We start from the raw sequence: 47,135 nt of genomic DNA, 5'->3' as shown, positions 1-47,135 counted from the left end.
TCGCGATTGATGACTTCTCCCGAGAACTCTATGCAGCCATCTTGCCTGATAAAACCCGGAATAGCGCCGCCTGGTTCCTCACCGAAACCGTCATCGCCCAATGCCCTTACCAGATCGATTATGCTTATTCTGATAATGGCAAAGAATATAAAGGCACTGACAGTCATGCTTTTGTTAAAACCTGCAAAACGCACGGCATCGGCCAGAAATTCACTCAAATCAATCGACCTCAAACCAACGGCAAAGCTGAACGTGTTATCCGCACCCTCATGCAGATGTGGCATGACAAGACCAACTTTAAAGACTGCACCGACCGGCAAACTCAACTCGACCGCTTTATTAACTTTTATAACACTGTCAAACCACATAAAAGTTTGAATAACTCAACTCCTTATGAAATACTCCAACATTATTTCAATCAACCTCTCTGTAAACAACCCTGAGATTTCTTACATTTTAGGCCAAATACCATCCATAGAAATTACTATCCTAATTAATTTATTAGGATTTTATCGCACAACAAGACTACCCCGACTACTTCCACGCACATAGTAAGTAATTATAAAATTTCCGTTTATCACCATATTCATGAATATGAAACAATTAATTTGTCATATTAAACCAATTCGCTAACTGGTTATTCTCCCGAAATAGGACGATAACTAGCTTAGGAAATTAAGATATACTGTTTATATCATTAGATTTAACCCAAAAATTTCAAACCAGCGTGCTACTCCATTGCCTCACCACCTAGCGCATCAATCAAATCAGGCAATAATTGCTTCAATTGTTCGGTCATGAGGAAGAAATTGCTGTCAAACTGTTCCTCTGCTGATTCTGCGGGTTCTTTCTCGATATCCAGCAGAGTAAGCCGCTTGATTTGCAGGTTCTCATCCAGCACAAAGGAAAGGTTATTTTCCCAGACCATCGCCTGCTTGGTGACCTCTTTACCCCCCCGGACATGGCGGGTGATTTCATCCGAGTCGAGTGGATATCGCTGATAACTCACCGAGATTTTTTTATCTTCTCTGCTGCGAAAAACGCTGTCGCTGTCGATGGTAAATGCATGAGGCAATTCATCACCCGATAGCCAACGGGTCATGGCCGAGGCCGGGGTCAGCGTGGTCTTGATGCGCTTGAGTAGAAGTGTGGGGATCGTTTTCAGAAGAGTTTCGGCAAAAGTATCTGCCCTGGCGATATTCGAGCTGTCGATAATGAACCAGCCATTAACCGGATCGATCCAGGCATGGCTTTTTTGCCGGATGACAAAGGCACGCGGCAGCAACTCATATAATGCGGCTTCTTTGATTTCTTTCATTTGTTTGCGGCCAACTGGATAGCCCTGCTGTGCTTCCATTTCCACTGCACGCTCTTTGGCGCGCTGATTGACGACGGAGGCAGGTAGCAGTTTTTTTTCAGATCCCAGTGCAATGAGCACCTGCTGCCCGCGCGCATAGACGAGGCGGGTTTCTTCCATTCCAGGTGGAACCCAGCCCAGGCTTTGCGTTTCCATGCTTAGGCAGGCTTGCAGGGTGCGTCGTGTTAATAACTCTTCCAGCTCTTCAGGTGTGAGCTTCCAGTCGGTGATACGATAAATTTGTAAATTCTTAAACCACATAAAGGTACCTCTATAAATCCATTTTTAGGCGAATCACGGTTTTAAGTGCTCGCTCGTTTCTCGCCTATTGTTCTTGAATTGTTTCGTCGCTCGCTGTGCGACTCCTTGCGCTTCACCCCTTAAAAGTGAATTTCTAGGGATACCCTATAAAAAGGCTATTAAGCACCGTTCTTTTTCTGGGGTGCGCTAAAAAAGTGTGGAGAATTGTACAGGCGATTGCTGATTTTAGTTTAACTAATGGTATGCCAAGTTATAACATTCAGAAAAGTTTGAATAAACCTCAATCATGTAGCACATTGCCTCGTTGCCCGGCGCTCCCCTCCTAGGCTATCTATTTCCTTAACAGACTGTTAAATCACTTATAAAAAATACTGGGCAAACACAAGCACTGATAGCTTCCAATAACAGCAATAATTAGCAAAACACCTAATCGGTTTAAGTGGAACGCACCTCCATCCATTACTGTCAGAAAAAAACATGAGCGATAAGTGGCAACCATTCCGTGTTTGTTTATGAAAGTGAGGGCTTTAGCAATGATGACAAATGAACCTACAGCCAATCAGTCTCATCCCCCTGTCAGCCGAGGAATTGCGCAAAATCGATGCTTACTGGCGTGCCGCTGACTATCTGTCGGTGGGTCAGATCTATTTGCTGGACAACCCCTGCTGAGTGAATCGCTGGAATTGCACCATATCAAATCATGCTTGCTCGGCCATTGGGGCACAATACCGGCCATCAATTTTATCTATGCTCACCTCAATCGTGCTATTCAGCGCCTCAATTTGAATATCATTCTCCTCACTGGCCCGGATCATAGCAGCCCCACCTTGGTGGCTAATACCTACCTGGAAGGCACTTATTCAGAGTTTTATCCGGATTTTTCACAAAACACTCAAGGCATACAACAATTATTCCGCCAGTTTTCCTTTCCTAGCGGAATCGGCAATCATGCCACTCCGGAAACTCCCGGATCGATTCATGAGGGAAGTGAGCTGGGTTATGTGCTTTCCCACGCTTTTGGTGCTGTGTTTGATAACCCAGATTTGATTGCTGCCTGCGTTGTGGGCGATGATGAAGCTGAAACAGGGTCTCTCGCTACTACCTGGCATGCCAATAAATTTCTCAATCCCGCGCATGATGGGGCGATGCTGCCAATTTTGCATCTCAATAACTACAAAAACGCCAATCCCACCATTCTGGCGCGCATCAGTCGGGAAGAACTGATGCAGCTATTTCAGGGTTATGAATACCGCTCGTATGTGGTGGAAGGAGAAGATGGCGCTGATTTGCATCAGCAAATGGCCTGCATCCTCGATCGGGTAGTGAGTGAAATCCGGACTATCCAGCAGCAGGCACGCCAGCATGGCAATATCCAACACCCACGCTGGCTGATGATTATACTTGCGCACGTCCAAAAGCTGGACCGGCCCAAAAGAGGTCGATGGCCAGAAAATGGAAGACAGTTGGCGCTCCCAGCAGGCGCCGTGTGCGGCCACACGGAAGACGGCACTATTACCACGCCATTCGATAGGGTAGTACGCAATGATCTGGACCGTTTCCATCTGATAAATGATGTCATCGATTGGGTACCCAAACTGAGCTATACCACCGCTTATTTAAAGCAGATCATGCGTGATAAGCTGATCGAACACCACGAATATATCCATCACCATGGTCAGGACTTGCCAGAGATTCGCAACTGGAAATGGACTCATCTTTAAGTGTAGTATGCCCAACACAAAAAAACAGAAAACCCGATGATGACGAGGAAAATATTTCGTCCTGGACGATTTCTTAGTGGAAGCACTGTCTAAATTTGCAATCCGAAGAATCAAGGATTCACCGATTGGTTACTCATTCAGGACTTCTTTAACCTTCCTTAGCCTTCCTTAGTGAAAATTTGGATTATTTTCTACGCAAATGATCTATTCCCCACTTCTCTCCTTTTCGACTTGATTCTGGCTTGCTGGGCGCATCAAAATTCGGGTAGTTAAAACTTAAGATGATTAATCTTGAACAATAAATTCTTTTTATTGTCTCAAACACAATTTAGAATATATTAGCTGTAAAAGGTAAAAATAATTTATGCTACAGTCTCATGATTTCATGTACTTATTTTTAGAATAAACCATTTTTTCTTTCATTAAAAAAATGCTTGATTCCACAGAAAACCAGCCTATAATTCCTACCCTTTAATCATTTTATTAGCGCCAAGAAGTAAGGAGGTCATCATGAAAAGTAAAGCGAATTCTTTTGCGCAAGTTGATTTGGTTCATATTCATATCCCAGAAACGTAGCGACTTTTGATAGGAGTTAATGATGAAAATACGTACCGCCACTGTGCAAAAGAGAATTGAAAATGAAGTTATCTTTGACACCCACCCTGAGATTAGTCTAGATCTCTCTCTCGTTGAAGAAGCACTAAAGAAAGGTTATAGCAAACCTTTCCTGCTGGTCGACAGCAATATTATCCGCAATAAAATTCGCCGTTTTAAAGCTACCATGCCACGTGTTCATCCGCATTATGCAGCAAAAGCCAACCCGGATTCACGTGTATTAAAAACATTAATAGAAGAAGAATCTGGATTTGAAATTGCGTCCATCGCCGAATTGGATCTGTTGCTTAGCCTAGGTGTTCCTGCAGCGGAAATCTATTATAGTAATCCGATGAAATCACGTGCCTACCTGGAATACGCCGCATCTAAAGGTGTGGAATGGTATGTTCTGGATAGTATCGAAGAGCTTCGTAAAATCGTCAGTGTCAAGCCAGATGCAAAATTGTATTTACGCATAGATACGCCCAACATCGGCAGTGACTGGCCCCTCGCAGGTAAATTTGGCACGCACCTTGCTGATATCAAAGAAATTATTAACGAAGCGGTCTCGCTGAGCGCTGATCTCGCAGGTGTAACCTTTCATGTTGGTTCGCAATGCCGTAATCCGCAAAACTGGCGAGTCGGTATCGAGCGCGCTAAAAATGTTTTTGCTGACATGAGGCAGGCGGGATTAAGGCCTCGCTTGCTCAATATTGGTGGTGGTTATCCAGTACGTCATGTTAAACCTATTCCTTCCATTGAGGTGATCGCAGATGTCATCAATGCTGCAATTGCTGATCTTCCGGAAGAAATTCGCATCATGGCAGAACCAGGTCGGTATCTTGTATCGGATTCCTCATGCTTTGTTTGCAGAGTCGTGGGCACTGCCACACGCAATGGCAAACGCTGGATGTATTGGGATGCGGGTATATTTGGCGGTATTATCGAAGTGAGTGAAGGGCTACGTTATGAGATTTTGACTAAGCGCACAGGTAGCAACATTCCCTGGTCCATTGCCGGTCCAACCTGTGATTCCGTTGATGTATTAATGCATGACGAGCTATTACCCGAAGATATCCAGGAGGGCGATTTCATCTTTATTCCCAACGCAGGCGCCTATACCACAGCCTATGCCAGCAATTTCAATGGCTTTCCTTTACCTGATGTTCTCGTCCTGTAGCTTGAGTCTATATCTTAGCCAATAATAATTGTAAGAAATACGTTCCATCCTGGCTAAACTTGTTGAAGTCTATTTTCTTTTTGACAAGTTTAGCCAGTAGTCAATCAGGATATAAGTCGGTCAGATCGGTCAGATCAATCAGATATAGTATTACCCATTGGTGCACACCTTCGAATGCTACCAGGCAACAAATCCTCTATCGCAATAGCTTAACTCGTACAGCAGTCTTACCTGCTAAAATAGACTGCCTGATTAATATTCCGTCAATTATATGGCGCTAGAAGACCATACTCCCATGATGCAGCAGTACTTGCGCATCAAATCGCAGCATAATGACAAGCTACTTTTTTATCGCATGGGAGATTTTTATGAGCTGTTCTTTGAGGATGCTGAGAAAGCAGCCCAGTTGCTCGATATCACACTGACACAGCGTGGAGCATCCGCAGGTGAGCCCATCAAGATGGCCGGAGTGCCCTATCATGCTGCTGATCAATATCTGGCGAAACTCGTCAAACTAGGTGAATCGGTTGCCATTTGCGAGCAAGTCGGTGACCCGACTACTACCAAAGGGCCAGTAGAGCGTAGGGTAACACGTATCATCACGCCCGGCACACTGACCGATGCCGCTTTGCTAGAAGACAAACGTGACTGTATCGTGTTAGCACTAACTTCACATAAATCGACGTTAGGGTTAGCATGGCTCAATTTGGCTGCTGGCCAGCTGCGAATGCTGGAAACTTCCCCGACTAGTTTGATGAGTGAACTAGAGCGCTTACAACCTGCCGAAATTCTTTTACCTGAATCGTTGGATGTGTCGTTAGCACTTGCTGAATCAAATAACGCCAAACAACTGCCTGCCTGGCAATTCGATTACAACAGTGCTGTTCGTAACCTTACCAAGCTATTTAGTACTCATGATCTTGCTGGTTTTGGCTGTGATGATTTGCATGCGGCACTGCAGGCTGCTGGAGCGCTGCTCGAATATGTGCGCCTCACCCAGGGAACGGATATCACGCATATTAAAACAATGCAGGTTGAACGTGAAGGAACCTACATCCGTATGGATGCTGCTACCCGCCGCAATCTGGAAATTTCTGAAACTTTACGCGGAGAAACTTCACCCACCTTGATGTCGTTACTGGATACTTGCTCAACCAGTATGGGTAGCCGGCTGTTACGACACTGGCTGCATCATCCACTACGAGACTACCCAATCCTTCAGCATCGGCTTGACAGCGTCTCTCGGTTGATGGAAACAGCCGGGATAGCAGCAGCACCTTATGCTGGCATCAAGGAGCATCTTAAGCGCATTGTCGATATCGAACGCATTACAGCGCGCATTGCACTCAAATCAGCCCGGCCACGTGATCTTTCCGGCCTGCGGGCTAGTCTGATCGCTCTGCCTGAAATCGTAGCCATGGCAACCAATACTACCAGTGAACACCTTGCCCTGCTGGCACAAGCCATGATACCGGATAGCGCTCTGGTAGAACTTTTGCAGCAGGCATTATTCCCCGAACCGAGCGTGCTGTTACGCGAAGGAGGAGTCATCGCTGATGGCTACGATGCTGAATTGGATGAATTACGTGCCTTACAAAATAACTGTGGCGAATTTCTGCTGCAACTGGAAGCGCGTGAAAAAACACGCACAGGCATTCCTAATCTCAAAGTGGAATATAACAGGGTCCACGGTTTTTATATCGAAATCACACATGTACATAGCGACAAAATTCCATCCGACTATCGTAGAAGGCAAACTTTGAAAAATGCCGAGCGCTATGTCACACCAGAGTTACAGGCTTTTGAAAACAGGGCGCTAGCAGCCAGGGATCATGCGCTTGTCAGAGAAAAATTTTTATATGATGCGTTGCTGGAAGAACTCAATACCTATACCAGGCATTTACAAAACATAGCGCAGAGCGTGGCAGAAATAGATGTACTGGGTACCTTTGCAGAGCGCGCTCAATCACTTAACTATACCGCGCCGGTCTTTACTGAAGAAGCGATCATAGAAATTCAAGCTGGCCGTCACCCTGTAGTGGAAAGTCAGGTCAATCAGTATATTGCCAATGATGTGCGTCTTGGATTATGTGGCACTGGCAGGCGACAAATGCTTGTCATCACAGGTCCCAATATGGGTGGAAAATCTACTTATATGCGGCAAACGGCTTTAATAGCACTACTTGCTCACTGCGGCAGTTTTGTACCTGCAGAAAGCGCACGTATTGGAACGATCGATCAGATCTTTACCCGTATTGGCGCGTCGGATGATCTGGCCGGTGGAAGATCCACCTTTATGGTCGAAATGACCGAAATAGCCAATATCCTCCGCAATGCTACTAACCAGAGCTTAGTTTTGGTCGATGAAATTGGGCGAGGAACGTCTACCTTTGATGGTTTGGCTCTGGCTTTTGCCATTGCTCGCTACCTACTGACTAAAAACCAGAGCTATACATTATTTGCGACACACTATTTCGAACTGACCAAATTGGTAGAAGAATTCGAACAAGCTGTCAATGTTCATCTGGGAGCTGTTGAATACAAACAACACATTGTCTTTTTGCACTCGATTAACGAAGGACCTGCCAGTCAGAGCTACGGTCTGCATGTAGCAGCACTGGCAGGTGTACCTGCCCCAGTAATTAAGGCAGCCAAAAAAATCTTGACCAAACTAGAACAGGAAAATGTTAACAAGAACCCACAACTTGATTTGTTTTCAGAACCATCCGATACAACTATTGAATTTTCTGAAACATTACACCCCATTTTTAGTCATTTAAGTAAGCTCGTACCTGATGAATTAAGCCCCAAGGAAGCACTTGAACATCTCTATACATTAAAATCGATGTTAAATAAAGACTGAACGTTTTAACCTGAAGGTCTTTAGGTTTTATCAGTGCTCATGGTGACCATGCGGCCCATGTACATGACCATGCGAAAGTTCATCAGGAGTAGCAGCGCGCACATCCATTACGATACACTCAAATTGCAAAGCCATTCCAGCGAGCGGATGATTACCATCGACGACAACGATATCGTCGGTGACATCGGTAACCGTATAAATCATCACATCATCGGAATTCTCTTCCCCTCCTTCGAACTGCATTCCTACCTTAACAGTATCTGGAAAAGCATTGCGAGGTTCTATGCGAATCAATTCACTGTCATATTCTCCAAAAGTTTCTTCCGGCTCCAGTGCCAAGGAGAGATGATAGCCCGTTTCCTTTCCTTGTAGTGCCTCCTCTACAATCGGGAACATTCCCCCGTAACCACCGTGCAGATAACTTATCGGTGTAGTGGATTCTTCCACAATTTCACCGTCTAAATTAGACAATTTATAATATTGCAGCGATACCACGGTATCCTTTTCTATATGCATCTTTTTCTCACCTATATTATTGATTCTCATTGATAATAGAGTACACAAGCACAAAAAAGTTTTTAGTACACTCCCACGATTGGTCAAACTAAGTTGATCCACCTAGGACTGCAACGGTAATGGTTACAATCCCCAGTATAAGATTAATTCCAATTAATAGGCGAATTTGCCCTAATGCTATCCCTGCAGATGGCCATTCATCTCTGGCAATATGATAGTTGAGTTTCTTGAATGCCGAGAAAAATACATAAATAAAAATCAGCATCATCAGTAGGCCTAGCACAAACATGAGATGAATATACAGGCCTACGGCCATAAATCCTCCCATTTGCATTACCATATAAAGGCCACTAGCCAGAATGAGTCCTACCGATAAAAAAACCCATGGAAAAAACCGGCTAAAGACGCCTTGCCAAAGCTTCAATCGCATAGAAGGCTCAAGCAGCTGCGCAGCAGTCGGACGCAAAGCCATATAAGCAAAAAACATCCCCCCCACCCAAATGACCACACCCAGCAAATGCAAAAATAACGGTATTCTCATGCGAGTCCTTTTCTAGAAAAGAGTAATCAGAAATTGACAGGCCCCACCATCAACGCACGCACAGGAGCAAAGCTGCGGCGATGGATTTTGGATATGCCATGGTGCTGTAATGCTTCCATGTGAGCTTTTGTAGGATACCCCTTATGCTGATTTAGGCCATAAACCGGAAAATGTTTGTGTAATCGCAGCATTTCAGCATCACGCGCTGTCTTAGCCAATATCGAGGCCGCCGAAATTTCAGCAACTAGACTATCACCTTTAATGATCGCCCTGGTAGGGCAATTCAGTCGTGGCGATTGATTTCCATCGACCAAAACGATGGTGGGAATCAGCGATAATTTTTCAACAGCTCGTTGCATGGCGAGCAAACTGGCTTGCAGAATATTCAGACGATCGATTTCGGCAACAGAAGCAGAAGCAATCGCCCATGCTTTCGCACGACGCTTGATAAGACCGGCAAGGTAAGTACGTTTTCTCTCACTCAATTTTTTAGAATCAGCCAATCCTTCAATATTGCAATCTGGACCCAAAATGACACATGCAGCATAAACCGGCCCAGCAAGCGGCCCCCTGCCAGCTTCATCTACTCCACCAACCCAATCAGTTTCATGCATTGGCTTATCAACAAGCTATCTATCAGTGCAGAACAACAAAGAAATAAAAAACCTGCAAACAAGTGAAGCAGCTTCTATATATTTCTTGCTGTACACATTAATTCTGCCTCAGTCACAAGCTGATCATCTACCTCTGCCCGTGCTGAATATTTCCAGACACCTTTTATCTGCCTAGTAATCTCGACTTTCAACACAAGTTGGTCGCCAGCCATGACTGGTTTCTTAAAACGTACCCCATCAATCCCCACAAAATAATAAACCTGTTCATCATTTTTCGCAGCGTTCTCTGTTTTAAGAGTCAATAATGCAGCTGCCTGCGCCAAAGCTTCAACGATTAAAACACCTGGCATAACAGGATGATGCGGAAAATGTCCAATAAAATAAGGTTCATTGATCGACACATTTTTCAGTGCGATGATCCGTTCGCCTGGTTCATAAGATACTACTCGATCAACCAGGATGAAAGGATAGCGATGAGGCAAATACTTTAAAATTTCATAAATGTCCATGGCATTCATTCTTATCTCCCTTTTTTAGCCTGGATGGTAAAGAGTTATTTGTATAATAGGCCGCTTAATGCCGCCCTAGGATGCGTATTAATGGAAGAAATAGGTGTAGCCTATTTTCCGGTTACTTGCTCCTGCTCGGCAAGTGCCTTGATAACCTGATTCGTGATATCGATTCGCTGGCTGCGATAGATTGAATCCTGTAACTGCAAGATCAGATCATAGCGTTCATTTTCTGCTATGTTTTTAATGACTTTATTGACGCGTTCCAAAATAAAACTATATTCTTCGTTTTGACGCATAGTTAAATCTTCCCGCATCTGTTGCTGGGCACGTTGATATTGGCGGCTGATGTTCGCCAGCTCACGTTCCTTATTTCGTCTCTCTTCTATTGTGATGCTTTTATCATTCTTCTCTAAATATTCCTGCAATTCTTTGATCTCAGCAGCCATTTTCTTGATGCGCTCATCATAAACCAGAAATTCTTTTTCTATTTTTTTTTGCGCTACGACAGCTTGTGCTGATTCTCGCAAGATTTTCTCGGTATTCACCACACCAATCTTGATCTCTCTCGCAAAGATAGCGGAAAAGCTGCCTAAGAGAAAAACCAGCATAATTAGGCTGATCAACCACTGCAGCCTTAAAGGTTTTCCGTTCAATTGCCTCTCCTGATAAACCAATCTGGAGCTAGAATGTTTGCCCCAGCTGGAACTGGAATCTTTGTATATCATCGCCTTTATGGGCATTTAATGGTTGTGCGATACTAAATCTCAATGGACCCATCGGGGAAATCCATGTCACAGCCAGCCCGGTAGAATAGCGTAAAAAATTAAAGTCCAAATCGGACCAATTTGAAAAAACATTACCGCCATCCAGAAAAGCAGCAAGCCGTACAGTCTTTTGATCTTTCATAAAAGGGGCGGGGAACAATACTTCTACTTTACCGACAATACGCTTACTCCCCCCTACTACCGTTCCCCGTCTACCAGGTATGGGATTACCATTCGCGTCCAAAATAGGATCACGAGGACCCAGTGAATTGATATTGTAACCACGAACCGAATTAAAGCCGCCCGCAAAGAAATTTTTAAAGAACGGTAACGATTCACCCGAATAACCATCCCCTACACCAACCTCCCCATTGAGCATAATGGTAAATAGGCTCGAAACAGGAAAAAACCATTTTTGTTCATAGCTCACCTTGTAATACTTCAGCTCGGCAAAGGGCATACTATATTCCCCGAATAATCGATGTGTCGTTCCCGAAGTCGTCCATATCGCGCTATCACGGCGGTCACGAGCCCAACTAAGCGTGATGGGAAGACTAGTTGTGTTATCGCCATGCCCCTTTATTCCTTTTTCTGCGTTACCTTGTACAAAATCTTTATAACGCTGGGGGCTATCGGCTTTGAGATCAATTCCCGTACGTTCAGCACCTAAACCAAACGAAACAATATCGTTTTCTGCAATCGGGATACCAAAACGTAACGTTGCCCCGGAGGTATCTGTACTGAAAATTCCCACACTGGGTAAGGATCTTGTATTAATGTCTCGTCTGAAAACGTCGAACCCTAGACTAATTCCATTAATCGTCCAATAAGGATTGTTAAAAGAAGCTGAGAATACCTTGTTGACACTCCCGGTATTAACCGAGACGCTTAGAAAATTCCCAGTGCCGAAAATATTATTCTGAGAAACAGAGCCATTTAAAATAATACCTTCCAAATCCGAGTAACCTGCCCCGAACATGATTGCACCCGTCGGCTTCTCGGTCACACTGACATTGATATCAACCTGATCAGGCGCATCCGGCACTGGGGGAGTTTCTACATTAACGCTCTGAAAAAAATCTGTTCGGTCAACGCGTTGCCTGGAGAGGTTGATTTTACTGGTTGAATGCCACGCTCCCTCCATCTGACGAAACTCCCTGCGAATGACTTCGTCTCGGGTACGGTCATTGCCACTGATATTGATACGTCTGACATAAACCCGGCGTCCTGGATCGACATAGAAAGTAAAGGCAGTTTTCCTGCTTTCCTTATCTAACTCTGGTGAGGCGTTGACATTGGCGAATGCGTAACCCTCATCACCCAATCGGTCAGTAATGAGTTTGATGGATTCTGTTAATTTTTCCCGATTGAAAACACCCCCCGGTTCGAGTTTAATCAGTTTGCGTAATTCTTCTTCCGGTATCAAGAGATTTCCAGCAAGCTTGATATCTGAAACCGTGTATTGCGGCCCTTCCGTGATATTAATGGTAATGTAGATATCCTTCAAATCAGGCGTGATGGAAACCTGGGTAGAGTCGATATTAAACTCAAGATAACCACGGTCGAGATAGTAGGATCGCAACGTTTCCAGATCGGCAGATAATTTTTGTTTCGAATATTGATCATCTTTGGTGAACCAGGTCAAAAGCCCTGGTGTTCTCAGCACAAGCAGGCCTACCAAATCACTATCACTAAAAACTTCATTACCTACAATATTGATCTGACGGATTCTGGTCGTTTTACCTTCTTCAATATCAAAGTTAATCCCTACACGATTACGCTCCAATGGAGTCGTTGTCGTAGTAATCTTAACAGCGTATTTACCACGACTGATGTATTGGCGTTTTAACTCTTGCTCGGCTTTCTCCAACAAGGCGCGACTAAAGATACGTGATTCAGACAATCCTGCCTGTTTTAAGCCTTCTTTCAGCTTGTCTTTTTCAAATTCCTTGGCACCGTTGATATTGATCTGGGCAATAGCTGGACGCTCCTGGATTTGCACAATCAATAATCCATCTTGCGCTTTTAATTTTATATCCTGAAAAAAGCCAGTCGCATAAAGTGTTTTTATTGCGGCAGCGGCTTTAGTTTCGTCAAGAACATCACCTACTTTTATAGGTAAATAACTAAAAACTGTTCCCGCTTCAGTACGCTGTATCCCGTCAACACGAATATCCTTTACAACGAATGGTTCAATTGCTTCACAAACAAGTGAATAGAACAAGCAATAAAGTATGGCGAGACACTTGAATTTCATGCTTAACCAGAAATAAGCCGATAAATATCATTGTAAATAGCAAAAACCATGAGGGTAAACAACACCGCCATACCAATCTGTTGACCTATAGCCATGGCTTTTTCAGACAACGGAGTACCCTTGAAAATTTCGATCACATAATACATTAGGTGTCCCCCATCCAATACAGGAATAGGTAATAGATTCAATACCCCAAGGCTCACGCTGATCAAAGCAAGGAATCCAAGATAAGCAATCATCCCCATTTTTGCTGATTGCCCAGCATAATCTGCGATTGTGATAGGGCCGCTCATATTCTTCCACGAAACTTCACCCAGCACCATTTTTCCCAGCATTCGCAGGGTAAAGAAGGTCACTTCCCAGGTTTTGTCGAGCGCTTTCAGTAATGCTGTTCCAGCAGGATAACTTACATTAACCAGCAGCTTGGCTATTGCTTCCTGATCAATCTTAGGTGCAACTCCAATTTTTCCGATCTCTGCATTACCATCGACCGTCTTATCCGGTGTTATAGGAATATCCATCGTCTTGCCATCTCGCAAGATTTCCAAAGTAAGCGACTGTCCTGGCTTGGCGCGGATCTCTTTAACGAATTCTTCCCAATTCGACATATCTTTATTGTCTACTGCAAGAACCTCATCTCCGACATGCAATCCGGCACGATAACCAGCTCCACCTGTAATCACCTGACCGATAATAGGTGCCATGATCGGCTGATAATTTACCAAACCGATTTTTTCCAGGAAATTTGCATCCACATCACCAGTATCCACGCTACTTAAATCTAATTTCCGCCAGAAAATTTCTCCGCGATCATTAGCTGTTTCCACCGTTACCTCAGGATCATGGTCGATTGCATGGGTTAATAATATCCAACGAACATCCTGCCAAGTCGCAACAGGTTCATTTCCAATCTTTACAATGGTTTCTCCTTCCTTAAAAGCTGAAAAGGCGGCAGGTGTCGATGGCTTTACCGGACCCAGTAGAGGTTTCAGTCCACTCACTCCTGACATAAAAAGAAACCAATAGAGGAGAATTGCTAACAGAAAATTAGCGATCGGTCCTGCAGCCACAATTGCAAAACGCTTTGCGACAGATTGGCGGTTAAATGCACGCGGTAACTCTTGGGGTAAAACCTCTCCCTCATGCTCATCCAGCATTTTGACATATCCCCCCAAGGGAAGCGCTGCAATTACCCACTCGGTTTGATCTTTACCTAAGCGCTTTTTAAATAATGGCTGGCCAAAACCAATTGAGAAACGCAAAACCTTGACACCGCTCCAGCGTGCAACCAGATAGTGACCAAACTCATGAAAAGTAATTAATACACCAAGCGCAACAACAAAAGCGAAAATCGTAAAAAGTAGTGACATATCAATTAAATATGATGACAACAATAAGTTTCTAAATACTCAGGAGGGAAAAGCGTACTATACCTCGTCAATTACTCATCGTTTTTATTTTCTGACAAAAAATCACTCTAACCCTAAGTTTGGTATGCCAACCATTCTCGTGCAACTTCTCGTGCCATCGAATCGGCTGCCAGCACATCATCCAATGTAGCAATCTCTGTTCGACTGATCGTCTGCAAAGCCTGCTCGATCATGACTGGAATCGCAGTAAATGCCATTTGACCAGCAAGAAAAGACTCGACGGCAACTTCGTTGGCAGCATTGAGCACTGCTGGCATGTTGCCACCTGCAGACAATGCGTCATAGGCAAGTCTCAAACAAGGGAAACGTGCAAAATTGGGTGCTTCAAAATTTAATTGTGCGATTTCAAATATATCCAATGACTTTACACCGCTTTCCATTCGCTCAGGATAGCTTAGTGCATGTGCAATTGGAGTGCGCATATCAGGATTACCCAGTTGTGCCAGAACTGAACCGTCAATATACTCGACCATGGAATGAATGACGCTTTCTGGATGAATAACAACCTGAATTTTGTCTGACGCAGCATCGAATAACCAATGTGCCTCAATTACTTCCAGGCCTTTATTCATCATCGTAGCAGAATCCACCGAAATCTTCCTTCCCATGACCCAGTTAGGATGTGCACAGGCTTGCTCCGGTGTGACATGATCTAGATCTGACAAGGCTAACCGTCGAAAGGGTCCTCCTGATGCCGTTAGCAAGATACGGCGAACACCTGATGAAGTGAGGTCTCCATTAAAATGTCTCGGCAATGACTGGTAGATGGCATTATGCTCACTATCAATCGGCAACAGGATGGCGCGGCACTGTTTTACTATGTCCATAAATATACGACCTGCCATCACAAGCGTTTCTTTATTAGCCAATAAAACATTCTTACCCGAGTGTGCTGCAGCTATCGTCGGACGGATGCCCGCAGCACCAACAATTGCTGCCATGACAGTATCTACTTCAGGTAAGGAAGCTACCCTTTCCAGCGATTCAATTCCTGCCAATACCTGCGTATCAATACTTGCAGCTCTTAATTTTTTATCCAATTGTTCAGCGCTGATTGCATCTAGCATGACTGCATAGCGGGGGTGAAAACGCTGACATTGCGCAAAAATTTTGTTTACATTTTCATTAGCAGTGAGCGCAACAACGCGGAATCGGTCAGAATGACGCGCCACTACATCCAACGTATTTTCACCAATACTTCCCGTAGATCCAAGTATGGTCAGGTGACGAATTACTGTCATAGGTCTAATGAATAAAAATGAGAAATACCAATACGGCGATTGGCAAAGTTGAAGTGAGCGCGTCAATTCGATCGAGTATACCACCGTGACCAGGCAAAATATTGCCGCTGTCTTTAACACCAGCCTGCCGCTTCATCATCGACTCGAATAAATCACCTATAATCCCCAATCCAGCTAACACCAAGGATAATAAAATTAATCCGATTACCAAGATATTGTCCCCTTTTCCTATAAATTGCCCCCATACCAACGCATAACAAAAAACAACTACCAAGGCTCCAGCTACACCTTCCCAAGTTTTACCTGGACTAATGTCTGGGGCGAGTTTATGTTTACCAAACGAGCGACCAACAAAATAGGCGGCACTGTCTGATACCCAGATCACCCCCATGGATCCAAGCAGTAACCAGGGATCGATAGCTCGCAATTGATATAAAGCTAGGCAAGTTGGTAAGAGTATTAGCCAGCCCATTAACATTAATAAGCTTGTACTTTTAACCGGGCATGACCTCCTTAATAAAATTGGCACAATACCCCCCCAGAATATACAGGACATCACATAGATCCATATCATGCTAGTATTGTTCGGATTGCTTGCAACCGCTTCACTCATCATTAGCAGCAACTCCCCTCCTAACAATGTAGTCAAAATTAAATAGAGTATGGTTTGATTGGTTGTAAATCTGGCTAATCTGCACCATTCTCTGGATGCAACAATAGTCAGCCCTAGAAGCAACATTGTCCAAAATATCGCTGGCAAATAAAATAAAGCTGGTATAAAAAAAGCTATCAGAATAATAGCCGTAAGGATTCGCGTTTTAAGCATAAGCGGGTTACATCCCGCTGCAATAGAAAATAAAAAAACTAGAATTTTTTCTTGGCAGCAATTTTGGTCATTCCTTTTTCAACAGGCATATTTTGCAACTGCTCACTGATTCGACCGAACCGACGCTCTCGTTGTTGATAAGATTTTATCGCCAGATCAAGCGCATGCGCATCAAAGTCTGGCCAAAGTGTATCAGTAAAATATAATTCCGCGTAGGCTAATTGCCACAGCAAAAAATTACTGATACGACATTCCCCACCAGTCCGAATAAATAAATCTGGGTCAGGTGCATAATTCATCGCAAAATACTTGGCAAGATCCGCTTCTTCAAAATTTCCCATTAAATTTGGTGAATGGATCATCATTTTCTGGACAGCCTGCATGATATCCCAACGCCCCCCATAATTTGCTGCAACCGTAAATATCAAGCGAGTATTATTGGCAGTTAATTCTTCGCCCTGACGAATGAACGCTACAGTTCTAGCATCAAATTTGGATAGATCACCTATGACCTTGAAGCGGATGCCATTTTCATTCAGTTTGGCCACTTCATGCTCAAGTGTATTAACAAAAAGTTGCATCAGGAATGTGACCTCTTCCTCAGGCCTGCGCCAGTTCTCACTACTAAAAGCGAAGAGCGTGAGAAACTCCACCCCCTGTTCAATACACGCTTTAATGATACCCCTTACAGCTTCTACGCCTTGTCTGTGCCCAGTAACTCTCGGTAAAAAGCGCTTTTTTGCCCAGCGTCCATTACCATCCATAATGATGGCGATATGTCTGGGAATTATACTTTTTTCTGGAATTTCGTGAGTTGAGCTCAGGCTCTGTGGCATATACTTACACAGCCATCAATTCGGCTTCTTTGGCTTGTAATAATTTATCCACTTCAGCGATATAGCGATCAGTGAGCTTCTGGATCTCTTCCTGACCTCGCCGGTCATCATCCTCAGAGATTTGTTTTTCTTTGAGTAATTCTTTCATTTGAGCATTTGCATCTCGACGAATATTACGCATTGCTACTCGAGCAGCTTCAGCCTCATTCTTTACAACCTTGGTAAGTTCACGACGCCGCTCTTCAGTCAGCAGTGGCATGGGTACACGTATCATTTCACCCACCGTCATAGGATTCAACCCTAACTCAGATTCACGAATGGCTTTTTCAATAGCACTTAGCATTTTTTTATCCCAAGGCATCACGCCAATGGTACGCGCATCCGGTAAACTAATGTTAGCGACTTGATTAATAGGTGTCGGGGTTCCATAGTAATCAACCATAATATGGTCTAATAGACCAGTATGAGCACGACCGCTCCGAACCTTACCAAAATCAGTTTTAAGTGCTTCCAGACTCTTCTGCATTTTTTGCTCAGCAGATTTTTTTACATCAGCGATCATAAATTAATCGTCCTAATTTTAATCATTAATTACTCACCGAAGTTCCTTCATCTTCCCCCATAAGTATTCGCATAAGCGCACCAGATTTAAAGATACTAAAAACATTAATTGGTAGTTTCTGGTCGCGACAGAGTGTCAGGGCTGTAGCGTCCATGACTTGCAGGTTTTTAGTAATCGCCTCATCAAAGGATAAATGATGATAGCGCGTCGCATTGGAATTTATTTTCGGATCACTGGAATAAATACCATCTACCTTAGTTGCTTTAAGTACAATATCAGCATTTACCTCCATGCCACGCAAAGCAGCAGCAGTATCGGTGGTAAAAAAAGGATTACCCGTACCCGCAGCAAATATCACTACTTTTCCCTCTTCTAAATACCTTATTGCTTTATTGCGTATATAGGGTTCCACCACCTGATCAATTCGTAACGCAGATTGCACTCGTGATATTAAACTTTTCCTTCGCATCGCATCCTGCAAGGCCAGAGCATTCATTACGGTAGCCAACATGCCCATATAATCCGCAGTCACCCGATCCATCCCGTCACCGGCAGATTTCATGCCACGAAAGATATTCCCACCTCCTACAACTATTGCTATTTCAACACCAAGCTGGCATGCTCCTGCAATTTCAGTCACGATATGCTCTACCACATCGCGATTAATCCCATACTTATCATCGCCCATCAGGGCTTCACCAGAAAGTTTCAGCAGAATACGTTTATAAGCAGATGACATAAGCTGAAAGGAAGGAATTGCTACTATGCTTTATTCTCTTTTGATTGGCTAACTTGCGCCATAACTTCAGCAGCAAAATCGTCAGACCTCTTCTCTATTCCCTCGCCAACCACGAAAAGAGTAAAGCCATTAGCCGTGGCAGATTTACTAGCAAGCAATTTCTCGACTGTTTGCTCCGAATCCTTAACAAAAGGCTGACCTAGCAAGGTTACCTCAGCTAAATATTTCGCTATCCGTCCTTCCACCATTTTCTCGATAATATTGGCCGGCTTTCCACTCTCTGCAGCCTGTGCTGTAAAAATCTGACGTTCATGTTCCAGCAAGTCTGGTGATATTTGATCGCCAGAAACACATAGCGGCTTACTTGCTGCAATATGCATTGCCAAATCTTTACCTAGCGCTTCATCTCCGCCGGTGTAATCGATCATTACACCAATTTTTGATCCGTGCAGGTAAATCGCAAGATTGCCCTTTGCCGTGTAACAAACATTTCGTCTAATACTGATATTTTCTCCAAGCTTCATCACTAAAGCCTGGCGGGATGCCTCAACAGTTTCTCCATTAGGGAGCGTCATAGTAGAAAGCGCTCCTATCTCAGTCACATTTTTTGTTGCAATCAACTGCGCTAAACTTTTTGCAAAATTGACGAAATCGTCATTTTTTGCGACAAAATCAGTCTCACAGTTAATTTCCACTAATGCGCCATTTTTTCTATCTGCCGAAATAAAAGCCCCAATAACACCTTCAGCAGCGATACGTCCAGAGGCCTTACTTGCCTTGGCACCACTTTTGATTCGCAACAGATCTTCCGCTGCTTTCATATCACCGCTCGTTTCTGCCAAGGCTTTTTTACACTCCATCATACCCAAGCCTGTTCGCTCACGTAATTCTTTTACCATACTCGCGGTAATTTCCGCCATATTTACTCCAAGTACTAAAAACTTAATTATTGATTAATAAAGACAAAATAAAAGAGGAAGATAATGATTTTATTTATTTATCACTTTTTTTATTTTATAACAGAATCGAAAATGAACATCTGTTTCAAATTCTGTTTCTGCTCCAATCACTATCTTTCTACATTTCCAGCTAAATTCAATCAACTTTCAGCGCTAGAATTACTCATTTCGATAATTTCCTGGATAGATTGATTGCGCCCTTCCAAAATAGCATCAGCTGCTGCGCGCGCATAAAGACGTATAGCTTGGCCTGAATCATCATTACCTGGAATAACATACTGGACGCCAGTTGGGCTATGATTAGTATCGACAACACCCACAACAGGAATACCCAATTTGGTTGCCTCAGTGATTGTACCTTTCTGATATCCAACATCAATAACAAACATTGCATCAGGCAGCCCTTTCATCTCCTTGATGCCACCTAAGCTGTTATTGAGTTTATCGAGTTCACGCTGAAAATCGAGCGCCTCTTTTTTGACTAGCTTTTCAAGCAAACTATTCTGCACCATTGCCTCCATATCTTGGAGACGCTTGATCGATTGTTTGATTGTTTTAAAATTGGTCAACATCCCACCTAACCACCGCTGATTGACATAGGGAGAACCACAACGTGTTGCTTCCTCACGAATGATATCGCGTGCCTGGCGTTTTGTTCCAACAAACAAGATAGTGCCACCGTTTGCAGAAAGTCTGCGCAAATATTTCATCGCATCCTCAAACATTACCAAGGTTTTTTCAAGATTGATAATGTGAATCTTATTTCTCTGCCCAAAAATATACGGAGACATTTTGGGGTTCCAGAAGCGGGTCTGATGTCCAAAATGCACACCAGCCTCTAACATTTGACGCATATTTACTGACATAAAATTTCCTTTAGGGTTAAACCGCCACTCGTCTCCAGCTATTCTGCTTACTAAGCACCCTACAATGACGAGTGTGTGTATTTATTAACATTAACTATATTGATTGCAATCAGACTTCACTCTATATTTTTGAGAGCCTTGTCACGGAGGCGATTATAACACGCTCCAGCCTACTCTCAAGAAAAGCTGTTTAACCAAAAACATTGCTTGCGGGAAAAATAAATTCTGAATTACAAGGAATTACAAAACCACACCATCAATCTGGGAAACCACAAATTTTGCGACCCAAGCGATGAATATCGTTTAATCTGACATGCTTGTTATTAATCGTAATAATTCCTTCTTCTTGCAATCTGGACAATGAACGGCTAACCGTTTCAAGCTTGAGCCCCAGATAGCTGCCGATCTCTTCTCGCGTCATTCTAAGAACAAAATTTGTGGGTGAATATCCACGCTTGGCAAAACGTTCTGACAGATTAAGTAAAAAAGCAGCCAACCGTTCTTCAGCTTTTCTACCACCCATCAACATCATTATGGTGTGATCTTGAACGATTTCACGACTCATGATTTTATGAAAATGATGCATAAGCAAGGGAATACTACGGCTAATCTCTTCAAGTTTTGGAAAGGGAACTTCACAAACTTCGCTATCTTCTAAAGCAACGGTATCACAAGTGTGTTTTTCCGAGCTGATTGCATCTAGCCCCAATAACTCTCCCGTCATATAAAACCCAGTAACCTGCTGACGACCATCCGAGTCAAGTACGCAAGATTTAAAAAAACCATTGCGGACAGCATAAAGTGACTTGAAAGCTAATCCAGCATGAAACAAGTGCTCTCCACGTCGAATCCTGTACTTGTGATTAATCAAGTCACCCAGGAGCTCTGTTTCATCTTCATCAAGGCCCACTGGCAAACACAACTCTCGCAAACTACAAGTAGTACATTTCGATTCAACTGGGGATACAATGTAATTTCTGGCTCTTGCGTGATCAGACAAGACAAATTCCTGGTTAAATACGAATCGAGTCAACCTCAATTACTGCTTTAATCAATCAAAAAATGCCGCACAAGCAAACCATTCAGAAATCCTTATGCGGCATGGGAATAGCTCATAATGTGAGCAGGAATCTCTGTCACAGAAAAATAACAACTGGCAGCAATTTACTTAGTTGCGCTATTTTCCAGTACATACTTCGCCAGATCTTCTACGGAATCACCCATAAGATTAGGGAAAGCTGGCATGCCAAAACCTTTTCCATTTCTCACTCTGTCAATAATTGCATCCACATTTGCCGTTTCAGGACTCAGTGCCATTACTTTGCCATTTACAGGAGAATGGCATTTCGCACAAGCTTCCTTAAAAATAGTCTCAGGCGTTGCACCTGCCACTGGCATATATTTATCCCTCGAACAGCCACTCAATACGATTAGCGTACAACCTAATAACAATAAAGATAGTCTTTTCTTCATTCTTCTCTCCTATTAATCTCTTAGATAATTAAATATTTTATTATACTATTTATCATAGTAAGCACCCAACAACGCTTACCAACTTCGACAATTCAATTCTTCATGCCTAAAAATCAAACTATCTAAATCTCAAAAATGATTGAGGTATCAAATAGTACCTCAACTGTCCTGATCATGCTTAGCTTCCTGCTTATTATGCTATGGGCTAACTTGTTGCTCTGGTAATTTTGCGAGCGATTTCAAACCAAGATAAAGCGTTGCTGATGAAGCAGAACAGCGCCGATAGCTACAGTTATCATGATCAGGGCAACGATCAGACTCACTCCATCAATAGAGAACAGATCTCGCTCACCCGTCAGCACAGTTTTTCCTACCAGGAAATCTGCCACGCTGAGTAAAACAGCAATAGAATGAAGACGAACACCATTCTTTGTAAAGAATCGATATGAAGCCAGCGAATAAAAAGCTGGCAGACAAAAACAAGCCTTATAGTGCGCAATGATAAATAACTTTCATTTCAGACTATTCCCCTACATGCGCAAATGAATGGCATGAAAACAATAAGTAGCAAATTCATTAGAAGGCCACTTTCTTTTTGGGTAATGAAGTAAAAGAAATCACTTCATTCGGATTAGCATTAGCAAATCATCCTTGTCTCAATTTATTTTGGAATGAATATTGATACCTCTGACTGGTATACGCCAAACTAGAACTGTTAATATGATCGCTAGTAAAATTAGCATCAATTTAAGCCAATATGATGACACGATCAGGATAGAACTACCAAATGACAAAGCCATTATAAGATACACCCAACGTTTGGTCTGCCGTGATATGCTCCGATACTTCCACCACTCGTAAATGAGGGGACCTGTAATTCGATTATTGAGTAAAAAATCGTGAAAACGCTCTGAGCTGCGTGCAAAACACGCCGCTGCCAGCAAGATAAACGGTGTAGTTGGAAGGACAGGCAAGAAAATACCCAATATACCCATCAGTAATGCTAGGATACCGACCCCAAAATAAAGCCAACGCATAAAAAGAGAATGATGCAGGCGCAGGATATGCGCCCCATCTCTGTTCTGATTTGCTTGTTCGTTTAATTGCATTTGTATGAATAAATTGGATTACAAAATTTCAAAAACAGAATGCCATTAATAAGGCACAATATGAACTGAAATAAATTATTGTACACCCTCATATACGAAACTGCATGGATCGCAATCACGGATAAGTCATAGCAAGTATAATACTCGTTGCTGTTTGATAAAAGGCAATACATTTTTTGATTTTTCTTTTGAGGTCTTCATGTTTAGAACAAAAATTTCATTGAGTTTGAGCTTTTTTCTGTTAAGTTTAATACTGTTGCCGCTGAGCGCTGTTGCCTACAAAGAACACGCCTCAGAGCCGCATACCGCCACGTCCGAAGTCACTGAATTGCAAAAAATCGATGTCAAAGCAGGTGCGGGAGATGAAGCTGTGGTAGGTAAAACGGTGCGCGTTCACTACACAGGGTGGCTTTATGATGCTGCGACTCCTGATAAAAAAGGAAAAAAATTCGATAGTTCACACGACCGAAAGGAGCCCTTTGCATTCTTGCTCGGTTCAGGACGTGTCATCAAAGGCTGGGATCAAGGGGTACTAGGGATGAAAGTTGGCGGACAGCGCACATTGATCATCCCACCCAATTTGGCTTATGGCGCGCATGGCGCTGGCAATGTGATTCCACCGAATGCGGCACTGATTTTCGATGTTGAATTGATTGGCTTGCAATAACAGTCAATCCAGCCAGGTAACGCAGGCAAGGTAATCACCTGCACCCAGTAACAGCGCTTTAACTTGCGTTACCCGCTTCCTGCAGGTTCGTGTTTGGGAGTACGATTGCATGGAAAATTTTTCAACCTCTCCAGTAGCAGCACGTCGCTTCGTGACGCGCAAGCGCCTCGTTATCAGCTTCGGCGCTGTCATACTGGGCATCACTCTGTTTGGATTGCTTGGCTATTATTGGTTGCCCAGTTATGCAAAAGCCAAGATTGAAACAATCTTGTCCGAGAAGCTGAATCGGTCAGTTACCATTCAATCCATCGACATTCAGCCCTATACGCTAGAATTTACCGTACTGGGCTTCCAGGTAGCAGAAAAAACCAGTATTGGCAACATTCTGTTTACTTTCGATCGTTTGTATGTTGATTTGAACATCGAATCGATCAGGCACCTTGCACCCGTTATTAGCACGGTGACTTTAACAGCGCCCAGACTACACCTCGTCCGTGAGGACAAGCATCGTTTCAATATTTCCGATCTGATCGAGCAATTCAAACCACAGCCCGGCAACTCAGCAGATGATGCACAAGGCAAATCGCACTTTTCCATCAGCAACATCAGCATTTATGGAGGAGCCGTAGTGTTCGAGGATCGGCTCAAAAAAAGCCAGCAGAATATTGACGAAATCAAACTGGGCATCCCATTTATCACTAACTTTAAAAGCGCACAAACCAATCTGGTTGAACCACATCTCAGTGCCAGGATCAATGGCGCTCCATTTGCACTCGAAGGCAAGTTGCGTCCGTTTACTAACAAGCGTGAAGCAACGCTCTCGCTTAAGTTTAATGATATTGATCTGACTGATATCGATGAATATTCACCCATTCCGGTCGGTTTCCGCCTGCTTTCTGGAAACCTTGACAGCGATTTATCATTAGCCTTTACGCAAGTAGTGGACAAAGCACCCACCATTAGCCTATCCGGTCGCGCTGCACTCAAGGAATTGACTATTGACAACGAAGCGGTTCAAGCACCGTATCAGGTAGCGTTGAAACGGCTCGATGTGACATTGCGGGAAACAGTGTTGACCGAGCCTCAACCCGTGCAAACAACGATATCGCTGGTAGACGCAAAACTCACGCGTCACGGTGAAACGGAACCTGTGATGCAACTGCCGAAACTGAATATCGATACAATCAAGATTGATCGTGCGCAACGGCATATTGAGCTAGGTGCGGTTATACTGAATGAGGCAAAGACATTGATACGCCGGCAAGCTGATGGTCAACTTGACCTAGCTCAACTATTTATATTCGTATCACCGTCCGAAAATACTGCTCCCGAAGCTACATTGTCATCAGCGCCCCGATCAATCCAAACTTCCGAATTCGTCATTCCTATTCCGGATAAAAAACCTGCCAATAGAACCGATGCATCCAGTGAATCAGAAAAAGTTGTTGCGCTTTCAACAAAAACGACTGTTCCCATTCCTAATCACAAGCCTGCTTATCCAACAAAAACTGGCATTGCAGAAACTAACATCGATCAAGGCAAGGTGATGACAGAATCGGCTACCACCCTTACGAACACAGAAACCAGCAAAGCTTGGACAACCCAAATCAGTCAAGTAAAACTGAACGCTGCATCGGTACGTTTCGAAGATCATACCCTGGCAAAAATAGTGCCAATGAATATTGATTCATTGAATTTGGTTATTAATAACATTGACCTGAGCGGCATCAAACCACTGGATCTGGTGTTGCAAGCAACAATTAATCATCGTGGCAGCATTGATACCAGAGGTACTCTTGCATGGGCTCCTCTGACAACTAATCTTGCCTTTGATTTCAAAGATGTTGATCTTGTACCTTTGCAGGGTTGGGCAAGTGACCGATTCAATACGCTTCTTAGTCAGGGCGATTTCTCTTTCCAGGGGGATATCAAGGCAAGTGGAGAACCACTCAAAATAGCCCTGAACGGTAAAGGACAGCTGACTAACTTCAATATACTTGATAAAAACAAGGCATCCAGGCTGCTTCGCTGGAAAAATATCGATCTGACGGGCATTCAGTTTATTAGCGAACCACTGCGAGTGGACATTGCATCTGTTGATCTCACTGATTTTTATGCGCGTGTAACCTTATTACCAAATAAGCAACTTAATCTTCACAGTCTTGCCCGTCAAGAAGATCCCACTCCCATTCCTGCCTCCATTTCGACAGGATCAGTCAGTCAGACAGTTCCTGTTGTGCCTGCCGACAATGTACCCTTACCCGTTTATATCGATAAAATCGTTTTACGAAACGGTGATATCAATTTTACGGATCAATTCATTAAACCTAATTACCGCGCTAATTTGACTAGACTCAAAGGGCAAATTGGGCCACTTCATCCAGGTAAATCCGGAAAAATAGATATTCAGGGCTTGCTTGATCGATCTGCACCGCTGCATATCTCAGGCATGATTGACCCATTCAGTGGACAGCTCTCTCTCGATATCGTGTCAACCGTAACGGGGATCGATTTGCCAACGTTTAGCCCTTATTCTGGCAGATACATTGGTTATGTCATTGAGAAAGGTAAACTCTCGCTTGATGTCAATTATCATATTGAAAAAGGTGAATTGAAAGCGAAAAACAAAATCTTTTTGGATCAACTTGTTCTCGGTGACAAAACAGATAGCCCCGAGGCTGTGTCACTGCCGCTCCATCTTGCCATATCGCTTCTCAAGAATAGACATGGCGAAATAGACATTCGCCTGCCACTCAAGGGATCAATCAACGATCCCGAGTTCAGTTTGACAGGCATTATCTGGACAGCATTTGTAAATTTGATTACCAAAGCTGTCACTGCCCCATTTACTCTACTGGGTTCTTTGTTCAATGATGGAGAAGAGTTATCAGAAATCAATTTCCCATCAGGGTATGCCACACTTCAATCCGAAGCAGAAAAACGCCTCCAGACACTCTCAACCGCCTTGCTGGATCGTCCTGCGCTCAAGCTTGAAATAACCGGCTTTGCAGATCCAATCAACGACCAGGAAGAGCTCAAACGAGCATTACTCGATCGAAGAATCAAAGCGCAAAAGCTTTCAGCAAGTGTAAAAGAAGGGCAGACTATTGGCTCGCTGGAGGAAATCGAGCTGAATGAAAAAGAATACACTCAGTATCTCACTCGCGTTTACAAGGAAACTGATTTTAAGAAACCCAAAAATATTATCGGATTGACCAAAAGCTTACCAGTAGGAGAAATGGAACAACTGATCCTCGCTAACACAACGATCAGCGATGATGAACTGCATGAACTTGCAGAACAAAGAGCGAGCACCATCCTCTATTGGCTGATTGAGCAAGGAGGTATTCCAAGCGAACGCGTATTTGTGCTGGGAACAAAGGTAGAGTCTACGAACGATGATCAGAAACAGAACAATCGAGTAGAATTTTCCATTAAGTAACGACCCCTAACTGTTTCTACTGTCAGTATGTTCAACCAGAAACAGCACATCATATCTTTTTTCTTTTGAAATTATGTCCACCTTCGCTAACACACTAATTCTTTGGCAGATACAGCATGGCAGGCACGACCTTCCATGGCAGGGAACGAATGATCCCTACGCCATTTGGGTGGCAGAAATCATGTTGCAACAAACACAAGTGATGACGGTAATTCCTTATTACCAGCGTTTTATGGAAGCTTTCCCAGATATCGAATACCTTGCCAAAGCATCGGTTGATGATGCGCTCGCTTTATGGAGCGGCCTCGGTTATTACTCGCGTGGCCGTAATTTACATAAAGCGGCTTGCCTGATGGCAGAACATTATCAAAGCAGGTTTCCTCGACATGCTGCAGAAATTCAGCAACTTCCAGGGATAGGACGTTCTACAGCTGCTGCCATCGCTGCCTTCGCTTATGGTGAACGCTGCGCGATACTGGATGGGAATGTCAAACGGGTATTTGCACGTTACTTTGGCATCATCGGTTATCCGGGCGAGAAAAAAACAGAAGCGCTATTGTGGCAGAAAGCAGAAGAGCTCCTTCCACAAGCAGGTGTCAAACAGCAAATGGCTGCTTATACCCAGGCACTGATGGATCTGGGCGCCACCGTTTGCACCCGTCATCAGCCCAAATGTCTAAGTTGCCCATTACAACCAAACTGTGTTGCTTTCGCGGAAAATCGGGTAGCCAGCTTGCCTACTCCCAGGCCCAGAAAACCATTACCCAGCAAGGAAACTACTTTTTTGATAATGATCGATCAGGACAAGATTTTGCTTGAGAAACGACCAAGCCCTGGCATCTGGGGTGGTTTATGGTGTTTACCAGAAAGGCAGGTCGATAACAACAATCAAACTTACCGCACGCAGTCTATGGAAATTGATGCATTACCGCTCACTGACTTACCTCCACTTGATCACACCTTCACTCACTTTAAACTGCGCATTCATACCCAATTACTACAAGTGATCAATCGATCTCATAAAAAAACAGATAATGAAATTTGGCTAACCATCGATAACGCATTGCAATTAGCTCTTCCAGCGCCTGTCAGAAAAATTTTATTAAAAACTGACTTCCAACAACAGCTTCCTGCCCATTAGAATATCACCTTATGAATGACTGGCGAGAGTGGCGAAAACAACAACGCGCACGTTTGATCACGTGCCGAAAACAAATTCCAGATGCAAAGCGTGCCATCTGGAGCGAAGCGATTACTGCTTCGCTCATACAAGGTTTTCCCATCTTGCAACAACGCTGTGTAGGATTTTATTCACCCTACCTAGGCGAATACGATCCAGCACCAGTAATGGCATATTTATCTACGTGTAGTGCGACGTTAGCGCTACCCGAAGTGATTGGTCCGCATCAACCATTAAGATTCCGCAAATGGTGGCCGCAAGCCCCGATGAGAAAAGATGCTTACGGCATCGCTATCCCCCATGATACCGAACAAGTAATCGTCAACGCCGCAGTTATTCCCATGATAGGCTTTGATAGTCAAGGTTACCGATTAGGTTACGGTAGTGGATTTTTTGATCGGACCCTGTCTGCGATCCACCCTCGGCCGCTAACCATCGGCACCGCATTTGAACAGCTCCATCTGCCGACCATTTATCCCCATGAACACGATATCGCGATGGATTATGTTATCACTGAAAAAACAATCTATTGCCTGATTGACCATAAACTCCAGCCAATCTCCCAGGAAATGTGCGCAATGAGGAATGCGTTGAAATAGCGGCCGGTCTGGTGAAGTCCTTTTTACCAGAACAGCACCAATTCACTAACTTTCTTCACCCCAGCGTGGCATTAACGTATGCGCGACACCAAGATGATCAAGGATACGTGCTACTACAAAATCAACGATATCCTGTATGCTCTGGGGATGATGATAAAACCCGGGATTAGCCGGTAGGATAATGGCACCACAACGTGCCAACCTTAGCATATTTTCGAGATGAATCGTAGAAAAGGGCATTTCACGCGGCACCAAAATAAGTTTACGCTTCTCCTTGAGCATGACATCTGCCGCACGTTCGATTAACTTCTGATTCAAACCTGAAGCAATAGCTGACAAGGTGCCCATCGTACAAGGGCAAATCACCATTGCGTCAGCTGGATTGGAACCAGAGGCAACGGGTGCAAACCACTCCTCTCGCCCAAATACCTTCAGCAATCCTTTTTCTGCATTGAAATAGTCATTGAAAAATGCTTCCGCTTCTTGCGCGCGCGAAGGGAGTGTCAATTTCATCTCCTGCTGGGCAACGATCTGTGCCACTTGTGAATACAGCAAATAAACATGCACGCCTTGAGCTAATAATATTTCTAGCAGACGAATGCCATAAGGCATGCCGGATGCTCCTGTAAAGGCAAGGGTAATCGTTTGCGCAACACTCATCTCAAGAAAAGAATCTCAAATATTAATCTGAGGCATTATCCGTCATTTCCTGCTCATGCCGCTTGATAAACTCCTGGGTGCTATCAATTCCGCGCAACTGCAAAATATAATTCCGGACTGCAGCTTCGACCAATACCGCCAGATTTCGCCCGGCAGCAACGGGAATAATCACTTTGCGTATGTTTACATTCAAAATACTCTCATTAAGGTTGCTTAGAGGAAGTCGTTCAAATGAACTGATATCTGAACCGCTGGATTTTTCCAAATGAACGATCAATTTCATGTTCTTGCGCCGACGAACTGCAGTTTCTCCAAAAATAGTCCGAATATTCAGCATGCCGAGTCCACGCACTTCCAGATAATCTCGTAATATTGGCGGACAAGAACCCTCCAGCGTTTCTGGCCCTATACGGCGTAATTCGACGACATCATCTGCCACCAGTCCATGACCGCGACTGATCAGCTCTAATGCCAATTCGCTTTTACCCACTCCACTATCGCCCGTTATCAACACACCCATTCCCAGAACATCTAACAAAACACCATGTTTGCTGATACTCGGTGCCAACACTTTAGACAGAAAGGAACGCAATACCCAAATTACATCCAAACTCGAACAGGTTGAACAAAGTATTGGTGTTTGTGTGCTCGCGGCGAATGATCTCAATGCATCAGAAACTAAAGAACCATCAGCCACAATCATGCACGTTAGGTCACTTTGAGCTAATTGCTGGAATTTTCTCTGCAATGAAGAAGGATCAAGTTGATTGAGATAATCAACAGCAAAACTACTCAGCACTTGTATCCAGTTAGGATGAATAAAATTAAGGTGACCAATCAGTCCTTGTGCAGATTTAGCAATAACATCATTATCAAGCTGCTTGCCGCCATAACCCTGCTCACAATCCCAGGTCAGGCATAATTTAGCCTTATTGTCCTCAAATAGCTGACTAACGCTAATTTGAGACATGATCAGGTGTCCAGCCAGTAATGAGTTGATGAATCTCCTTTGCATTCTTACTCTGAAGCAATTTTTCACGAAAATTTTTATTACTAAGCATTTGAGCCAGCTCGCTTAAAATTTCCAGATGTTTGTCAGTTGCCTTTTCAGGCACTAACAGGATACAGGCAATATTGACTGGCAAACCGTCTGGTGCATCAAAGGGTATGGCTTCTTTCATTCTGACTAAAGCTACAGCAGCTTCACGAAGTCCCTTGATTCTACCATGTGGAATCGCCACACCTTGACCCAAGCCAGTAGAGCCAAGCCTTTCCCGCGCGAACAAGCTATCAAAGACCTGACTACGTGCAATGTGTATCGTATTCTCAAACAATAATCCGGCCTGTTCAAAGACACGCTTTTTACTAGCGACATCCAGATCAACGATCACGTTTGATTCAGGTAAAAATTGTGAAATAAGATTCATAAAAAAATGAAATTACTCTCGATAAACACAAATAGTGAATTCCACCTGAAATTATCTTTTACATCGGAGTAGAAATTGTAGTTAGGCGGGATTTTATAACTGGGTAGAAAAATTAGCTTGTATTGCCAACATATCTGCGATCATCTCGACATGTCATAATTTCTATTCCCTTAACCTTTCCTATCCTAGGTCAACCTAGGTCAACCTAGGACTTGTGATAAAGCAGGATAATTTCTGGCACTACAACTTTCTATTAAGTTAACTTGATAGTTACTCAGGATGGTCAAATTCCTGATTTTTTAGCGCCTCATGATTACGACGCTCCATGTTTTTTTCCTTATATTTAAGAATCTGCCGGTCAAGCTTGTCCACTAAACTATCAATCGAAGCATACATATCAGAATTCTCTACCTCGACAAAAATATCTTTGCCGCGGAGATGAACATTGGCTTCAGCTTTTTGTTGATGTTTTTCTACCGACAAAATGACATTCACGTCAATCACATGATCAAAATGCCGGCTAATCTTGTCCATTTTAGAATTCACATAATCGCGTAGGGCAGGCGTTATTTCTACGTGGTTTCCGGTAAGAATCAGATTCATTATGTCTCCTTTTTATGTAATATCTAAACGCCAAGCATTGAATATCTTTTTTGTAAGACTTCAAGGCTTGAATCTTGAACAACAATCATCCTTCGGTAATGCCAAATTTGCACACTTCGCCAGGATTATTTTGAGTTCGCTCTGCTGATAGGTTATATCCGTTATATAACTATTACCGACAAAACATCAAGAATAAAGACAATTCATTATAGAGACTCTTTACAAAGTTTTGTGAGCAGCGATCATACCAGATACAGAAATAAAGTAGACGATAAAAGACATCGCCAGGATGAAACAAAGTGGTGCAATATGACGCCACAATTTCCATATCTGAGAGCATCAATGATAATTGACAGAACTCAACTTCGATTATGAATATCTATTAATATTATATAGTTTATTTTAGTTATCGATATTTAAGCCTTTTTAATTTCCAGTTTTAAAATAATTCAAGAAATAATCTGGTGAAAAGAAGTAATCCTGCGGGTTACCTGGCAAAATAGCCATCAAAATACAACTTCTTTGAACTGTGCATTTGGTGTCAGTACCTGCATTTTTTCGAGCTGTATCAGCTCAACCTGTTGTGATCCCTGTTCATTATCAATAATCAAAAATTCACGTTTCTCTGCGGTTGTCACAATATCTTTCGCTTTTCCTTCAAATACTTGCTGATTCTTTAAAATGAGTTTGACTCGATAGCCATACATACAAGCTACTTCAATATAATCGTGCAGTTCACATTCGATGATCTGTTGTGTCATAGGTATTCGAATCTTTTAAAAGTAATGAAAAACTGATTCTAACGCGATCTACGGAAAATAGTAGTGCACTGCAAAAGATAACGAAGATTGAATTTTTTACTTCTTCTGCTACAGTACAGTTTACTCATGAGGGAGATATTTATGAAAATTAGAATGACAATCGCAACTCTTGCAACTTCGTTGACGCTTGGTGGCTGTGCCACCATGACGGAGACACAACGCGGTACCACACAAGGCGCCGCCATTGGTGCGGGCACGGGAGCTGTGATTGGTGCAATCATAGGTGGTGGTAAAGGCGCTGCAATTGGTGCAGGTTCAGGCGCTGTACTGGGTGCTGGAGCAGGTTACATATGGTCACAAAGAATGGAAGAGCAAAAAAGACAAATGGAAGCAGCGACAGCCGGCACTGGGGTGCAGGTGTCGCAAACCCCTGATAATCGTCTGATGCTCAATATTCCGAGTGATATCTCGTTCGATACAGGGCGCGCAGATATTAAGTCCAATTTCAGACCAATTCTCGATAGCTTTGCGACCAGCTTACTTAATAATCCTAATACAACCATAATGATTGTGGGGCATACCGATAATACCGGTACTGATGCCATTAACAATCCTTTATCAGTTAATCGTGCTGCAAGTACGCGTGATTACCTGGTCAGTCGTAGTGTACCGATTCAACGTATCCAGATTGATGGTCGTGGCTCCCATCAACCCATCACTTCAAACGATACATCTTCTAATCGAGCTAAAAACCGACGCGTTGAAATTTTTGTCATGGAGCAGCAGTCATCCCCGACTTTAACCCAATGATAGGATTTAAAGTCGCAGTGAAGTGAACAAGATTTGGTTGCTCCTTAAGGATACCCTGATCCTGAATAGGTTACCGAGCAAGTTGAAGTGTAAGGAAAACGGAGTGCAACAAACGAGAAAACGAGTAAAGCGAGTTTCGCTAAAACGAGCAAAGTTAGTCTCGTTAAAACGAACTTTGCACATTTCTTTGCGCAACATAACGTACTAACCAGCTTGTAGCGGCACTTATTCAGGGTCTCCTTAAAAGCTCGTCATGCTATTTAATGCTTAAAATATTTGTAAAATTTCAAAAATATTCTAACAATACTTATTTCCATTTTCAGAAACATAATTCTAAAGAGTTTAAGAAACCATGACAGATTCAACAAATCGTAAAGAAGGCTGGGAAAAGGAAACGCTCGAAAAACTAGTATTTTCATCCTTGCAGGAGCAACGTCGCACGCGTTATTGGAGTATTTTTTTTAAATCACTTACTTTTATTTACCTTTATGCTTTGCTTTTCTGGGGATTCGGTTGGCTCGGGGAAGAAACCGTCGGAATTTCCGAGAGACATGCGGCGCTCGTTGATTTACGTGGCGAAATCAAGCCTGATGGCATGGGAAGCGCTGATAATGTTAACGCAGCTTTGCAAAAAGCTTTTAAAGACAAAAACACAGCGGGAGTCATCCTACGAATCAATAGCCCGGGAGGCAGCCCAGTACAAGCAGGTTATATCAATGACGAAATTCGACGGTTACGAGCGGAGCACCCGCAAATTCCGCTTTATGCCGTAGTAGAGGATATTTGCGCCTCTGGAGGTTACTACGTTGCGGTGGCAGCCGACAAAATCTTTGTGGATAAAGCGAGTATTGTTGGCTCCATCGGTGTCATCCTAGATAGCTTTGGTTTTACGGGCACCCTCGAAAAACTGGGTATTGAACGACGCCTGCTCACAGCGGGGGAAAATAAAAGCTTTCTGGATCCTTTTTCACCCGCTGATCCAAAACAAAAAGAGCATGCCCAGCAAATGCTAGTTGAAGTTCATCAACAATTCATTCAGGTGGTTCAGCAAGGAAGAGGTGAGCGTCTGAAGAATTCACCAGAAATTTTCAGTGGCATGCTCTGGACAGGTGAAAAGGGCATAGACCTTGGGTTGGTAGATGCGCTCGGCAGCGCCGAATATGTTGCCAGAGAAGTCATCCAGGTTGAGCGCATCGTTGATTATACAACTAAGGAAGGATTTGCTGAGCATTTTGCCAAGCGTTTCGGCAAAATGGCCGCCGATTTGCTAATGGGAACTAAGGAAAGATGGGAGTTCCGATAACTTTTCCTTATTTCTCCAGTACCTCAGTCAGCATCCGGGCAACACCTATTTGCCAGTGAGGAATATTCAGCCTAAAAGCACAGCGGAATTTTTCAGTATCCAGGCGAGAGTTCAGCGGTCGTTTTGCAGCTGTGGCAAAGACACTGCTGAGCACTGGCAGAATAGCCTCAGATTGAGTCTTGATCGCCCACCCGTGCTCTCTTGCAAAAGAGAGTATGAAATGAGCATAACCATACCACGAGACCTTCCCACCTGCGACTAGATGATAAAGCCCTGCTACCTCAGGCTGTTTCAATGCCATCGAAATTGCATGCGCAGTAGCATCGGCAAGTAAATCGGCTCCTGTCGGCGCACCAATTTGATCATCGATGATAGTGAGCTGATCACGCTCTTGCGCCAGACGCAGCATGGTTTTGGCAAAATTGTTGCCCCGCGCAGCATAAACCCAACTTGTCCGAAAAATCAAATGTCGGCAGCCAGCACTGCGAATAGCCTCTTCCCCCTGGAGTTTGGTTTGGCCATAAACATTCAAAGGGGAAGGCAAATCAGATTCGCTCCATGGCCTATCCCCGCTCCCATCAAAGACATAATCTGTAGAGTAGTGAACCAACCAAGCATTCATACGCTGCGCTTCCTGTGCTAGAATGGCCGGTGCTTCAGCATTGATCTGATACGCCAGATCGGGTTCACTTTCAGCTCGATCTACAGCGGTATACGCAGCAGCATTAACAATGACGTCCGGCGCAACTGCTCGTACGGTTTGCGCGATCCCTGCCAGATCAGTCAAATTACCGCAATATTCTTGACTGGATCTATCCAATGCTACCACCTCACCAAGCGGCTGGAGGCTACGCTGCAGCTCCCAACCGACTTGCCCATTTTTGCCGAATAACAGTATCTTCATCCGACATGCTCCTGATAGTGGGTTTCAATCCATTTTCGATACTCACCAGATTGTACGCTGGCAACCCAATCCTGATGATCCAGATACCACTTGACGGTTTTACGAATACCTGTTTCAAACGTTTCGACTGGTCTCCAACCTAAATCACGTTCGATTTTACGTGCATCAATTGCGTAACGGCGATCATGACCTGGCCGATCTGCCACGTATTTGATTAATTTGTGATAATCAGCGGAGCGAAGCTCATTGAGCAAATTACAAATGGTATGCACAATCTCTATATTGGGTTTCTCATTCCATCCACCAATATTGTAAGTTTCTCCCGGGGTACCGGCCTCCAGCACACGACGAATAGCACTACAATGATCCTTCACGTAAAGCCAGTCACGGATCTGCTGACCATCTCCATAGATTGGTAATGATTTACCTGCTAACGCATTCACGATCATCAAGGGTATGAGCTTTTCCGGAAACTGAAACGCACCATAATTGTTGGAACAATTCGTAATCAGCGTAGGTAAGCCGTAGGTGTGATGATAAGCACGAACCAGTTGATCACTGGAGGCCTTACTGGCTGAATAAGGACTATTTGGCTGATAACGGTGCACTTCCGTAAAAGCAGGGGCATCTTTAGAGAGAGAACCATATACTTCATCCGTTGAAACATGAAGAAAACGGAAAGCCTGTTGAGTTTTCCCTTCCTGCTCTTTCCAGTAACGATAGACAGTATCTAATAACCTGAAGGTACCAACAATATTTGTCTGAATGAACTCCTCTGGTCCGTGGATGGAGCGATCGACATGACTTTCTGCTGCCAGATGGATGATGGCACGAGGCTGATATTCCCTAAGCAATGTTGCTATTTTCTGCTGATCATTAATATCACCGTGCACAAAGATATGCCGCGAATCTCCTTCTAATGAAGCTAAATTCTGCAAATTGCCCGCGTAAGTCAATTTATCTAAATTAATTACGGACTCATCCGATTGCGTCAGCCAGTCCAGTACGAAATTTGCTCCAATAAATCCTGCTCCACCTGTAACAAGAATCATGTCTTTTCCCGAAAAATTGTTATTTGAAATCTAATTTTGATAGCTTAATCAAACTCATTAGGCTGCCATGTCAGCATTAACCCCAATTCTCCCGGCAATGCCTGGAAAGCGCAATCCACACCAATGCCAGGTACCCAGACAAGGTGTTCGCCACTGAAAAGTAACGGCAGGGTACCGCGCTCCCATGGTGGCAGTGAGGCTTCTTGCAGGATCTTTTTCAAGCTGCGACGAGGGCGTTTGCAGTCAGGCTGAAATCGCTCTCCACCCGCGCGCAAGCGGACGGTGACAGGCTTCTTAATCAGCTTAGCCGGGTTGATTCCGACACCTTCCTGCTGAACGCATTCAATCGTCCCCCCCAAGGATTCAAGAACCCAGCGATACTCCCCATGCCAGACAAAGGGCGCTTTTATCTCGGACTGCATACGTTTTGATTGAATTCTAACCAAGCCTTTGAAGCATCTTATCTCTATTTCGTCAAAAACAAGATAAAGTTTAGTATCGGTTCTCGCTGACAATAACTGTCGCAAGATTTCTTCAAGTTTCAGGGTATTGGGCTGGATTGCTCCGTGCTGCGAGAACAGATAGCGCAATAAATTCTTTGCACGGAAAAAATTGAGCTGGCGTAAGCCATCAATGTGGAGATTACCTGCTGTCATAGCACATTTGCTATCAATCTCAGCAAGCTCATCTAATAATTGAGCCGCCTCGCCAAGATGATGACTGGCACGTGAGCACGTCTCCCGGTAAGCAGGAAAGCGCTGCTCCAGCAGCGGGAAAATGACATGTCGAAGAAAATTGCGATTGTATGTCGTGTCGCTATTACTCTCGTCATCTACCCAGCTTAGATGATGCTGTCGTGCATACTGCATGATGGTTTCGCGTGAAACATTAAGCAGAGGGCGCAATAGGCGGATCGCACCCTTTGAAGCAAGCTTCCTGATAACTGGCATTCCTGCCAGACCCTTAACGCCCGCACCACGAAGAAGTTGTAGCAGCACAGTTTCAACTTGATCATCCTGATGATGCGCCAGCACAATATAGTCAGCCTCAATGCCATTAAATACCTGATAACGTGCCTGCCTGGCAGCGGCTTCAAGACTAACCTGAGGTACTTTCTGAACTTTTAAACGAAAAATCTGAATGGGAATACCTAATGCGCTGCATTGATTCTGGCAGAAATCACTCCATTGAGCAGCATAAGAACTAATCCCATGTTCGACATGTACGGCGGAAAGCCTGAACGTCATCGACCTCGAAAGTATATGAAGCAAATGCAGCAGTACCACCGAGTCAACACCACCACTTAGCGCGACAACTAAGTGATCATTCCCGCTAACATGTGCACGCAGGATGTCTTCAACCCATTCAAGAATGGTGTTCGGCTTTAACTTCCTTAAATTTGCCATAACCCATTAATCGATTAAAACGCTTCTGTAGTAACACTTCATGTGGCAGAACCTGCAGTTTTCTTAAGGCATCCTGTAAGACATTTTTGACCGAATGCATGGTGGCAGCGTAATCGCGATGTGCACCACCAGGTGGCTCATTGATAACGACATCGATTAGATCCATTTCTTTCAGGCGATCAGCGGTGATACCCATGATTTCTGCAGCATCGGACGCTTTATCCGCACTCTTCCAGAGAATTGAAGCACACCCCTCTGGAGAAATAACCGAGTAGGTTGCATACTGCAGCATCATGACGGCATCCCCGACAGCAACAGCCAGCGCGCCGCCTGAACCACCCTCGCCGATTACGATACATATGATAGGCACTTTCAGTTCAGCCATCACGTAGAGATTTTTCCCGATTGCTTCAGATTGTCCGCGTTCTTCCGCATCGATTCCCGGATAGGCACCAGGCGTATCAATAAAAGTAACCAGCGGGAGCGAAAATTTCTCCGCGAGGCGCATTAACCTTAATGCCTTACGATAACCTTCTGGTTTGGGCATCCCGAAATTACGATAAATTTTCTCTTTAGTATCACGGCCTTTTTGATGACCGATTACCATCACAGTCTGTCGGTTAAAATGCGCCAATCCACCCACAATCGCGTGATCGTCTGCAAAATGGCGATCTCCATGCAGCTCTTCAAAATCAGTGAACAAGTGCTGTATGTAATCAAGTGTATAGGGACGCTGTGGATGACGTGCCACTTGAGAAATCTGCCAAGGGGTGAGCTTGGCATAGACACTTTTGGTCAATGCCTGGCTTTTTGCCTGTAATTTAGCGATTTCAGCTGAAATATCCAGTGCTGAATTATCTTGGGCAAAGCGCAGCTGCTCGATCTTTTCCTCAAATTCCTCGATACCTTTTTCAAAATCCAGAAAAATCGTTTTCATGAAAGCTTGCGTGTAACTCTAAAAGCAGGATGATACAGGATCTGAAGGTATTTCTGCATGCTTCCACATACTAGCAAATCACTTGGGTCTTGAGTCGTAAGAAAGTTTTTCATATCAAATATCTGCACACACGCGTAGCAGCTAAGGATAACAGAATATCAGCACAGCGATTTTTTGGATTTTCGGAGCTAGCGCTTACAACATCAACTTATTCATCTATCTCAAGTATTGGAGATTCCCCCCAAAGGAGGAGCCGATCCGATGCGCAAGGGAGTAGCGCCTCGAATCGGCAGGGAAGGAAGTAAATAGAGGAAGTATAAGTAAATGGAGGAAATATATTTTGTATAAAGCCGTATTAATTCAGACTTGATCTAACAAATGCCAAATTAACCAGATATCTGTCAGATCTCATTTCAGTATTAACGGATGAAATCAGGATTAAATGATGATGTCAAAGTCTCCTGGGTCTCCGGCATGACCTACCGTTAAATGGACTCCGGCAAGCCCTACCAGGGTGATTGTGCCATGGTCTCCATGATCTCCATGAACAGTAATGATCTGATCACCAGTAACAAAATCATCTGTGAATACGAGATCAGTAAAATCCACGTCAGCAAAATCTATTTCAATTTGGTCGCCATGAAGACCATCTGACTGGCGAAAATCGTAAATAATATCGTCTCCAAAAAAGGTACCAACTTCATCATTGAAGACGAAGGTATCTTCACCGCCAGCAAGAGCATTACCGGCATCACCATACATGTGATCTATTGCGTTGCTCCCACTGATCAAGATATCGTTGCCGCCCAGGGGAGAAGCGTTTATGAAAACGACATCGTCATCATGCTTGTGGTCATGCTTGTGGCCATGCTTGTGGTCATGATCGTCGTCATGATCGTCGTCATCATCCTCGTGTTCAACATGTTTTTTACCATTATCATGCTTAACATGATGGGAAACATGGTGGTCATCAGGTTTGCCATAATGATCCTGAACAAGGACAGCAAGGGTAGAACCATTCATTTCTATGGCATCACCATAAAGATAATTCTCTACAATCCCTGTACCATCGTTGTTACCGTTGTTACCACCATGTATCACGTCATCGCCGCCTTTAGACGCATCGTACATGGTAATGGCATCACCAAGAAGATAATTAGTGATATTGCCATTGACACCCGCTTGAAGGTCACCGCCATATAACGTGTCATGGCCGCCTAGCGAATAATCATACATTTCAAGAGCATCGCCAGCCAGACCATTAAAAACAGAACCGCCGATACTGTTGTTGCCACCCTCTAGTGTGTCGTTGCCACCCAGAGAAGAGTCGTACATAAACCCAGTATCTCCAACCAGCACGTTGAAACCGAAATTATCTAGACCAATTAATGAATTACTTTTACCTTTTTGTTCCCCACCCAGCGCTGGATTTAGTTCCGGATCACCAAAAACTAGTACTGTCAATTGATTTACCCCCTTTTTTAAAATTAAAGTAACATGCTTCCATAAAATTTCCCGAACTCCTTAAGGAATCGGATTACGTTGCGCCTTGGATCAGGATCAACCACCAATATTCTGTTTGAGAACTTGCTTGACACATAAGCGTAGTAGCCGTCTCCTTTCTTGGCGCCATATTGCACTCCATGGCGACCTGGATCACATGACAACATCTTAACTACCGTATCCGTCGTCGCTAGACCTGCCTCTTCACCTGTATCAAACCAACACCCCGAATGATCGGTGTAGGCAAAATTAATCTCGTTATTACCAGCAAAGGTGTTGCTTGCAGACAGAAAAGCCAGGATTACTGTGAAGAAAATCATCGCATTCACTATCTTTTGATATAACGATATTCCCATCTTAATTTGTTAATTTTCTTGTAAGTCAATGATAACAATCACTTTTTCTCAACCAAGCAGATAAACAATCTTGCCTTGAGAAAGACGTAACTAGAAAGGTAAAGTAAATGTGCAATGGTTAGTACAGTGACAAAAATACTTTTTTACATTTAATACCTACCCACAAAAGACACTAGCAGGATTCATGCCATAACATATATTCATTATTAATCAATGAGTTACACAGAACTTTATAAGAAAAAATATGGAAAAAATGTCGCCACTAATTAACTTGTTTTTTATGCATGATATATGCATGATATATAACACTATGTTTTTTAAAGAATTATTTTGTCTCTATTTAGAGACATACTTTTAAACATAATGTGTAACATCATGTTTTTAAAATACTTATTTTGTCTCTAATTAGGAACGGGCAATGCGGAAGTCTAAGTTGATTGCACCACAGATAATTGAAATCAGGTAAACTGCCCCATCGGTACTAAAGCGCGTGAGCAAAGTGGATAATAATTAAATGGATGTATTGGTTTGAAAAATTATTGTTGATCTTGTCGCGTGCTGCAGCCGCTTCATTATCATTTTTCTTTAAGACGACTGCATTCAGTTATTCAAATTACACACCTTGGTTGCGATGGAGATCTGCGGCCAGCCCCTTCGTCTGCAATCCAGGTGTAAGTATATTGCTCTCCCGGCGGGATGCTTGCGCCTTTACCCCCCTATCTACACCTTAGCTGTTCTTATAATAGAACACATCATGGGGATGAATTGAAAGCGAGAGGACTGTTTTATTTAAAGAAATGTACTTTGATGATATCTGGGACCAAGGATGCCTGCCAACTCAGGTTGCGACAAAAAGAGTGGTATAACTGCTATCGGTTATACCGATGTAGCGATACTTGGTATAGACCAATGTTTGCCCCCAGACACCAAGATCACCATCTAACTCAATCAGATTTTTTTGCTGGGCGCATAACTCCAGTTCACCTTCTCGTCAACAATCCAGTACTCTCTGACATTATTAGCCTGAGTCTGAGGAGGAAAAACGAACATCGTGCCAATAGCTAGCAGCACGATAAGAATGATTCAAATTTGATATTTAGCACGCATGCGCTACTTCGACTAATTATCTCCATGTGATTGCAAAACAAGCATTCTCAAACCCTGACTAAAAGTAGGCAAGCTGGAACGCTCTAGGAATGCACACAATCTGCCAGACAGCTTGCAATAACGTTTAACGGCAAAATAATCATCATGACTGACACAGTCAACCGGGCAAATTACCATATTGACGCGATCCAGCAATGTATATAAATGATCTCTGTTATTTTCAGGACTGCCGCGATAGGCTATGAAACGTCCGCCAGCAGCTTCTACCAGCTGAAGATAATCTGGGTAGAGGGTTGCACGTCCTCCTACGCACAAAACAGCTTGTCCGGCAAGGCTATGGTTATTATTGTCCCCTCTGGCTATCTCCTGACTGGTATTAGATTTGATTGCTTGCTTTTCCTTGATCAAGGGAACCCACTCTGTTTCGGGCCTCGTGTTTGCTTTTGTACAGATTCTTTTCCCAGGAAAATGGCTATGAATCCTCGAGATTGGTTCTTGTTCTAGTGCTTGCCGGATCCCAGCATGAGATACTGCTCTAAAGCTGGTCAGCCATGCACGCAATCTATCTCTTAGCCAAAGTAGCTTATTACTAATGTAAGCAAATTTCTTCTCAGGAATACTTATACAGTATTTTGCGAGGGGTGAAGAGCGAAGATAATAATCGCGCAACACATTGCCAGAAAGATTATCCATTCCCATACTCCTTAAATTGATAAGAAAAATTGGCTGGCTTGCCCCGAAAAAGTTAGGCTGGCTGGCTAAAATCGTCACTGGCAGAGGAGAGAGTACTTCCAGCGACTGATGAGAAAAGTGATTATCCCGCTTATTGATCTTTAGTTTTGGTCGTCAAACACGCTTTCCACCAATTATTTCGTCAGGATCAGCTTGTCATTACGTGTTCGGCGCAACCGATACTGCTCGCCACGGTGCTGAATAAGCACTTCATCACCCACTACAAACAAGCTATCACTGTTGATTGGCTTGTAAGGATCGCGCATGGGCAAAGAATGTGATTCCGTGACAGTTTGCAAATTAATATCCGACCTATTCATAGCATCTAATATTCAATATTGTTAATGAGAATGATTCTCATTATACACAAATAAATGAGCAACGCAAGTGCTTGTTAAAAATATTTGCCAAATATCTTATTCAACCCGCAAAGCGTTATAGCGCCGGGTTTTGATGTGCTTGACAGTCACTCCGATCAAGAATCCGCTAAAATGAATTAATTATTACCCCATTGATAGTAATTATTATGAATAACATTCATATTCTGAACGCATCAAGAATATTAAATAAACAGCAAGATGAGACTTTACATATTTAACTAGCTTGGAAAAAAACCATGACCAACCCGCTCTGCTTTGTACTCATGCCGTTTGGGCAAAAACCAACGACTGGCGGTAAGATGATTGATTTTGATGCGGTTTATCATGACCTGATCGAACCGACCATTCTGGCAGCCGATCTCGAACCAATACGAGCCGACGAAGAAATGGCCGGTGGCATCATCCACAAACCGATGTTCGAACGCCTGATATTATGCGAATACGCTATCGCAGATCTCACCACGGCCAATGCCAACGTTTTCTACGAGCTCGGATTGCGCCATGCTGTGCGGCCTTCTTCGACAGTATTACTTTTTGCCAAGAGCACAGGCCAGCTTCCCTTCGATGTTGCACCGCTCCGTAGCATACCTTACGACATCGGTGCAGATGGCAAGCCTGACAATATCGCAGCAATTGCTCCAATTCTGACAGATCGATTCAAAGAAGCACGCAAGCATATGACGGATAGTCCCGTCTATCAGCTCGTGGATGGTTTCCCGGACATCCAGCATCTCAAGACGGATGTGTTCCGTGAGCGTGTTACCTATTCGGAACAGATTAAAAAACAACTGGCTGAAGCTCGCAAGCAGGGATTGGATGCGGTACGCACGATTGAGCATAGTCTTGGCACGATTGCAGACACCGAGTCTGGCGTGGTGATCGATCTGTTTCTATCCTACCGGGCAGTTAAAGGCTGGCAGGAGATGATTAATTTGGTGCCGAAAATGTCACCGCCGCTCGCCAACACCGTTATGGTGCAGGAGCAATTGGGACTTGCTCTCAACCGGGCGGGTCGTGGTGATGAGGCAGAAAAGATATTGATCGATTTAATTAACAAACGTGGCCCAAGCAGCGAGACTTACGGTATTCTGGGCCGTGTCTACAAAGATCGGTGGGAGGCTGCTATCCAAGCGGGCGAAACCATACGCGCCAAAGGTCTGCTCAAGAAAGCTATCGATGCTTATCTGAAAGGCTTTGAAGCGGACTGGCGCGATGCCTACCCCGGCATCAACGCGGTTACGCTGATGGAGATAGCTGAGTCAGCCGATCCTCGCCAGGCAAAACTGCTGCCTGTAGTCGCCTATGCGGTCGAACGGCGCATTGCCGCTGGCAAACCCGACTACTGGGATTATGCCACACGCCTTGAGCTCGCCGTGCTGGCGAAAGATGAAGACGCAGCTTCGAATGCTTTGGGAGATGCGCTCGCCGCCGTGCGGGAATCATGGGAACCCGAAACCACTGCTCGGAATCTACGGTTGATTAGTAACGCCCGCAAAAAGAGAGGGGAGTTGCTCGGATGGGAAGAGGAAATCGAAGCCGCGCTAATAGACCAAGCAAGCAAATAATTAGCAAAACTTGAGTTTGTAAAAACTTCGTTTTTACAAACTCTCAGGAGAAAAACATAGCTTAAAAACCTTTTAACGCTATTTTGCCAATCATCCTGCTGCTAGCAACTTGGTCAAATGCGGCTTGCAGCGTTTCAACACCGAGTTGTCCGCCCTGATAAGTCAGGATGGAGCGAACAACACCCGCATCAACGGCTTCTGCCAAGCGCTGTAGATAGATTCCTTGTTGCGATTTATCTGGCGTGTTAAACATCGCTCGGGTAAACATGAACTCCCAATGGAAACCCACACTTTTATTTTTAAAACGATTCATATCCATCGGCTGACGATGACTGACCAAGGCACAGATCCTGCCGAAAGGACCAATGCAAGCTGCCATATTATCAAGATGGCTATCGGTATCTGCAGCACACAGAATTCTATCCACTTCTTCTTCAAGTTGAGGGCGTAACGGCTGACTATGGTCTATCACCTGATCTGCTCCCAATTGCCTGCACCAAGCTTGACTCTCAGCGCGGGAAGCAGTCGCAATCACCACTGCCCCCACCTGCTTAGCCAATTGAATCGCCATCGAACCTACTCCACCTGCACCGCCAATAATCAGCAAGCGTTTGCCTTGATTACCAGCAGCATCTAAACTCAAACCCAAATGGTCAAACAAGGCTTCAGAAGCAGTCAATCCGACCAACGGCATGGCCGCTGCTTCCAGATCAGACAGACTTCGCGGTGCTTTAGCGACCAGGCGGCTATCCACAGCTTGTTGTTCAGCAAAGCATCCCGCGCGCATGACATCGCCAGCATAAAATACCCGACCACCCACCGCGAAGCCCTCAACCCGTGCACCCACCGCCAACACTTCACCACAGGCATCAAATCCAACTACTTTCAATCCGATCTGATCTGGCTTGATACTAGCCTTGAGTTTAGTATCGACAGGATTAACTGCCACCGCTTTCACCCGCACCAGCAAATCATAATCGCCAAAGATTGGTTCAGGAAGCTCAGCTAATTCAAAAGCCTGTCGGGCATTAATACCTAGTGCACGCATATAATATAAAGATATAAATATGAATTTTTCAGTTGAGAATTAATGGGTAATACATTTTAAATATTTTACCCACAAGATCTGAATAAAGCTAAATATTAAAATAACCCGATTTCAATTATCCTCTGCTTAATGGGTAGCATTCCATTTTTCTGATTCATCTCATTCCTTTGGCTTGCTCAATGAAGCGATGCACGAAGTCCAAGTAGTTTCTTTATCCAGGGATACTGCTCTTTCGCGTCTTGATTGAGTCCTCAACTGTCTCAAGTGCCTTGATCCAGTCGGATATCTTCAATAGTTGTTCTTGTATCGTGCCATCGTCCGCCGTTGTTTGCTCAAAGATATCCTCAGGCGCTTGCAATAAGCTGTCTTCAGCTTGGCCATTATTCTCTTACGCTCATTTGTCTTGGGAATGTCCGGTTCTCCGCCTCCCACCTTCTTCCGTGCTTTGATGAGCGCCGATCTAATTTGAGAATCGGTGAGTATCTATCCTTTGCTCTTAGCCTCATCGTCGGCTTGACAGATCATTTGTTCAATCTGGCAAGCTGGCATAAAACGGATCCTTCATTCGGTCTGTCGGGTTGTTTTTCATCTTCTATTTCCAGCGAATAATTAGATTAGGCGGTATGGCTAACCACTCACAAAAAGAGCCGGCATGGTCTTTGAGCAGCTTATTCCATTTCTAAATCAAAAATGACGCGAAGGCGAGCGCAGACAGTATAAATAATACGGCAAGGAGAAGCCGACAAAGTCAGTTTTGATTTAGAAATGGAATTATTCATCTTTCGTAAGAACAGATAAAACCAGAGTAACAAAAGCAATCAAATGAAGAACGGCTCTTGTTGCATGCGAATACTCCCACTGCACACGCAATTCCTGCCAGTTTTCCGGCAGAATCGTCCAGTCGCTTGTATCTTGATTCGCTGGGTAAGTAAAAGCAAAGAACACAACCAGAGTTGCCGCAACGCACCCTGTTGCGATCAGAATCCAGATAAAAATCCGGGCTTTTGCGGACCATAATTGCCAGAGTCAAGACCGAAAACAACGAAGCAAACTCAATAATCCCTAGCAAGGCCCAACCTCGATATATTTGCTGAACAGTTAAATAGTCTTCCCGAGATAGGGTAATTTTATTCGGCAGTTCATATAAATAAGCGAGCGCAGCACCCAGCGCAAGAGCGGTGAATACAAGAGCAACGAAACTCGCTATCTTCAGTCCCATAATTCCAGTTCCTACATTGTTTGCCTAACGTTTGAGTTCAGAGGCGGAGTAACGCGGAATCCCCTGGAACGATTTGTTAGGCAGGTGAAGAAGATAAGAAATCTTTTCTTGCGTAATCTGCAATTTGGTTAGTTCCAAACGTTAAACATTAGTTCTACTAGGGTCTGTTGACATTTCACACAGGTAGCCACAGATACCCGCATGCCATGGCAACCATACTTTCATAATTTCTCTTTAGTTTGTCGTATCGTGT

Annotated in this window: 45 protein-coding genes and 2 pseudogenes; 12 read left to right on the top strand and 35 right to left on the bottom strand. The window is 43.8% G+C overall.

Annotated elements, in window-relative coordinates:
* Positions 1 to 41: 41 nt before the first annotated feature.
* A complete protein-coding gene (locus tag BLV54_RS17195; protein WP_371113273.1) occupies positions 42 to 443 on the top strand; it encodes an integrase core domain-containing protein in 402 nt (133 codons plus the stop codon).
* Between the two features lie 287 nt (positions 444 to 730).
* Here the strand turns inward: BLV54_RS17195 and BLV54_RS05440 are convergent, their stop codons facing one another.
* Positions 731 to 1,618 (bottom strand): recombination-associated protein RdgC, encoded by an 888-nt coding sequence (locus BLV54_RS05440; RefSeq protein WP_090568893.1) that lies wholly within the window; start codon positions 1,616 to 1,618, stop codon positions 731 to 733.
* Positions 1,619 to 2,161: 543 nt separating this feature from the next.
* On the opposite strand from BLV54_RS05440, the pseudogene BLV54_RS05435 reads away from it, so the two are divergent.
* From BLV54_RS05435 to mutS, 4 genes and pseudogenes are all read left to right on the top strand, one after another.
* A pseudogene (locus tag BLV54_RS05435) lies at positions 2,162 to 3,109 on the top strand (phosphoketolase); the annotation flags it as partial.
* A complete protein-coding gene (locus BLV54_RS05430; protein ID WP_176969685.1) occupies positions 3,103 to 3,339 on the top strand; it encodes a phosphoketolase family protein in 237 nt (78 codons plus the stop codon). The pseudogene BLV54_RS05435 and the gene BLV54_RS05430, both read left to right, overlap by 7 nt.
* 598 nt (positions 3,340 to 3,937) lie before the next feature.
* Positions 3,938 to 5,113, top strand: a complete 1,176-nt coding sequence (locus BLV54_RS05425; protein ID WP_090568887.1) for a type III PLP-dependent enzyme — start codon at positions 3,938 to 3,940, stop codon at positions 5,111 to 5,113.
* 271 nt (positions 5,114 to 5,384) lie between these two features.
* Positions 5,385 to 7,976, top strand: a complete 2,592-nt coding sequence (gene mutS / locus BLV54_RS05420; RefSeq protein WP_256329162.1) for a DNA mismatch repair protein MutS — start codon at positions 5,385 to 5,387, stop codon at positions 7,974 to 7,976.
* A gap of 30 nt (positions 7,977 to 8,006) precedes the next feature.
* Here mutS and BLV54_RS05415 read toward each other — a convergent pair whose 3' ends face one another.
* The 18 genes from BLV54_RS05415 to BLV54_RS05335 all read right to left on the bottom strand — a co-directional run bounded on the left by BLV54_RS05415 (position 8,007) and on the right by BLV54_RS05335 (position 23,221).
* Positions 8,007 to 8,492, bottom strand: coding sequence for an FKBP-type peptidyl-prolyl cis-trans isomerase (locus tag BLV54_RS05415; protein ID WP_090568882.1), 486 nt, complete (start codon positions 8,490 to 8,492; stop codon positions 8,007 to 8,009).
* 88 nt (positions 8,493 to 8,580) lie between these two features.
* A complete protein-coding gene (locus BLV54_RS05410) occupies positions 8,581 to 9,033 on the bottom strand; it encodes a CopD family protein (RefSeq protein ID WP_090568879.1) in 453 nt (150 codons plus the stop codon).
* A gap of 26 nt (positions 9,034 to 9,059) precedes the next feature.
* A complete protein-coding gene (gene rnhB / locus BLV54_RS05405) occupies positions 9,060 to 9,647 on the bottom strand; it encodes a ribonuclease HII (protein ID WP_090568876.1) in 588 nt (195 codons plus the stop codon).
* 74 nt (positions 9,648 to 9,721) lie between these two features.
* The gene (gene fabZ / locus BLV54_RS05400) at positions 9,722 to 10,165 is read right to left on the bottom strand and encodes a 3-hydroxyacyl-ACP dehydratase FabZ (protein ID WP_090568874.1); all 444 of its coding nucleotides are present in this window, start codon (positions 10,163 to 10,165) and stop codon (positions 9,722 to 9,724) included.
* Positions 10,166 to 10,266: 101 nt separating this feature from the next.
* Positions 10,267 to 10,812 carry an OmpH/Skp family outer membrane protein gene (locus tag BLV54_RS05395; protein WP_256329159.1) on the bottom strand — a complete coding sequence of 182 codons (546 nt, stop codon included), beginning with the start codon at positions 10,810 to 10,812 and terminating at the stop codon, positions 10,267 to 10,269.
* A 28-nt stretch (positions 10,813 to 10,840) separates the two neighbouring features.
* Positions 10,841 to 13,180, bottom strand: a complete 2,340-nt coding sequence (gene bamA / locus BLV54_RS05390) for an outer membrane protein assembly factor BamA (protein WP_090568870.1) — start codon at positions 13,178 to 13,180, stop codon at positions 10,841 to 10,843.
* Positions 13,181 to 13,182: 2 nt separating this feature from the next.
* Entirely contained in the window at positions 13,183 to 14,550 is a 1,368-nt protein-coding gene (gene rseP, locus BLV54_RS05385) for an RIP metalloprotease RseP (protein ID WP_090568867.1), read from the bottom strand.
* 113 nt (positions 14,551 to 14,663) lie between these two features.
* Positions 14,664 to 15,851: a 1-deoxy-D-xylulose-5-phosphate reductoisomerase gene (gene ispC / locus BLV54_RS05380; protein ID WP_090568864.1), complete on the bottom strand. Its 1,188-nt coding sequence runs from the start codon at positions 15,849 to 15,851 to the stop codon at positions 14,664 to 14,666.
* 4 nt (positions 15,852 to 15,855) lie between these two features.
* The gene (locus BLV54_RS05375; protein ID WP_090568861.1) at positions 15,856 to 16,677 is read right to left on the bottom strand and encodes a phosphatidate cytidylyltransferase; all 822 of its coding nucleotides are present in this window, start codon (positions 16,675 to 16,677) and stop codon (positions 15,856 to 15,858) included.
* 38 nt (positions 16,678 to 16,715) lie between these two features.
* Positions 16,716 to 17,513 (bottom strand): isoprenyl transferase, encoded by a 798-nt coding sequence (locus tag BLV54_RS05370; protein ID WP_090568858.1) that lies wholly within the window; start codon positions 17,511 to 17,513, stop codon positions 16,716 to 16,718.
* Positions 17,514 to 17,517: 4 nt separating this feature from the next.
* Complete coding sequence (frr, locus tag BLV54_RS05365) at positions 17,518 to 18,075, bottom strand: ribosome recycling factor (protein ID WP_090568855.1); 558 nt, start codon at positions 18,073 to 18,075, stop codon at positions 17,518 to 17,520.
* A 25-nt stretch (positions 18,076 to 18,100) separates the two neighbouring features.
* Entirely contained in the window at positions 18,101 to 18,814 is a 714-nt protein-coding gene (pyrH, locus tag BLV54_RS05360; protein WP_090568852.1) for a UMP kinase, read from the bottom strand.
* Between the two features lie 23 nt (positions 18,815 to 18,837).
* Entirely contained in the window at positions 18,838 to 19,734 is an 897-nt protein-coding gene (gene tsf, locus BLV54_RS05355) for a translation elongation factor Ts (RefSeq protein WP_090568849.1), read from the bottom strand.
* 179 nt (positions 19,735 to 19,913) lie between these two features.
* Complete coding sequence (rpsB, locus tag BLV54_RS05350; RefSeq protein WP_090568846.1) at positions 19,914 to 20,639, bottom strand: 30S ribosomal protein S2; 726 nt, start codon at positions 20,637 to 20,639, stop codon at positions 19,914 to 19,916.
* A gap of 256 nt (positions 20,640 to 20,895) precedes the next feature.
* On the bottom strand, positions 20,896 to 21,639 hold the full coding sequence (gene fnr / locus BLV54_RS05345; RefSeq protein ID WP_090568843.1) for a fumarate/nitrate reduction transcriptional regulator Fnr: 744 nt from the start codon (positions 21,637 to 21,639) through the stop codon (positions 20,896 to 20,898).
* A 164-nt stretch (positions 21,640 to 21,803) separates the two neighbouring features.
* Positions 21,804 to 22,112 carry a c-type cytochrome gene (locus tag BLV54_RS05340; RefSeq protein ID WP_090568840.1) on the bottom strand — a complete coding sequence of 103 codons (309 nt, stop codon included), beginning with the start codon at positions 22,110 to 22,112 and terminating at the stop codon, positions 21,804 to 21,806.
* A gap of 239 nt (positions 22,113 to 22,351) precedes the next feature.
* Positions 22,352 to 22,501, bottom strand: a complete 150-nt coding sequence (locus BLV54_RS15975) for a hypothetical protein (protein WP_176969684.1) — start codon at positions 22,499 to 22,501, stop codon at positions 22,352 to 22,354.
* 267 nt (positions 22,502 to 22,768) lie between these two features.
* Positions 22,769 to 23,221 carry a YbaN family protein gene (locus BLV54_RS05335; protein ID WP_090568837.1) on the bottom strand — a complete coding sequence of 151 codons (453 nt, stop codon included), beginning with the start codon at positions 23,219 to 23,221 and terminating at the stop codon, positions 22,769 to 22,771.
* A gap of 199 nt (positions 23,222 to 23,420) precedes the next feature.
* Here BLV54_RS05335 and BLV54_RS05330 point away from each other — a divergent pair, with 199 nt between their 5' ends.
* The 4 genes from BLV54_RS05330 (at position 23,421) to BLV54_RS05315 (ending at position 29,109) form a co-directional block, all read left to right on the top strand.
* Complete coding sequence (locus BLV54_RS05330; RefSeq protein WP_090568835.1) at positions 23,421 to 23,888, top strand: FKBP-type peptidyl-prolyl cis-trans isomerase; 468 nt, start codon at positions 23,421 to 23,423, stop codon at positions 23,886 to 23,888.
* A gap of 109 nt (positions 23,889 to 23,997) precedes the next feature.
* Positions 23,998 to 27,330, top strand: a complete 3,333-nt coding sequence (locus BLV54_RS05325) for a DUF748 domain-containing protein (protein WP_090568832.1) — start codon at positions 23,998 to 24,000, stop codon at positions 27,328 to 27,330.
* 73 nt (positions 27,331 to 27,403) lie between these two features.
* The gene (gene mutY / locus BLV54_RS05320) at positions 27,404 to 28,471 is read left to right on the top strand and encodes an A/G-specific adenine glycosylase (protein ID WP_090568829.1); all 1,068 of its coding nucleotides are present in this window, start codon (positions 27,404 to 27,406) and stop codon (positions 28,469 to 28,471) included.
* 11 nt (positions 28,472 to 28,482) lie between these two features.
* Positions 28,483 to 29,109, top strand: coding sequence for a 5-formyltetrahydrofolate cyclo-ligase (locus tag BLV54_RS05315; RefSeq protein WP_090568826.1), 627 nt, complete (start codon positions 28,483 to 28,485; stop codon positions 29,107 to 29,109).
* A 45-nt stretch (positions 29,110 to 29,154) separates the two neighbouring features.
* Here the strand turns inward: BLV54_RS05315 and BLV54_RS05310 are convergent, their stop codons facing one another.
* The 5 genes from BLV54_RS05310 to BLV54_RS05290 all read right to left on the bottom strand — a co-directional run bounded on the left by BLV54_RS05310 (position 29,155) and on the right by BLV54_RS05290 (position 32,560).
* Positions 29,155 to 29,769 (bottom strand): flavin prenyltransferase UbiX, encoded by a 615-nt coding sequence (locus tag BLV54_RS05310; protein ID WP_090568822.1) that lies wholly within the window; start codon positions 29,767 to 29,769, stop codon positions 29,155 to 29,157.
* Between the two features lie 22 nt (positions 29,770 to 29,791).
* The gene (gene hprK / locus BLV54_RS05305) at positions 29,792 to 30,739 is read right to left on the bottom strand and encodes an HPr(Ser) kinase/phosphatase (protein ID WP_090568818.1); all 948 of its coding nucleotides are present in this window, start codon (positions 30,737 to 30,739) and stop codon (positions 29,792 to 29,794) included.
* Complete coding sequence (locus BLV54_RS05300; protein WP_090568815.1) at positions 30,726 to 31,196, bottom strand: PTS sugar transporter subunit IIA; 471 nt, start codon at positions 31,194 to 31,196, stop codon at positions 30,726 to 30,728. The genes hprK and BLV54_RS05300 overlap by 14 nt, the downstream gene beginning before the upstream one ends.
* A gap of 270 nt (positions 31,197 to 31,466) precedes the next feature.
* Positions 31,467 to 31,799: a ribosome hibernation-promoting factor, HPF/YfiA family gene (gene hpf / locus BLV54_RS05295; RefSeq protein WP_090568812.1), complete on the bottom strand. Its 333-nt coding sequence runs from the start codon at positions 31,797 to 31,799 to the stop codon at positions 31,467 to 31,469.
* 506 nt (positions 31,800 to 32,305) lie between these two features.
* On the bottom strand, positions 32,306 to 32,560 hold the full coding sequence (locus BLV54_RS05290; protein ID WP_090568809.1) for a Rho-binding antiterminator: 255 nt from the start codon (positions 32,558 to 32,560) through the stop codon (positions 32,306 to 32,308).
* A gap of 141 nt (positions 32,561 to 32,701) precedes the next feature.
* On the opposite strand from BLV54_RS05290, the gene BLV54_RS05285 reads away from it, so the two are divergent.
* Both BLV54_RS05285 and BLV54_RS05280 read left to right on the top strand, forming a co-directional pair.
* Positions 32,702 to 33,370: a YiaD family glycine zipper/OmpA-like lipoprotein gene (locus tag BLV54_RS05285; protein ID WP_090568806.1), complete on the top strand. Its 669-nt coding sequence runs from the start codon at positions 32,702 to 32,704 to the stop codon at positions 33,368 to 33,370.
* A gap of 352 nt (positions 33,371 to 33,722) precedes the next feature.
* A complete protein-coding gene (locus tag BLV54_RS05280) occupies positions 33,723 to 34,673 on the top strand; it encodes a S49 family peptidase (RefSeq protein ID WP_090568803.1) in 951 nt (316 codons plus the stop codon).
* Positions 34,674 to 34,680: 7 nt separating this feature from the next.
* On the opposite strand, the gene rfbD is transcribed toward BLV54_RS05280, so the two are convergent.
* From rfbD to hemP, 8 genes are all read right to left on the bottom strand, one after another.
* Positions 34,681 to 35,577: a dTDP-4-dehydrorhamnose reductase gene (rfbD, locus tag BLV54_RS05275; RefSeq protein WP_090568800.1), complete on the bottom strand. Its 897-nt coding sequence runs from the start codon at positions 35,575 to 35,577 to the stop codon at positions 34,681 to 34,683.
* A complete protein-coding gene (gene rfbB / locus BLV54_RS05270) occupies positions 35,574 to 36,629 on the bottom strand; it encodes a dTDP-glucose 4,6-dehydratase (protein WP_090568797.1) in 1,056 nt (351 codons plus the stop codon). Before rfbB ends, rfbD begins: the two co-directional genes overlap by 4 nt.
* Before the next feature lie 44 nt (positions 36,630 to 36,673).
* Positions 36,674 to 38,035 (bottom strand): tRNA lysidine(34) synthetase TilS, encoded by a 1,362-nt coding sequence (gene tilS / locus BLV54_RS05265; protein ID WP_090568795.1) that lies wholly within the window; start codon positions 38,033 to 38,035, stop codon positions 36,674 to 36,676.
* Positions 37,995 to 38,972 carry an acetyl-CoA carboxylase carboxyltransferase subunit alpha gene (locus tag BLV54_RS05260; RefSeq protein ID WP_090568792.1) on the bottom strand — a complete coding sequence of 326 codons (978 nt, stop codon included), beginning with the start codon at positions 38,970 to 38,972 and terminating at the stop codon, positions 37,995 to 37,997. The genes tilS and BLV54_RS05260 overlap by 41 nt, the downstream gene beginning before the upstream one ends.
* Positions 38,973 to 39,410: 438 nt before the next feature.
* Positions 39,411 to 40,436, bottom strand: coding sequence for a hypothetical protein (locus tag BLV54_RS05255; protein WP_090568788.1), 1,026 nt, complete (start codon positions 40,434 to 40,436; stop codon positions 39,411 to 39,413).
* Between the two features lie 23 nt (positions 40,437 to 40,459).
* A complete protein-coding gene (locus tag BLV54_RS05250) occupies positions 40,460 to 40,795 on the bottom strand; it encodes a hypothetical protein (RefSeq protein WP_143032422.1) in 336 nt (111 codons plus the stop codon).
* Between the two features lie 1,155 nt (positions 40,796 to 41,950).
* Positions 41,951 to 42,631 (bottom strand): DUF2325 domain-containing protein, encoded by a 681-nt coding sequence (locus BLV54_RS05245; RefSeq protein ID WP_176969683.1) that lies wholly within the window; start codon positions 42,629 to 42,631, stop codon positions 41,951 to 41,953.
* Between the two features lie 173 nt (positions 42,632 to 42,804).
* Positions 42,805 to 42,990, bottom strand: a complete 186-nt coding sequence (gene hemP, locus BLV54_RS05240) for a hemin uptake protein HemP (RefSeq protein ID WP_090568779.1) — start codon at positions 42,988 to 42,990, stop codon at positions 42,805 to 42,807.
* A 296-nt stretch (positions 42,991 to 43,286) separates the two neighbouring features.
* Here hemP and BLV54_RS05235 point away from each other — a divergent pair, with 296 nt between their 5' ends.
* Complete coding sequence (locus BLV54_RS05235) at positions 43,287 to 44,615, top strand: TRAFs-binding domain-containing protein (RefSeq protein ID WP_090568776.1); 1,329 nt, start codon at positions 43,287 to 43,289, stop codon at positions 44,613 to 44,615.
* Between the two features lie 61 nt (positions 44,616 to 44,676).
* Here the strand turns inward: BLV54_RS05235 and BLV54_RS05230 are convergent, their stop codons facing one another.
* The 3 genes and pseudogenes from BLV54_RS05230 to BLV54_RS15450 all read right to left on the bottom strand — a co-directional run.
* Positions 44,677 to 45,663, bottom strand: a complete 987-nt coding sequence (locus BLV54_RS05230) for a zinc-binding alcohol dehydrogenase family protein (protein ID WP_090568773.1) — start codon at positions 45,661 to 45,663, stop codon at positions 44,677 to 44,679.
* A 775-nt stretch (positions 45,664 to 46,438) separates the two neighbouring features.
* The gene (locus tag BLV54_RS16700; RefSeq protein ID WP_256329153.1) at positions 46,439 to 46,882 is read right to left on the bottom strand and encodes a hypothetical protein; all 444 of its coding nucleotides are present in this window, start codon (positions 46,880 to 46,882) and stop codon (positions 46,439 to 46,441) included.
* A 175-nt stretch (positions 46,883 to 47,057) separates the two neighbouring features.
* Positions 47,058 to 47,135, bottom strand: a pseudogene (locus BLV54_RS15450) (IS5/IS1182 family transposase); the annotation flags it as partial.

Origin of the sequence: Nitrosomonas sp. Nm33, from assembly GCF_900107265.1 — a bacterium.
In the GTDB taxonomy this organism is placed as follows: Bacteria; Pseudomonadota; Gammaproteobacteria; order Burkholderiales; family Nitrosomonadaceae; genus Nitrosomonas.
The sequence above is the reverse complement of the archived record's forward strand: the minus strand, read 5'-3'. Positions and strand labels throughout refer to the sequence as shown.

Bases quoted from the DNA above. Each gene is read 5' to 3' on its own strand.
- hemP (WP_090568779.1), bottom strand. From the start codon at position 42,990: ATGAATAGGTCGGATATTAATTTGCAAACTGTCACGGAATCACATTCT.
- BLV54_RS05370 (WP_090568858.1), bottom strand. From the start codon at position 17,513: ATGCCACAGAGCCTGAGCTCAACTCACGAAATTCCAGAAAAAAGTATA.
- BLV54_RS05335 (WP_090568837.1), bottom strand. From the start codon at position 23,221: ATGCAATTAAACGAACAAGCAAATCAGAACAGAGATGGGGCGCATATC.
- BLV54_RS05285 (WP_090568806.1), top strand. From the start codon at position 32,702: ATGAAAATTAGAATGACAATCGCAACTCTTGCAACTTCGTTGACGCTT.
- hpf (WP_090568812.1), bottom strand. From the start codon at position 31,799: ATGAATCTGATTCTTACCGGAAACCACGTAGAAATAACGCCTGCCCTA.
- bamA (WP_090568870.1), bottom strand. From the start codon at position 13,180: ATGAAATTCAAGTGTCTCGCCATACTTTATTGCTTGTTCTATTCACTT.
- BLV54_RS05325 (WP_090568832.1), top strand. From the start codon at position 23,998: ATGGAAAATTTTTCAACCTCTCCAGTAGCAGCACGTCGCTTCGTGACG.
- fabZ (WP_090568874.1), bottom strand. From the start codon at position 10,165: ATGAATGCCATGGACATTTATGAAATTTTAAAGTATTTGCCTCATCGC.
- BLV54_RS05440 (WP_090568893.1), bottom strand. From the start codon at position 1,618: ATGTGGTTTAAGAATTTACAAATTTATCGTATCACCGACTGGAAGCTC.
- rfbD (WP_090568800.1), bottom strand. From the start codon at position 35,577: ATGAAGATACTGTTATTCGGCAAAAATGGGCAAGTCGGTTGGGAGCTG.
- ispC (WP_090568864.1), bottom strand. From the start codon at position 15,851: ATGACAGTAATTCGTCACCTGACCATACTTGGATCTACGGGAAGTATT.
- BLV54_RS05375 (WP_090568861.1), bottom strand. From the start codon at position 16,677: ATGCTTAAAACGCGAATCCTTACGGCTATTATTCTGATAGCTTTTTTT.
- rseP (WP_090568867.1), bottom strand. From the start codon at position 14,550: ATGTCACTACTTTTTACGATTTTCGCTTTTGTTGTTGCGCTTGGTGTA.
- BLV54_RS05415 (WP_090568882.1), bottom strand. From the start codon at position 8,492: ATGCATATAGAAAAGGATACCGTGGTATCGCTGCAATATTATAAATTG.
- BLV54_RS16700 (WP_256329153.1), bottom strand. From the start codon at position 46,882: ATGGGACTGAAGATAGCGAGTTTCGTTGCTCTTGTATTCACCGCTCTT.
- BLV54_RS05230 (WP_090568773.1), bottom strand. From the start codon at position 45,663: ATGCGTGCACTAGGTATTAATGCCCGACAGGCTTTTGAATTAGCTGAG.
- hprK (WP_090568818.1), bottom strand. From the start codon at position 30,739: ATGTCTCAAATTAGCGTTAGTCAGCTATTTGAGGACAATAAGGCTAAA.
- BLV54_RS05340 (WP_090568840.1), bottom strand. From the start codon at position 22,112: ATGAAGAAAAGACTATCTTTATTGTTATTAGGTTGTACGCTAATCGTA.
- tsf (WP_090568849.1), bottom strand. From the start codon at position 19,734: ATGGCGGAAATTACCGCGAGTATGGTAAAAGAATTACGTGAGCGAACA.
- frr (WP_090568855.1), bottom strand. From the start codon at position 18,075: ATGATCGCTGATGTAAAAAAATCTGCTGAGCAAAAAATGCAGAAGAGT.
- BLV54_RS05250 (WP_143032422.1), bottom strand. From the start codon at position 40,795: ATGATTTTCTTCACAGTAATCCTGGCTTTTCTGTCTGCAAGCAACACC.
- BLV54_RS05280 (WP_090568803.1), top strand. From the start codon at position 33,723: ATGACAGATTCAACAAATCGTAAAGAAGGCTGGGAAAAGGAAACGCTC.
- rpsB (WP_090568846.1), bottom strand. From the start codon at position 20,639: ATGTCAGTAAATATGCGTCAAATGTTAGAGGCTGGTGTGCATTTTGGA.
- pyrH (WP_090568852.1), bottom strand. From the start codon at position 18,814: ATGTCATCTGCTTATAAACGTATTCTGCTGAAACTTTCTGGTGAAGCC.
- BLV54_RS05315 (WP_090568826.1), top strand. From the start codon at position 28,483: ATGAATGACTGGCGAGAGTGGCGAAAACAACAACGCGCACGTTTGATC.
- BLV54_RS05235 (WP_090568776.1), top strand. From the start codon at position 43,287: ATGACCAACCCGCTCTGCTTTGTACTCATGCCGTTTGGGCAAAAACCA.
- BLV54_RS05425 (WP_090568887.1), top strand. From the start codon at position 3,938: ATGAAAATACGTACCGCCACTGTGCAAAAGAGAATTGAAAATGAAGTT.
- BLV54_RS05245 (WP_176969683.1), bottom strand. From the start codon at position 42,631: ATGGATAATCTTTCTGGCAATGTGTTGCGCGATTATTATCTTCGCTCT.
- mutS (WP_256329162.1), top strand. From the start codon at position 5,385: ATGGCGCTAGAAGACCATACTCCCATGATGCAGCAGTACTTGCGCATC.
- mutY (WP_090568829.1), top strand. From the start codon at position 27,404: ATGTCCACCTTCGCTAACACACTAATTCTTTGGCAGATACAGCATGGC.
- BLV54_RS05330 (WP_090568835.1), top strand. From the start codon at position 23,421: ATGTTTAGAACAAAAATTTCATTGAGTTTGAGCTTTTTTCTGTTAAGT.
- BLV54_RS05260 (WP_090568792.1), bottom strand. From the start codon at position 38,972: ATGAAAACGATTTTTCTGGATTTTGAAAAAGGTATCGAGGAATTTGAG.
- rnhB (WP_090568876.1), bottom strand. From the start codon at position 9,647: ATGCATGAAACTGATTGGGTTGGTGGAGTAGATGAAGCTGGCAGGGGG.
- tilS (WP_090568795.1), bottom strand. From the start codon at position 38,035: ATGGCAAATTTAAGGAAGTTAAAGCCGAACACCATTCTTGAATGGGTT.
- BLV54_RS05300 (WP_090568815.1), bottom strand. From the start codon at position 31,196: ATGAATCTTATTTCACAATTTTTACCTGAATCAAACGTGATCGTTGAT.
- BLV54_RS05290 (WP_090568809.1), bottom strand. From the start codon at position 32,560: ATGACACAACAGATCATCGAATGTGAACTGCACGATTATATTGAAGTA.
- rfbB (WP_090568797.1), bottom strand. From the start codon at position 36,629: ATGATTCTTGTTACAGGTGGAGCAGGATTTATTGGAGCAAATTTCGTA.
- BLV54_RS05410 (WP_090568879.1), bottom strand. From the start codon at position 9,033: ATGAGAATACCGTTATTTTTGCATTTGCTGGGTGTGGTCATTTGGGTG.
- BLV54_RS05310 (WP_090568822.1), bottom strand. From the start codon at position 29,769: ATGAGTGTTGCGCAAACGATTACCCTTGCCTTTACAGGAGCATCCGGC.